The sequence below is a fragment of the Bradyrhizobium sp. SEMIA genome (assembly GCF_014844175.1).
Classification (GTDB): domain Bacteria; phylum Pseudomonadota; class Alphaproteobacteria; order Rhizobiales; family Xanthobacteraceae; genus Bradyrhizobium; species Bradyrhizobium arachidis.
This window is the reverse complement of the sequence record NZ_CP046601.1, coordinates 7382500-7440170: the sequence shown is the minus strand read 5'-3', so window position 1 is coordinate 7440170 and position 57671 is coordinate 7382500. Positions and strand designations below refer to the sequence as shown.

At 57.9% G+C, this 57671-nt stretch carries 42 protein-coding genes and 3 pseudogenes (1 of these 45 running past the window's edge); 22 read left to right on the top strand and 23 right to left on the bottom strand.

The features are described from left to right. Nucleotides 1-279: 279 nt before the first annotated feature. Nucleotides 280-558, top strand: coding sequence for a hypothetical protein (locus FOM02_RS35865; RefSeq protein WP_265440785.1), 279 nt, complete (start codon nt 280-282; stop codon nt 556-558). Between the two features lie 922 nt (nt 559-1480). Further along, the gene (locus FOM02_RS35860) at nt 1481-2014 is read left to right on the top strand and encodes a hypothetical protein (protein ID WP_265440784.1); all 534 of its coding nucleotides are present in this window, start codon (nt 1481-1483) and stop codon (nt 2012-2014) included. Nucleotides 2015-2219: 205 nt separating this feature from the next. Here the strand turns inward: FOM02_RS35860 and FOM02_RS35855 are convergent, their stop codons facing one another. Then, on the bottom strand, nt 2220-2531 hold the full coding sequence (locus tag FOM02_RS35855) for a hypothetical protein (RefSeq protein WP_265440783.1): 312 nt from the start codon (nt 2529-2531) through the stop codon (nt 2220-2222). Here FOM02_RS35855 and FOM02_RS35850 point away from each other — a divergent pair. Together FOM02_RS35850 and FOM02_RS35845 are read left to right on the top strand one after the other, a co-directional pair. Next, nucleotides 2530-2811 carry a helix-turn-helix domain-containing protein gene (locus FOM02_RS35850; RefSeq protein WP_265440782.1) on the top strand — a complete coding sequence of 94 codons (282 nt, stop codon included), beginning with the start codon at nt 2530-2532 and terminating at the stop codon, nt 2809-2811. The two genes, FOM02_RS35855 and FOM02_RS35850, sit on opposite strands and share 2 nt — an antisense overlap. 161 nt (nt 2812-2972) lie before the next feature. Continuing rightward, on the top strand, nt 2973-3881 hold the full coding sequence (locus FOM02_RS35845; RefSeq protein ID WP_027564547.1) for a LysR family transcriptional regulator: 909 nt from the start codon (nt 2973-2975) through the stop codon (nt 3879-3881). Nucleotides 3882-4123: 242 nt separating this feature from the next. On the opposite strand, the gene FOM02_RS35840 is transcribed toward FOM02_RS35845, so the two are convergent. The 3 genes from FOM02_RS35840 to FOM02_RS35830 all read right to left on the bottom strand — a co-directional run bounded on the left by FOM02_RS35840 (nt 4124) and on the right by FOM02_RS35830 (nt 5338). Next, nucleotides 4124-4660 (bottom strand): DUF2285 domain-containing protein, encoded by a 537-nt coding sequence (locus tag FOM02_RS35840; protein ID WP_265440781.1) that lies wholly within the window; start codon nt 4658-4660, stop codon nt 4124-4126. A gap of 46 nt (nt 4661-4706) precedes the next feature. Next, on the bottom strand, nt 4707-4901 hold the full coding sequence (locus FOM02_RS35835; protein ID WP_265440780.1) for a transcriptional regulator domain-containing protein: 195 nt from the start codon (nt 4899-4901) through the stop codon (nt 4707-4709). Nucleotides 4902-5065: 164 nt separating this feature from the next. Next, on the bottom strand, nt 5066-5338 hold the full coding sequence (locus FOM02_RS35830) for a DNA -binding domain-containing protein (RefSeq protein ID WP_194389609.1): 273 nt from the start codon (nt 5336-5338) through the stop codon (nt 5066-5068). A gap of 619 nt (nt 5339-5957) precedes the next feature. Between FOM02_RS35830 and FOM02_RS35825 the strand changes: the two genes are divergently transcribed. Further along, a complete protein-coding gene (locus tag FOM02_RS35825) occupies nt 5958-6239 on the top strand; it encodes a helix-turn-helix domain-containing protein (protein WP_265440779.1) in 282 nt (93 codons plus the stop codon). Between the two features lie 1151 nt (nt 6240-7390). Here FOM02_RS35825 and FOM02_RS35820 read toward each other — a convergent pair. The 3 genes from FOM02_RS35820 to FOM02_RS35810 all read right to left on the bottom strand — a co-directional run bounded on the left by FOM02_RS35820 (nt 7391) and on the right by FOM02_RS35810 (nt 12757). Beyond that, entirely contained in the window at nt 7391-8278 is an 888-nt protein-coding gene (locus FOM02_RS35820) for a TauD/TfdA dioxygenase family protein (RefSeq protein ID WP_265440778.1), read from the bottom strand. A 1617-nt stretch (nt 8279-9895) separates the two neighbouring features. Beyond that, on the bottom strand, nt 9896-10714 hold the full coding sequence (locus tag FOM02_RS35815) for a hypothetical protein (protein WP_265440777.1): 819 nt from the start codon (nt 10712-10714) through the stop codon (nt 9896-9898). Nucleotides 10715-11569: 855 nt separating this feature from the next. Continuing rightward, entirely contained in the window at nt 11570-12757 is a 1188-nt protein-coding gene (locus tag FOM02_RS35810) for a Fic family protein (protein WP_265440776.1), read from the bottom strand. 299 nt (nt 12758-13056) lie between these two features. Here FOM02_RS35810 and FOM02_RS35805 point away from each other — a divergent pair, with 299 nt between their 5' ends. Next, nucleotides 13057-13281, top strand: a complete 225-nt coding sequence (locus FOM02_RS35805; protein ID WP_027564838.1) for a hypothetical protein — start codon at nt 13057-13059, stop codon at nt 13279-13281. 312 nt (nt 13282-13593) lie between these two features. Here the strand turns inward: FOM02_RS35805 and FOM02_RS35800 are convergent, their stop codons facing one another. The 3 genes from FOM02_RS35800 to FOM02_RS35790 all read right to left on the bottom strand — a co-directional run bounded on the left by FOM02_RS35800 (nt 13594) and on the right by FOM02_RS35790 (nt 16704). After that, nucleotides 13594-13797: a hypothetical protein gene (locus FOM02_RS35800; RefSeq protein WP_265440775.1), complete on the bottom strand. Its 204-nt coding sequence runs from the start codon at nt 13795-13797 to the stop codon at nt 13594-13596. 1052 nt (nt 13798-14849) lie between these two features. Continuing rightward, nucleotides 14850-15785: a hypothetical protein gene (locus FOM02_RS35795; protein WP_265440774.1), complete on the bottom strand. Its 936-nt coding sequence runs from the start codon at nt 15783-15785 to the stop codon at nt 14850-14852. 130 nt (nt 15786-15915) lie between these two features. After that, nucleotides 15916-16704 (bottom strand): hypothetical protein, encoded by a 789-nt coding sequence (locus FOM02_RS35790; RefSeq protein ID WP_092218195.1) that lies wholly within the window; start codon nt 16702-16704, stop codon nt 15916-15918. A 2941-nt stretch (nt 16705-19645) separates the two neighbouring features. On the opposite strand from FOM02_RS35790, the gene FOM02_RS35785 reads away from it, so the two are divergent. After that, nucleotides 19646-19912, top strand: a complete 267-nt coding sequence (locus FOM02_RS35785) for a hypothetical protein (protein ID WP_265440773.1) — start codon at nt 19646-19648, stop codon at nt 19910-19912. Here the strand turns inward: FOM02_RS35785 and FOM02_RS35780 are convergent. Then, nucleotides 19892-20197 (bottom strand): hypothetical protein, encoded by a 306-nt coding sequence (locus tag FOM02_RS35780; RefSeq protein WP_265440772.1) that lies wholly within the window; start codon nt 20195-20197, stop codon nt 19892-19894. The two genes, FOM02_RS35785 and FOM02_RS35780, sit on opposite strands and share 21 nt — an antisense overlap. Before the next feature lie 1338 nt (nt 20198-21535). On the opposite strand from FOM02_RS35780, the gene FOM02_RS35775 reads away from it, so the two are divergent. Both FOM02_RS35775 and FOM02_RS35770 read left to right on the top strand, forming a co-directional pair. Beyond that, nucleotides 21536-22747, top strand: coding sequence for a hypothetical protein (locus FOM02_RS35775; protein ID WP_265440771.1), 1212 nt, complete (start codon nt 21536-21538; stop codon nt 22745-22747). Between the two features lie 17 nt (nt 22748-22764). Beyond that, the gene (locus FOM02_RS35770; protein WP_027564844.1) at nt 22765-23085 is read left to right on the top strand and encodes a hypothetical protein; all 321 of its coding nucleotides are present in this window, start codon (nt 22765-22767) and stop codon (nt 23083-23085) included. Between the two features lie 582 nt (nt 23086-23667). Here the strand turns inward: FOM02_RS35770 and FOM02_RS35765 are convergent. Further along, nucleotides 23668-23931 carry a hypothetical protein gene (locus FOM02_RS35765; protein ID WP_265440770.1) on the bottom strand — a complete coding sequence of 88 codons (264 nt, stop codon included), beginning with the start codon at nt 23929-23931 and terminating at the stop codon, nt 23668-23670. Between the two features lie 369 nt (nt 23932-24300). On the opposite strand from FOM02_RS35765, the gene FOM02_RS35760 reads away from it, so the two are divergent. From FOM02_RS35760 to FOM02_RS35740, 5 genes and pseudogenes are all read left to right on the top strand, one after another. Then, nucleotides 24301-24933 carry a hypothetical protein gene (locus FOM02_RS35760; RefSeq protein ID WP_028146425.1) on the top strand — a complete coding sequence of 211 codons (633 nt, stop codon included), beginning with the start codon at nt 24301-24303 and terminating at the stop codon, nt 24931-24933. A 26-nt stretch (nt 24934-24959) separates the two neighbouring features. Then, complete coding sequence (locus FOM02_RS35755) at nt 24960-25172, top strand: hypothetical protein (RefSeq protein ID WP_265440769.1); 213 nt, start codon at nt 24960-24962, stop codon at nt 25170-25172. A 456-nt stretch (nt 25173-25628) separates the two neighbouring features. After that, nucleotides 25629-27266, top strand: a complete 1638-nt coding sequence (locus FOM02_RS35750) for a S53 family peptidase (protein WP_265440768.1) — start codon at nt 25629-25631, stop codon at nt 27264-27266. Between the two features lie 575 nt (nt 27267-27841). After that, nucleotides 27842-28156, top strand: a pseudogene (locus tag FOM02_RS35745) (transposase domain-containing protein); the annotation flags it as partial. Next, nucleotides 28153-28392: a hypothetical protein gene (locus tag FOM02_RS35740; protein ID WP_265440767.1), complete on the top strand. Its 240-nt coding sequence runs from the start codon at nt 28153-28155 to the stop codon at nt 28390-28392. The pseudogene FOM02_RS35745 and the gene FOM02_RS35740, both read left to right, overlap by 4 nt. Before the next feature lie 20 nt (nt 28393-28412). Here the strand turns inward: FOM02_RS35740 and FOM02_RS35735 are convergent. The 3 genes and pseudogenes from FOM02_RS35735 to FOM02_RS35725 all read right to left on the bottom strand — a co-directional run. Next, nucleotides 28413-28655: pseudogene (locus FOM02_RS35735) on the bottom strand (TrbI/VirB10 family protein); the annotation flags it as partial. 435 nt (nt 28656-29090) lie between these two features. Beyond that, on the bottom strand, nt 29091-29798 hold the full coding sequence (locus FOM02_RS35730) for a 2OG-Fe(II) oxygenase (protein WP_265440766.1): 708 nt from the start codon (nt 29796-29798) through the stop codon (nt 29091-29093). Nucleotides 29799-29873: 75 nt separating this feature from the next. Continuing rightward, the gene (locus FOM02_RS35725; RefSeq protein WP_265440765.1) at nt 29874-30143 is read right to left on the bottom strand and encodes a hypothetical protein; all 270 of its coding nucleotides are present in this window, start codon (nt 30141-30143) and stop codon (nt 29874-29876) included. Nucleotides 30144-30790: 647 nt separating this feature from the next. Between FOM02_RS35725 and FOM02_RS35720 the strand changes: the two genes are divergently transcribed. Further along, nucleotides 30791-31657: a protein-L-isoaspartate O-methyltransferase family protein gene (locus FOM02_RS35720; RefSeq protein WP_265440764.1), complete on the top strand. Its 867-nt coding sequence runs from the start codon at nt 30791-30793 to the stop codon at nt 31655-31657. Nucleotides 31658-31935: 278 nt separating this feature from the next. After that, nucleotides 31936-32348, top strand: a pseudogene (locus tag FOM02_RS35715) (integrase core domain-containing protein); the annotation flags it as partial. Nucleotides 32349-33315: 967 nt separating this feature from the next. Here FOM02_RS35715 and FOM02_RS35710 read toward each other — a convergent pair. From FOM02_RS35710 to FOM02_RS35700, 3 genes are all read right to left on the bottom strand, one after another. Then, a complete protein-coding gene (locus tag FOM02_RS35710) occupies nt 33316-34470 on the bottom strand; it encodes an EAL domain-containing protein (protein ID WP_416207733.1) in 1155 nt (384 codons plus the stop codon). A 545-nt stretch (nt 34471-35015) separates the two neighbouring features. Then, the gene (locus FOM02_RS35705) at nt 35016-35972 is read right to left on the bottom strand and encodes an esterase/lipase family protein (RefSeq protein WP_265440763.1); all 957 of its coding nucleotides are present in this window, start codon (nt 35970-35972) and stop codon (nt 35016-35018) included. A gap of 68 nt (nt 35973-36040) precedes the next feature. Further along, on the bottom strand, nt 36041-37375 hold the full coding sequence (locus FOM02_RS35700; RefSeq protein WP_265440762.1) for a hypothetical protein: 1335 nt from the start codon (nt 37373-37375) through the stop codon (nt 36041-36043). An 830-nt stretch (nt 37376-38205) separates the two neighbouring features. Here FOM02_RS35700 and FOM02_RS35695 point away from each other — a divergent pair. Continuing rightward, nucleotides 38206-38397, top strand: a complete 192-nt coding sequence (locus tag FOM02_RS35695) for a hypothetical protein (RefSeq protein WP_265440761.1) — start codon at nt 38206-38208, stop codon at nt 38395-38397. Nucleotide 38398: 1 nt separating this feature from the next. Here FOM02_RS35695 and FOM02_RS35690 read toward each other — a convergent pair whose 3' ends face one another. Together FOM02_RS35690 and FOM02_RS35685 are read right to left on the bottom strand one after the other, a co-directional pair. Then, the gene (locus FOM02_RS35690; protein WP_265440760.1) at nt 38399-39316 is read right to left on the bottom strand and encodes a nucleotidyl transferase AbiEii/AbiGii toxin family protein; all 918 of its coding nucleotides are present in this window, start codon (nt 39314-39316) and stop codon (nt 38399-38401) included. Next, on the bottom strand, nt 39303-40157 hold the full coding sequence (locus tag FOM02_RS35685) for a type IV toxin-antitoxin system AbiEi family antitoxin domain-containing protein (RefSeq protein ID WP_265440759.1): 855 nt from the start codon (nt 40155-40157) through the stop codon (nt 39303-39305). Before FOM02_RS35685 ends, FOM02_RS35690 begins: the two co-directional genes overlap by 14 nt. A gap of 207 nt (nt 40158-40364) precedes the next feature. Here FOM02_RS35685 and FOM02_RS35680 point away from each other — a divergent pair, with 207 nt between their 5' ends. From FOM02_RS35680 to FOM02_RS35665, 4 genes are all read left to right on the top strand, one after another. Beyond that, nucleotides 40365-40601 carry a DUF2158 domain-containing protein gene (locus FOM02_RS35680; RefSeq protein ID WP_265440758.1) on the top strand — a complete coding sequence of 79 codons (237 nt, stop codon included), beginning with the start codon at nt 40365-40367 and terminating at the stop codon, nt 40599-40601. A 9-nt stretch (nt 40602-40610) separates the two neighbouring features. After that, nucleotides 40611-43712, top strand: coding sequence for a DEAD/DEAH box helicase (locus FOM02_RS35675; RefSeq protein WP_265440757.1), 3102 nt, complete (start codon nt 40611-40613; stop codon nt 43710-43712). 125 nt (nt 43713-43837) lie between these two features. Further along, nucleotides 43838-44731, top strand: a complete 894-nt coding sequence (locus FOM02_RS35670) for a hypothetical protein (protein WP_265440756.1) — start codon at nt 43838-43840, stop codon at nt 44729-44731. After that, the gene (locus FOM02_RS35665) at nt 44728-45627 is read left to right on the top strand and encodes an alpha/beta fold hydrolase (RefSeq protein WP_265440755.1); all 900 of its coding nucleotides are present in this window, start codon (nt 44728-44730) and stop codon (nt 45625-45627) included. Before FOM02_RS35670 ends, FOM02_RS35665 begins: the two co-directional genes overlap by 4 nt. Nucleotides 45628-45690: 63 nt before the next feature. On the opposite strand, the gene FOM02_RS35660 is transcribed toward FOM02_RS35665, so the two are convergent. Beyond that, a complete protein-coding gene (locus FOM02_RS35660) occupies nt 45691-48069 on the bottom strand; it encodes a KAP family P-loop NTPase fold protein (protein WP_265440754.1) in 2379 nt (792 codons plus the stop codon). A 453-nt stretch (nt 48070-48522) separates the two neighbouring features. Between FOM02_RS35660 and FOM02_RS35655 the strand changes: the two genes are divergently transcribed. After that, nucleotides 48523-48753 carry a hypothetical protein gene (locus tag FOM02_RS35655; protein WP_265440753.1) on the top strand — a complete coding sequence of 77 codons (231 nt, stop codon included), beginning with the start codon at nt 48523-48525 and terminating at the stop codon, nt 48751-48753. A gap of 219 nt (nt 48754-48972) precedes the next feature. Here the strand turns inward: FOM02_RS35655 and FOM02_RS35650 are convergent, their stop codons facing one another. Together FOM02_RS35650 and FOM02_RS35645 are read right to left on the bottom strand one after the other, a co-directional pair. After that, the gene (locus FOM02_RS35650; RefSeq protein WP_265440752.1) at nt 48973-49983 is read right to left on the bottom strand and encodes a T6SS effector amidase Tae4 family protein; all 1011 of its coding nucleotides are present in this window, start codon (nt 49981-49983) and stop codon (nt 48973-48975) included. Nucleotides 49984-50286: 303 nt separating this feature from the next. Next, nucleotides 50287-57671: the 3' portion of a hypothetical protein gene (locus FOM02_RS35645; RefSeq protein WP_265440751.1), read on the bottom strand. It continues 577 nt past the right edge of the window; the window shows 7385 of its 7962 coding nt (coding positions 578-7962); its start codon lies off the right edge, out of view; its stop codon occupies nt 50287-50289.

Sequence of the window (57671 nt, the reverse complement as noted above, 5' to 3'; positions counted from 1 at the left end):
CATCCTGAGCTTTATTTGCGCCTGATGAACCCGCTCCTCGCGACTGGCCGTTAATTGGACATGGTGATCCACTGCGACTTCCTGCCGCTGTGGGGATGCGGTCAACGAATGTGTATTCGTCATTTGAACGACTCGACGGCCGACCACCTAGCCGATTGGACACGCGATATAGCCAGGGCAGCAAAGCGGCCCGCCCACAACACGGGTCCGGTACGGTCGACAGCGCGTTGCGCGGCCTGTTGCGGCCTTCACGAATATTGAGACCAAGCGAACACGAATTTGGCGCGCACCACCCACTCTCTGGAGACGATCCTTCAACTGAACAGACTACCAAAGCATTATCATGCTGTGCGCACACGCATGAAGGCCAATTTCCTGGTCGCGATGACCGGGTTCGAGGAAGTCTGTACTTGCCACGCCTATACCGCAGAGAAGATCCTTTGCCAGCCTTGGGAGCGATCGGTTTCATTTTTGGCTGCGCGCGCTCTTCGGGCGGTCAGCGGCCTCGGCAGTGAGCATGGTCCGCAATCGGCCACGACAGCTGCTGTTCTTTTGTGAATTGCCGCACAGGTTCGTCAGCTTTTGGAAAGGTAGCGTAAGTACAGAGGCGCTAGGGTTAGCGAGGCGTGGTAGAGACAGCGCCATTACCAGAATGGGACAGCGCCGAGTCACGTTCCTGCTAACCTCAATCTGCAGCGCAGGCGCGGCAGGGACAGCCCCCGATCCAGTCCCAACCGACCGGCGCCGAGTCGCGCCCGCGCTGCTTCCGGTGCCGGAGAAACGAGCCGCACTGTCATGCTTTTTCAGGCACGGACACCCGTTCCGCTTGTGCCGAGGGAGATCGACGACGTTAGACTTAGCGGCGCGCGTGGTCTTTCAAGCGATCACTTCCATGCCTCCCGTCTTATCCCGCCAACACATGAGCGGCTTTGTGTAAGCCTTTTTCACGCAGCGGAGCGGCTTAGTATGCTGGGCATCTCCAATCTCTCCGTGAAGTAGCGGATCAGCCTAGAAAGTAGCGGACGATCCAACCAATTCAGGTAGGTGATTGGGAGTCGTTCTCAGTCTACAACTTGGCAGCACCCTACAGGGGGGCACAGTGTCAGGCTGGATCCCGAATCGGGCAAGGCTGGCACTAAAGTTAGCGGCGCGTGGCAGGGACAGCGCTTTGCAGGGATTGAGCGCCGAGTCACGTCGCCGTTAACCTTTTTCGTCCCTGGCACCCTAGGGACAGCGTCGTCTTTAAAGGCTTGCCCACCAGTCCAGCTAGGCGCCCTGCGGTACTTCTCAAAAATACCACTTGGTAGCGCCGTGAGGGGGCGTGCCCCTCACGGGAGCAAAGGTGGCCAGCTTTGGCTGGCCACCGAGGCTTGCGGCATCTGTCAGGCACAGCGCTTTGACCGTTTCACTACCCGATGGCCGAGCCACAGGCTAGTTCTCGCTAGCATGCCGGCTAGCAGGAGCCGCATCGGATTTTTTCATGGCGCTAGTTGCGTCTGCGCCGCTCTCCGTGTTCTGCAACAACTCTTTCCTGACACCCTCGTCGCTCTTGGCACCGCTCGGCAGCATCGAAGTCTCTCAGCTGAGTGACCTTGGGCATGCCGGCCCGCGGCGTTTGAATGGTCCGGACAATGGCCAAGCCGAAATCTCTCAGCTAGCCTCAACCGCGCGCCGACTCCCAATTCGTTCGGGCTCAGACATCATGGGCAATGATACGCGTGGCCATCTGTTTGACTTGATAGTGGCCGATCCAATTCGCGACGTCTCACCGCTTGCCCTCGCACTATCCCCTGCCCGTTCCAAGTCAACACTGCGGGATTTTGTTTTGGCCGCGACTCTTTTGCAGTCGATGGCTGCTGCCAAAGGGGATTTCACTTGCCGTACCGCGTTTGATTTGAACTGGTCGTTATTCTTGATCACCGACCGCCGTGCGTTCCTTGACCTTCAGCTAAGAGAGTTCGCCGTCGTGCCTCTTGGACGGACGAGAGAACCTAAAACTCCGTATCATGGCTGATGGCGGCCTCCGTAACGTCAACAAAGATGTTGGACCGGTAGACGAAATCTCAGAGTTCATGGAATGAACGAGATCAGGGTCGCTGAAACGCGCTGTCTGCGCTGATCCAGGGATAAAGACCACTATAACCTTGGCTGAACGGCTGTCGCCGCGATCGCGATGGTTTGCGCCAGCTCATTTGATCGGAGCTACGATTCCATTTCGTTCAATGGAGCACCATCGCCTCAGCCACCATCTTTGCTCGCCTCGAGGCCATTCGTGCGAGTTGGGCAGCGGAATCGGACCCAAGGCAGCAGTTCGGGTGAGCGCCGTCATCCCCCGCAAAACCTACGCCGCCGCGAATTGATAGACCGTCGACATACCAGCGCTTGTGCGGGCCCTCCCAGTAGCGTCCAGGAAAGCCGACGCGCTGGCACGCATGGGATAATTCGATCCCAAAACCTTCTAATTTGGTGATATTTTTAGGTAGGTTATAGCCAGTGGTTTGATGACCATCGAAATGGCTGCTTTCGCGCATGAGAGCTCGTGCGCTTGTGGCTTACAATGTGCGCCGGATCCGCGTCCAGCGCGGTATTCCGCAAGAACAATTGGCTTACGATGCGGGAATTGATCGCTCCTACATGAGCGGACTTGAGCGCCAACAAGCGAACCCGACAATCGATCTTCTCGATCGCCTTGCCCAGACCCTCGGCGTAGCTGTCTCCGAGCTGTTTGTTCGGCCATCCAAGGGCGCGCCGCCGCCTGCAACCTTACCTAAGGGTCGCAAGCCGAAGCCGGCACGCGGCAAAAGGACTTAGCCCCAGACAAATATCAGCTGAGGCGCAAATCTTGTACGGTTACGGCGCAGGTATCCCCCCTTCCACGAGGATTTCATGCGTTGCTGACCCATGATACGCAGCGATCCGGCTATGGGCATCGAATAATGTGATGGATGTCCATTTTGGCGCCGGAGGGGACAATGGCGGCTCAAGACGATGAAGTTCCTTTAAATGCCATCCGCGCATTTGTGACCGTCGCCCGCGAAGGGAGCGTCACGCGCGCGGCGACCACCTTGGGAACAACGCAAAGTTCGGTCAGCCGGTACTTGGCTGTGCTGCGGGATTATCTGGGTGCTGATCTCATCGAGCGGCGTGGACGGCGCAGCGATTTGACCGAGTTCGGGAGGCTATTCGCACACGCAGTGTCTGAACCGCTCGAAACTGTCAGCTTCACCGCGAAGAGAATGCGACGCCGTGCAGGCGTAGGAACGAATCGTATCGTGGTCCGCACGTCACTATCGACCTTTGCGTTCTCTCTTCTTATTCCAAATCTGCAGGCTTTCTCTTCTGAAGCGGGTGGCGTTATCGTGGACATCGTCAGCTCGCTGGCGCCGCCGACATCTTCGGATGATTTCGATATTTTGATTACACGGGATCTTTCCGTCATCGAACCCGCCGACAGTTGGGAGATCTACAAAGAGGAGCTGGTGTGCGTGGGCCCGCCAAATCTCGTCGGGGGTAAAGAGCTCTCGATTGTCCGCTCAACCCCTATACTGAACATCACATCCCGCCCCGACATCCTGCCGACATGGCTGAGGGCCATGAACCTGTCTTCCAGCGACATACGAGCAGGGGCGCGGTATGACCACAATTATCTTGCTTTGCCGGCGGTCATGACAGGGAAATGCCTTCTTGTCGCGCCGGAAATCATCGTCAGTGACCTCGTGCGAGGGGGCGCTCTGCAAATCATCCCTGGCACCCGCGCTCCAAGTGGCATGCAATATCGCGCCTATGCCGTAGATCGCAGCGCGCACCCCGAGCTCGCACGTTCTTTTTGCCGATGGCTGGCTCGTCTCTGCAAAAAGGTTGCACCTGCGCAGGCCGCCTGAGGTCTAGCGGTGTCCTCAATTCGGCACAGCAGGAGATCAATGCTCAAGTCTAGGGCGCTCCAACTTAAGAAGACTATTCGAGCGCAGTCGTCAAAGCCTACGCGGCGCCGCTCTGGTGCAGCAATTAAACACGCCAACAATGAGAGATCGTAGCGCAAAGATTCTATCCTGGCCGCCATCGTGCCATGGCAGAAGAATTGGCAGGCAAACGGAGGGTAGGCCGTTTATCGCGCCGCAACCCTTTACTTGTCATCCCTGCCCCTGCGTTTGGTGAGTAATGCTCGCCAGCGAAGGCGGATGAGGCGCCGCCCCAGCTTAACTAGTCGAATGGTTCGGCTGCGCAAATCGTCTGTTTTCCAGCCGCGCTCGGCAATACGACGGCTTCCAAACAGGCCCTGCGCGATTTGGCGGTAGCTATTTCCTTCCTGCCATCCATCCACAGCGCGTAGCGCAAGGATTAGCCGACGCTGCTTCAAAGCAGGCAAAGTAAGAGGAGGCATTCCAAGCGCCCGACGCTCAAGGGCGAGCCAAAATTGACGTGCGGCCCCCAGGCGAAGCTCGAAATTGGCATCGAGCGGCAGATCAACGACGACACCATATCCGCTTGCCGGAAGCTCTCTTAGCCAGAGGCGATGCTTCGTGCCCCCGAGCGGCACGATCGCATGCCAACCATCCGCCGCACGGCGAAGTTCGCTGCCCGGCAAATTGTTGAAATCGAGCTGATAGGTTTTGGGCGCAAGGCAGTTGGCCGCCCGCACAGAAAGTACGGTCGGCAGCACCTCGGGTGCCCAGAAGACTGCTTGCTTGTCGAAGGTCTTTTGCGGATCAGCAGGAAAACGAGAGTCCCCACTTGCGTCGGAACTCGCCCGCCGCTGCGCTTGAACGTTTGCGGCGAGATAGCCGCTTATAATCCTCTTGGTAGTCGCGATCCCGGCGCAGCCACTCCCAGGCCAGGTCGGCAGCATTCGCCTTCTTCAGGCCGCTGTACGCTTCCTCAGATCTCCAGTCAGTATTCGGCATCGCACCTTTCCCGCGCAATTTTCCAGCGCGGCGGAATGCAGCCGATGATTGTGGCGCTTTCCGGCTGCTTGCTTACCGTGTGCACGCCTTGAACGCACTTAATCGATGGAATGATCAATTTTTACGATCGCGACGCATTCTGGCGCGCCTGATATCCGCGCCGATTATTGTTTTGGCCAACCGCTACGTAGCAGGTCGCGATAGCCGTGGCCCGCAAGCCACTTGGCCCGCGTCAGATGACTTTCGAATGTGCGTCGCGCTCGATCCGGCTCAACGGTGGGGTCAAGCCCAAGCACAATTCGCGCGATCTCGCGCCAATCTGCCTTGTCAGCGTCCGCATCAAGCAGTCGCATGTAGGCAACAGCGTGCTCCCTGTCATATGACGTGAGCTCGTCGACGCTGGGCGCCAATTCTGCGACCTTCGGCTCGGCTGGCACTGCCTGAAACTCCTACCCAGCTGAAAAATCTACCGAAATCAGAGCAACGATAACTAATCTGAGTTCGTTTTGGTACCCGTCCAATAGTCGCACGCCGAATTCCTTTTCGCGCTGAGATGGCAATCGCATATCGGCTCACACTGACCTGGTGGCTCGTCCTGCGCTTTCCCTTGTTCATTGCCAGTCCATACTGCAAGCGATTGCAGATGTGCCCTGTGACTGGCCGCCCTTGCTGTTCTGTTCCTGGCGGAGACATGGTGCTCCGTGGTGAGGGCCCGGTCGTACTCCTGAAAGGCAACCAGAACCGGCCAACTGGAGAATATTTGTTTGCCTTTCGACCCGCAGGTGAACATTCGTCCTATCTAGTTGCGGCGCTCGGGAAAACGCCGCCGGTACCTCTGAGCGCTATTTCTTCTCTGCCGCTAATGGCAAGTTATTGCCCGACGAGAACGCATGTGATGGTCAACGAGAAGACGGGCACGCGCTAGGCGCACCTGCACCTCACCCTTGCCTGATTCCTCGAAGCAATTGGGAGGACAGCCACTACTGGTGCGAGCTTATCGTAATAGTCTGGCTATAACCAGTGGTTTGATAATCATCGGAATGGCTGCCTCTGCGCATGAACGCTCGTGCGCTTGTGGCCTGGAATGTGCGCCGGATCCGCGTAGAGCGCGGCATTCCGCAAGACCAATTGGCCTATGATGCCGGGATCGACCGCTCATACATGGGGCGCATTGAGCAGAAGAAAGAAAACCCGACGATTGATCTCCTGGAACGCATCGCCGCGACTTTGGGTATTCACTTGTCCGAATTATTCACACAGCCGGCTAAAGGTGCAATGCCGCCCAAGCCGATGTCCAGAGGGCGCAAGCCGGCACGGCTTGGCCGAAACAAGACGTAATATTGAGAGAGCCATGTTTCGGCTAACGCTGTTTCGGCTAACGCTTGGGTGGAATCAGCCGGAATGCCATGGCCATTGGGTTGTCCTGATCGCCGGAGCGACCGGCGCTGCATTAGTGCTGTTCGCCCTTCGAACCGTTACGTCACACCCGAATCCGGTAGTGATCTCGTTTACGCCCTGACAGCGGCGGGTTCCTTGTAGCGTTGGTTCCTGCCATCATTGCCCATGCCATCCTGCCGAGCTTGTTGGCGAGCGCGATCGCTGCAACCTTTTGTGGACGCCGCGCTAACAACGGTGGAAGCCAGCCGGCCCGCCTGCTTCATGAATCGACAGCCGGCGCTTCCGATCTCTGCTCGAGCCGATGTGGCCCCGCCGGCTTCCGCTTAGCGCTCCATCGGTCTAAGGCCGAGCATCTTCGAAATGAGGTTGCGCCGCTCGCCTAAACCTACTGACGACCGCTTGAACCCGATGTTTTCGAAGGGCCTGTTTGGGGTCGACGGTGCGGTTGGGGTGATGGCAGCGCCCCAACCGGGGGTCCGCGAGGGTATGGAGGGACTTTGTATTCTGCTGCGCAAGAGAATGAGAGCAAATCCGCCCTCCAGAGCTTCGGTCGGAGGATCAAGCCGGTGTCTGCCTCGAGGATGGGACCTGTGCGCTCGACGAAGATCGGGAAAGTGTGGCGTCCATGCAGCGGCGAAATTAAGGGGCTGCTGGAAAGGCTCGACTGACGGTTTGTTTATGGGACACGTAAGGCGCAAGCACCATCTCGAGCGGGATGGTTTCAGCCGACGCAGGGCGCTGTGAATCAAAGCCATCCGACCAGGCCGCGAGATGGTGGCGAATATGCTCTGAATTGGGTGTGAGCTACGCCGTCCTGACCATCCCGATAAGATGAAGGGGAAGCTGCTCGCCGGGCGAGAGCCAACGGATGCATCAGACCATCAAAAATGCAGCGTCTCGGTTTGACCGGCGAGCAGAGACGATGCCTGACGATTGATGCTATTGGGGCCTGGAAGACGCCTAGCAGGTGGCAGCTGCGCCCCCTTAGCCGGTCCTCGCGCATAAGACCGGCCGCTCCGCTCGGCATTGCAGGGCCGCAACTTAGTCTTGGGTCTGCAGACGTTGACGCGATCCGGGAGGTGCCGACAATGTCAGGCAGCCTTTGCCGCCCTTGATCTTGGCCTCTTCACGTGCGGTACGCGGCCGTCAATCGCAAGCTGGTCGATCATCCAGTGAGGGCTGCTCGATTTGCTGACAGGGTACGGCTCCGTCGCGCGATTGTCCCAGATGACGACGTCGCCTGGTTTCCAGTGCCAGCACAGGGTGTTCCGGGGCGCAATAAGATAGGATTGCAGCCGTTCAAACAGTTTTTGGCTGGGATAGCGCTGCAGGCCGACGAAATTGTTCAGAGAACGACCGAGCGACAGCATGCGTTCACCGGTCTCGGGATGAACACGAACAATCGGATGTGTCGTTTCGTAGATCGTTCCAGTGGAAACGCCCCACCAAGGACGTTTGCTGACTTCGGTAGCCCACTCTGTCGCAGTGAAATCAGATGCGACGAAGCTCACAGCCCAGAGGTTATCTGCGAGCATCCGCAGGGGATGGGGAAGATCAAGATAAGCGGCCGCCCTGCTCGACCAAGCAATGTCGCCTCCGAAAGGCGGGACCGCTGCGAGCCGCAGCACCGAAATGGCTGTGCGGACCCGCTCATCGTTCATCTGGTTGAGATGACTGCAGGCAGGATCAGACAGCTCCTGCCGGATCGTTAAACCGCCCATTGTGTCCGCCATTGTGGGATTCGGTATCAGCGAGCCGAGCCTGAGCACAAAACGCTGCTGTTGTGCATCGTCGAGATGTCCCTGGTCACGGAAGAAGATGACCTTATGCTCTAGCAAAAGCCGCTTGAACGCTACGATGACATCGTCAGGCAAATCGTCCGACAGCGCAATGTTCTTGATTTCAGCACCAAGCCTCTCCGCGTGCTTGACGATGTCTGCTCGCGGAATGACATTTTCAACACCCATTGTTCCAGTCATGACGGCGCCTCTTTCTGTAAATGTCTAAACAGGCTCGGTGGTGGTCGCGTCTGGCGGCGAACCCGGCAAAACCATCTTGATACTACACACCCCAATTGTCTGAGCGTGGGTCACCGCGCCGCTCAATGAGGCGGCTCAATTCTGATACACACCACCAGCATCTAAGAATCCTACTCCCTTTGCGTAGCGACACGCCTCGCGCCGTTCTCATCGAAGGACACTCGCATATGAGGCCAGGAAATTGATTTGCGGCCTGATCAACCGTGCAGATCATAGACGCAATCCATGTCCGGTCCATGAAACGAAACCAGCTTTCTTTTTGAGCTCGCGCGACGTTCGCGTCGTCTCAGAACTCATGCTTGGAAAATCCTCGAACAACGAGTGCGTCGTGCCTCCATCCTGCACGGCCTCATGCGCACGATTGGAACTGGGTTCGCGGCATGCACTCGCGAAACCCGTAGGCGTAAACAAGATCTACCTGAAGATGTATACTAGATAATTCACCACTTCAACGGGCTCACAATCATATTTTCGCGACTTGGAGTTGTTTAATGCACGACTTGTTTCATCAGCTTGACAACCCGCTGTCATGCACTAGCGGTAGAAGCGCAAAATAAAGACGCTGCAACTTCCGATGCAGCTTAACAACGGACTTAATCCCTCGATTTTCTTGAAATCTGCACTTGGCACGAATGCAGGTGCCCCGCGGTAACACCTGCCTTTGGTTCTGTCCGGAGACGTCGATTTTCGTTACTGAGTGCATGCCAATTCGCTTTGTGGCAGTTGAGCACACATAATAGAAACAGAGCGCCGACCGCCCAGGAATTTCTCTCTCCTGAAACAACAAGGCGTCTTTGCGCTGTCAGGCTGCAAGCCGTAAATTCCGGCTGGCTCTTTCTGCGTCATTATGAGCGGCACGACAGTGCACGCCACGCCGGATTTCAGATCGCAAGCCCTGATTTATCTTCCTCATGATTGCTCGCGCTTACTCACCTCTGCCATTGTGAAGCACGTAAATGATCACACACGATCAAGCCCCTCCCATCTGTTCTACGGTGAACTTTGCAGGACGCGAGCGAGCGTCCTGTCTGGATCCGGTGGCAACTGACATCCATGCCTCGCGCTGCCGTGATAGCGCGGTTGGTCGCCTGCTTGTTCTTTCGCGGCGCTATGCGTGACGCTTCGCACCCTCACTCCTGCCCCGCTCACCGCCCTTCGGCGCCCCTGCTAGAGTTTGCGCAGCGGTCACGTCGTTGCTCGGGAAATGTGAAGATGTGTCATCTACTCCAGACCACCAACGAGGCGGCGATCAGCGCCGTGTTCTGCGTGGTCAACCGCTAAGTCAGCGATCTCGTACCTATGCCCGGACTGTTTCGTGAATACAGTGGCCGCACCTCGTGAGCGCCGTCGAGACCCTATATCTCGAGAGGATCGAGAAGCTACTCGCGCGAATGGAGCAGAAGACCAGCCACGAATGGGCCCTCCGAAGCGGTCCGGCGCCTGAGGAGTGACCAAAAATCCGCGGGGCGGCGTACCTAAAGACGAACCCCCGTCATTGATCGCGTAAGGAGGCAGCCGCCTAACTAGACACGTTCCCTCGGCAAACGCAGGGTCATATCAATAGTTGTCAAGCCGCTTGTCCGCATCCAGTTTGTCAAGGGACGACCCGAAGACGGCGGGGCGCGTCATCGTAACTCCTCCGAAGCTCGCCGTGACCTGACCCGATGCCAGTTGTCCGCTCGGGTCCATTGCGGCGGCGACAAAGTAGGTTCGCTTGTTTTTCTCGGAGAGCCACGTCTGCTGGACGACACCCGTGGTCCAGACTTCGATTTCCGGCCCGTACGAGCGATAGGTACAAGAGCAGTCGGCATCCGTCATCGTGGCCGTCGCGGACATCCTGAACTTGCCGACGTCGAGGCCCATCGTCGCGAAGAACCGGGCGAGGCGGTACGCGAGAGCCAGGTTGCCGTCGCCATCGAACTTCAATGTCGTCACCGAGTCGTCACGGCCATCGGGCTTTCCGTCGACTACGTGCAGCGGGCCGGCCCAGATCATCTGATCTGTCTTGTGGGTCTTTCGATCGAACCAAGCCTGCGCGACCGGCCAAGAAGCGTCCACGAAGACACCGGCAACCCGCTTGCCGACGGTCGAAGCGGCGCCCGCCAGCAAGCCGCCGATGATGGGCTTGGAGAGCTTGCCTCGCTCTTCCGGTACGAAATCTTCGACCCGGGCGCCAACGCTCGAAAGCTTTTGCTCCACGGCAGCGCGACCGCCGGCGAAGAAACCTTCGCTCACGGGGATGGCAGTGACCGCCAGCAGGCCTAAAAGGGCAACGGCGACGGTCGCTCGCCAACGGCTGTGCCTCGGAGCCGGCTGCTCAAATACCCGCGAAGCTTCGGCCAAGTGGAGAGCGGATGAAGTCATCTCGAAGTCCAAGGTTGGGTCGAACCGGGAATACTCGGCGGAGCGGCACGACCGAGCGCCGCCCCAAACAATCGCATGGGCTATCGAGCCGAGGGACACGCTTCCTCGGCCCGGCCGTGTTCAACAGTCGGCCTTAACCTCAGTGACCATGTTCACCTCCTCTGTCGAATTGGGCGTCGCGTCCAGAAGACATTGGGCCGGGACAGAGGGCGGTCAATCCTTCTCACTGGATGGATTTTTTGATGGGCGCGGAACTGTCCCCTCTTGAAATTGGTCAGTCACCCACTAACGTCCGGGTCGCGAAGGCGACCTTCTGCGGCGGCCGCTAGCGACAACGTAGCGAAGCGACGTCGACGCACGCGGAAGAGCATCCGTAGCTCCTACCTAGGAGAGCATCGGCCTACTCGCAACTTGCGGAAAAGTCCGAGCGGCTTCGACCAGGATCGCCGCTCGATCTGACGACCGCATCCGAAAAGAAGGTTCGCCGCGTGGCCTCCTACGGCTCGCCGCCGACACCATCGGCTGGTTCAAGGCGATCAGCTCGTTCTACAATGTTCTCAAACACCGCTCCTACGCGTCCGGATCTCCGCCAGCGCTCGATTTCACGGACGCAGTCGTCGGCATGATCGACGAGCGCACGGAGGACCTGCCGGCCGAGCGCCCCCGCGAGCGCAGGAAAGGATTCGAAGCGCTATTCTCGAACGGCACGGTTTCGAAAGAGCGTACCTCACCGTGTTCACTCGCTTCTCGTAGCGGCCCGGGCGCGGTTGACCTATTCTGTGTGGAATCTTGCGCGGAATCGGCGGTGCAGCAGTCAGCTCATCGCATGTGGTGTCGGTCACGGTCCGTTGGGGCCGTCGAATCATCCTATTCTGGAAGAACAGGCTCTTCACCGAAGGGACGATTGATCACTGCGAGCACTTCAGGAGCGGCGTAAACTCGGTTGCGTGCGTATCCGGTCCGCTCTTGCAGAATGCCGGCTTCCTCCAACTGCGCAATGCCCTGATTGATCTGTGCGGGGGTGACATCGAGTAGGTCGCCAAGCCGCTTTGCCGTCACCATCGGATAATTGTGAAGTTCGTCGAGCGCTCTCATGGCCGCAGATCCCCTTCGGAATTTTCGGCGGCCCCTCCATCGCTCGGATAGTTCCGACAGCGCTGTGCGCGTCCGGATGAGCTCTTCGACGGTACCGGTCACGGCGTCGGCCATGAAGGTGATGACGGGCTCCCATTCGAGCCGTTGTTGTGCATCCTTGAGCGAGGCGTAGTACGTGCCCTTTTTGCTTTCGATGTAAGGTGAAAGGTACAGGGGCACATGCTTCTCCGCAGCCATCATGAGCGGAAGCAGAAGGCGACCGACACGACCGTTGCCGTCCCGGAAGGGGTGCACCGCCTCAAAATGAGCGTGAGCAATCGCCATGCGCGTAATGAACCCTTGCGTCATCTGCTGCATCCCCTCATTCCGGAGATAGTCGACCGTTTGCGCGAGGCAGTCGGGAACATCGGCCGGAGGTGGAGGATTCCAACTTGAATATGCGATGTCTTTACTCCCGCCGATCCACACGACGCGCGCTCGAAGGTCGCCGGGAACGTCCTGGTAATCCGGATCGTCCTTCATCACGGCCCGATGGAGATCCCTGATCAGGTCCATCGTGAATACGCCGTAGCCTTCCTTTGCGGCTCTCGGGATGAATCCGTCCAAGGCGACAGCGTAGTTGCGGACTTGGCGCGTTTCGTCCCGGGCACCATTGTCGCCGGTCTCCTCGACGGAAAGCAATTCGTCGAGAGTGCTCTGAGTGCCTTCGATCGACGAGGAACTGACCGCTTCGCGTCTGGTCAGGACCCGGCTGACGATGTAGGGGTCCTTCATTTGGGCCGCGATGGCGTCGACCTTGCCGAAGGCCGCCTGAGCGGCTTCGAGGGCCTTCGTCGCTCCGGGAGCGAACACGCCGTCTTCTGGTGGCGCCGGCGGCACGATCCCGTAATGGGAATCGTAGGGCGGCGGCAGCCGCTTCAGCGTCTCTCGGATCGTATGGCTGAGATCGCTGCGCTTCATGGGAACCCAAACTAAAAGGCCGAATTTCCTATTTATATTTTGGTTTTTAGATAAAGACCATAACTTGGTGCGATCGCGGGGTGCTTATTTTGGCTTTCGCAGGATGGCGGTGTCCACCTGACCCCTGCGTTCTCCATATGTTCCAAGCGAGAGACGGTCTTGCCTCAGTTTGAATTATTGTCGCCTGGCGGTGTCAAAATACCGTAAGGAACCCAAGAGTAAACCTATTGTTGACATACGTTTCGAGATTATCTCCAGTAGACAACCAGAGAGAGTATGCCGCTTAGGCCGGTGACATCATGTCCCACTTCTTCCATGAAATCGCGACCCCCCGCGTGAGCTTCAATGAAGGCTTCAAGGCCTTTTTTGGCTTCGCCGTGCTCGCTATTGTCTTGGTTGGTGCAATCATAGGCTTCATTAGCGAATCGAGGCTATCATTCGGTCTCGGTGTCATCAGCGGCGTAGTTGGCGGGGCTACCGGTTTTGTCGTGGCAAACTTTCTCGTGGGTCGTTCCAAGAGATGAGGATAGCGTCTTTGTCTTTATAGGCGCCGTTCTCATTCTGTATGTAATTTTCGCTTACCTCTTAGATCTTCTCAGAAAACCTCAAACTACCGACGCGAATAAAGCGATCTTTGATCGCTGTTTCAACGCGGGTACGTTCGCAAGCTCCTTGATCCTGCTAATTGGCGTCTTCGTCCCGGACACCCTCAAGGCGATCGGAAATTTAAAGCCATTTCTGTTGTTCGCCGGAGTAGCTGGCGGAGCCTATAGTTTTAGGGCTCTTCTCCTTGGGTAAGGGCCCCCTCAGTTGGCGGCCTCGACCGCAGCTCGCTTCTAATAAGGCCCGCGCTTCTTCGGCGGGCCTTCGCGCTGATCGATTAGCATCACGATGTCGTTCATTTCCAGCGGAGAGGAGACAAAGCCGGCGGCTATCGCGGGCGTCATCCGAAGCGTCTTATGCTGCTTGATGAAATTGTACCAGACGAAATAGAGCGAGAGTGTGTGATAGCGGTTCTCCACTTTCCTTTGAGAAGGCATTGGTGAGCCGAGTAAAGCGGCGCATCGACATGCGCATGGTGAGATTCTGGCGCTCCACGTAGGACGTCGAAATGCGCGACGTCAGGCGAACCAAGGATCAGGTCCTTATCGATGCCGATCAGCTTTGCGGGGCTGTAACGCTTCTGCGGTTGCGGGTCGCTGTAGGATACCACGGCTCCAGCCGCATCGGCGGCCTAGTCAAGTCAGCCAAATTTCAAACTCAGGCATGACCCGACAGACGGCTTCCGAAAGGCCCGCGAGCTGGCGCACGCCGATCTCAAAGCAGACGGAAAAGATGGCCGGCGCCGGCGGCAGGGACGCACCCAACGCACGCCAGACAGGCCCGGCGGACCCGATGCCGGCCGAATATTGGGATGCCGTCCTGAAGGACGCCGGCGCCGACGCTGACAGACCGGTCCCCCTATCCAGCTATACAGTCGCGGAGGCTTTCGGAGATCGACCAGCACGTGCTGCGTGTCTCCTGCAGTCGATGCGGCCGCATCGTCGAAATCCAGAAAACCGATGCCTACCGGCTATACGGTCCGGATGCGGGCTGGAAGGACGTCGGGCAACGGCGCCTCGACGCCACCGCACCCGTCAGTGGCGGCGACCGAGCGACTACTGGCGCGGGTCGAACGGCGCCGCATTCAAGCAAGCGCATGATCCAGCCTGATCCACGCTCCCTCGTCCCTTCCATTTACGTAAACACGCGCGGCTTTTGCTTCATCGTGTTCGAAGGCCACTCAGCGCCGTTCGACTGGGGAATCCGCGAGACCCGCGGCCCTCATAAATGCAAGGTGTGTTTACCGCCGCATTGCGCAGCTCTTAGATCAGAATGCGCCCGACGTGCTCGTCATCCAGGATACCTGCGAACGGGAAGCACGCTCTGGCCGAAACGATTGCAAATATAGTGCCGCCGCCACGCAAACCCTCGATGAGCGAAGATCATCGAATGGGGTTCTTCGATGCCGCGCGGCACCGGCGCTGACATACTTTCGACGAAAGCGGCTCGACGAGTGCACGAGATAGGCGCTGCAGCAGTGCTGCGTCCGTCAATGTCGTGGCGGCCCAAGAGGTCCTTCAATGGTTATTGCTCCCTCAGGCATTCTGCCCTGCAAGACGAAAAACGTGGGTAGGGTTCGGTTCAGTATATGAAGCGCATAGCCCAACGGAACGTTTGCCTCATGCGCGGCGTGCTTCACCTGATCTAGCGGCACAAGGGACGACGCCGGTGGTTCCGCTGCCCTGACTTCCAATCTTAGCTTTTGAATTTCAAGCTCCCTCTTTAAGCTTTCCAGGTCGAGAAGACTGCGCTCCTTTTCTATCTTTTGGGTTTCCTGGCCGACCTTCTTGGTTTCGGCCACGGTGCGACGCCAGTTCAGAACAGTCTCAATCGCGCCCGCGGCCGCAAGTATGCCGCCACCCGCATAGACGGGGAGAAGAACCGGCGCGGAAATGATGCCTGCACCGCAGGCCGCCACAACCATTAATCCAAAACCCAACAGACCCGGTCCAGCAAGTGCGAACGAAACGGATCCCGCACTGACCTGGGCATGAGGCATGACTGTTGACACCCCAAATGGCCGATTAGCAGCCATGAGGACAATCATCAATTGGCTCAAAGCAACTGCATCGGCAGCGAGTTCGCCAAGAGGTATCCCATTTTCATCAGTGGGCGACGGCGAAGAAAACCGTACGTTGAACGCTGTGGCAACTCCTTCGGATACGGCATGGCCGGCTTTCAAGTCTCCTTGATTCACCAGAGCAGCGACGTCATCATCGGACGGGTCGATCCATCTGAGGATTAAGGGAGCGAGATTGCTACGATTGTTTTGCACCCATGCTTCACCTTCCGGAACGCTTCCATATCCATCCTTCTTAAGGACCGACGGCCGCGTATCGGACACACCTGCGGCACGCATGAGTTCCTGCTTCTCGAGTTCAGGAAGTTGGCTGAACAGGCGATAGAGCGTGGTTTCGTCGGCCATGCTACCCCTCCCTTGGATCCCTGATCTGTTCAGTTGGGACTTAGGCGTAAACAGAGTCAGAAACTACTCGTCGGCGCCCCAGGATGCTTATTACCAAACGAATGGGTTCGGAAATGGCGCCTTTCCCTAATCAGGATCTGGCGTGCAGTGCCGACTCCAAAGCGCTTGTCCCGTGTGCAGCGACTGGCCGCTTCCGGCGATTGTCGGGAATGCGCAGACCATCCTCTCGCTTCCGGTGTTCGCTGCGATGGCCGACGCGATCTTCACGTGCAAAACGGGCGCTCTTAGCGAGCGAACCAAATTGCTCGCTTACAACTCCCTTCTTCTTCGTGATCACATAGCCGCCTCTTGTCATGCTGAATGGCTTTCGGAGCAGCCCAAGATGGTCAAATTTGGTGCCGGGCGGGTGCTTGAACGGCTCAAACCAGGCCGGATGTACGAAGTTCGACATCGGAATGCCGTCGACCAGAAAAGTATCTTCCTCGACCGGGTCGCTCATTTCATAAGCGTACTCGGTGCCGTCTGCCGCTTCCGCCCAAAGGTTTGCGAGCGGGTCGATCACCATTTCAAACAGTTCGTGCGACGCAGTGACGCTGACCAATTGGTGGTCCGCCAACGTGGTTCTGACGAACACTTTGGAAACGGGCTGTCCGCCTTTTGTGAGGTCGTGATAGCCGAGCGCACCAGCCGCGTCGGCATCGTTGAAATAAACAAATTGCCAATCAGAGGGCTTTGCAGCGTCGGTATTGTATAGCTTTACGGGGTAGCCCCACACTGGGAGAAAGTAGGTGTCATAGCACTTCTGAAGCGCTCGCGTCAGCTTTTCAAAAGGTACACCCAGATCGACGGTTGCCTTATTGATACAGGCAATGGTGACCTGGCCGCCCTGTCCAGCCTGAGCTGCACGAATCACTTTCATGATTGTCCTCCCTAAGCCGCGCCCCAGTCAGCCTGGCGCTCTCAGCACATCCTACCGCTTTCCTGATGCCGAAGAGTGAACTGGATCACAGGTTAAGATGATAAACGCGGGTGAGTGAGCGGACCGGCGATCATGGGACCCGAGCCCGTAATCCACCCGAATGGCTCCTCCACAGTCGGGAAAGTCTCGCAGTTCATGAAGCGTCGATAGGTGCAATGATTTGCACTGCTTGTGCGATCTCAGGAAGGTTACTCAACGCATCTGACTTCGCCGCGACATGCGTTGTCGCGTTCGTCGCCAAACCTCTCGCAGATGAACGAGCGTCACGAACGAACGTAAATAAATGAGCGGGGAATTTAATCCCCGCTGAGGGCTGGAGCCCTTATTCAGAAATGAGCAGCTCCGATTTCAATTGCAAATGCGCCTGATTCTGAATCTTCATGATGGCTCGGTGCTTTCTCGCAGGGTCAATCACCTGGGCAAGATCAAGGTTTTGAATGATCAACAACCCCGTAGCCGCCGGCAAAGTAGTTACGGGTCCCATCGGCCTCTTGGGGCCTTGAGGAACCAGTGGCTTCCCCGTGTCCTCCTCCACAGCTCAAGCTCCCATGTCCTCCGTCCCCACCTTGCTAACCCAGCCCTCCGTCTCCGACGGCCCCGTTAGCGCCTGCGGGAGCGGAGAAGGAATACGCGCTCGTGGGCAACGGGATCTTTCCAACCTTGATTATTCTAGCGTTCCTCCGTGCCTCCCGTGCCTACCCGAGCCTCCTGCCACCCGGAGCGCCCTGGATTCCTCTTATTCCGTCAACGCTGTTACATCCGCTTTGCGTGTACAGCGCCGCCCAACGTGTCCAGATGGCCGGGGGAACGATAGGTGGTCCGGAAGTTGCGCTGTTAAACTTAGTCGCGGCGCGGCGGACCGCGGCCTTCCTGTGAACCAGTTCACAACCATCCAGCGAATTGGCCGTTATGTTACCGTAGTTGTATTATGCCGCTCTCCTGAGCGTCGGGGTCATTCCTGGACTGGATTCGCATACGAAAGCCTTAGAGGCGGCACGACTATTTGCCGGCACAGCAGGGAATTGGGAGCCATTTGTGATTGGAAATGCGCCGCCGCTAAGCAGATTTGTGGTTCGGATGGGTAGTCTAGGCTGGATGGTTTACGATCGAGAGCGCAAGGGGCCTGCGCTGATTGGAAGCGAGTGGGCAGCCAATTTGACGAAGGAGCAGGCAGAGCGTGAGCTCCACATCCTCTCCCTTTCAGCAGGAAAACAAAGGGGCTAACCTCTGCCCAGACAGGCGGCTTGCAATCATAAGCCTGCGGCAGGCCCGATCGCCGCCGTCTTCTGCGGAAGCCGGTGGGGCCAACTGAAGCGGTCCTCCAGCCCCCGCGAAGGTCCGGTCCTACCCGCTCAGCTCGGGCAAGCTGCAGTTGAACTGACCTTGTCGGCTCGCCCACGCCTTTTTGTTTGGTCTCCAACCTGGTGAGTGGACGGTCAAAATGTATGGCATACCTTTTCATCGCAAGCGTGCACACCTATCGCGTCGAGATTAAGCCGCTTGCTGTCGCAACTATCCAACGATTGCCCCATCGCACGATCGAGTCGACCCGCCCGATGCCGGGGATCACGTCGCCCCGTGCAGCCATTCGAATCCCATCGGGCCCTTCAAGCACCGCCGTTCCGCCGCGAACGTCGAGGACTGCCCAACCGACCACAGTCGTCGGCGGTGTCTCGGGGACCGACACAAGCGGCGTCGTAGGCCGGACCGCCCCCGTCACAGACATGTCCGGCTCAACAGTATCCCCCGATTGCGCCCCACTCGACGCTTTAGTCAGAGACTTCGTAGCAAGGTTCGCGGTGACTGTGGCGGGCTGACTTAGACGAGGCGGTGTTCGCCAGCTTGATTCTGATGCTAGCTTTCGGGCGCTTTCGACCTTACCGCTCAGTTTTGTGTCCGGCATGCGGCGCGAAGCCGTTTCTATCTGAGCAATTCGATAGACAGCTGAGACAGCTGCTGGGGCATACCAAGCACCAGCCCACCCCAATCCAAAGCCTCCAACCAATGCGACCCCGACGACCCAAATAGCGGATTTTGAATGGCCGCTTGGCGCCAACAGCGCCTGGATCTCATCACGATTGGAGGTCGAGAAATCCAGTTGGTCGAGCGTGACGGGCCACGCGACCTCGCCATGTCCGCGATCGGCGACCGCCTCAATCCTTTCCAAGGTATTCGCATGGCGAAATTGCATGCTCGGGTCCCTTGTGGTCCCTAATGATCATGCCGGGAACTAAACCAATTCTTAACAGCCGTCCCCGCAGCACGAATAAGTCAGCGACAGGTCGCGCAAGAAACCAAAAGTGAGATCTCTGGCGACCGGCGGCAGCTCGTCTCCACGGCCGTTTGCGGCCTTGTGCGGCTGGCACGGCGCTGTATTACCGCGATCTCGGTACGAGCACCGCTCTGATGTCGGCGAGCCTCATCGCCGAGCACATGCCGCCCGCCCACGTTCTCGGTGTCGAGCCAAGATCAATTCGATGTTGCGCCACTTCTAGCGGCCGCGCAGGCCAACGATACGCTGACTGGGTCCGAAGCTCCGACTACGCCGATCGACGCGCTTATGCTCATTGCAGAGGCCCGCAACGAGGCGCCGAGCCGGACGGCAACTTGGCTGGGCGCACTTTTGATGATGCTGGCGATGCTCTCCATCTTGAGCTCGAGCCGCTCGCGTCGGCACGCATTCAGATTGCACCCTGAGGCGCACCGCACCGGCCTGTATTACGGTAGGCGCCGTCGGGATCGAAGAGTCCGGACGCCGGTCTAGCCGAATTGCCACGCGTACAAACGTTCCTCGCGCCAGCGCTTTCGCGCTTTCTTTAGCACTGCCTTAAACGAACCTATCGACTACGATGGCGGCCCCCTAGAGGATGGGACTTCCATCATGCGGTACAAAGTGTTCGTGGTGGACAGCAACAGGCAAGTGATTTGCGCTGCAAAGCTCGACTGCATCGACGAGCAGGCGGCGGGACGTCGAGCCGAACAAATCTATAGCGGGCACGACGTTGAGCTTTGGGACGGCGATTGGCTCGTCGCCATGTTTCGAGGTGCAGCGTCGAACATCCAAGCGATGGGCCAACACCGTCAGAGTAGCCTCCCAGAGGTCAGCGTCAGCCACTCGCAATCGCGGTTAATGGTCGTCTTGGTCTAACTCTCGCAACAGTCGACGAAGGAAGTCGCTGGCGTGGTTGTATTGTGCGGCGCCGTCCAGGATCTGATGAGCGAGTGGTGACATAATGTTGCCAATAGCGTCCGAGCCAATCAGCTCGGTCCGAGATGACCACAACTCCAACAGCCCGTCGGGGATGTGTTCGCTCGATCCGAATAGTTTGAGGAGCCGGCCCTCGGCGACACCGTTGTGATCATGGTGGGCCTTGGCCGCATAAAAGGCGAACAAGCCTCGAAAGGCGTCACGGGAAACGGCAGGCTTAGCCATGGCGTGCCCCCACAGAAGTTCAAATGAATTTGCGAAATCCGGAACTGAACAAGCCTATTCCCTCGAATCCTCACATGAAGAAGATTCTACAGCAGACCGGGAAAAAGCGGCAAGCCCTTTTATTTACGTTAGATGTGCCAACTGCCTGGGCGTGTCCAAACCCGTCTTTTATGAGCTCTCTTCTAGGTTGCGTTATCCCCTGCTTCGAGGTCCGTCGCCCTGGGTCCGGGTGAGAGCGATAACCCCGCTCGCGCTCACGCGGCGCCGGCCGTTCATACGGATCGAATGCCGATCTTAGGCTTACAACTCGACAAGGTCCGTCGTCCGCCTGAGCTAGTTGCGGCGAGATGAGGTTCAACGGCCTCTTCAGCAAAGAGACAACCGGTGGCGCTAAGTGACCAATCTCTCGCAATCACAGCGAAGGGTGGCCTCTACGCGAGGCGCATGCCACGGCCGCGATCGTCCATCCAAGCACGAGTCAACGCATCACTTCTGCAGCTCGTCAGCGACGCAAAACAGGAAGAGCCCAACACTCCGCGCACTATTCAGCCGCTTGGACGTCTCGATCACGGAGAGGACACGTCGCGCACCTGTGGCTCAAGCCATTCCGAGTGCCTTAAGTCGCCATCAGCTGACCACTTCCTTCCGAGTCATCGCTTAGGTCCGCTGGGGTTGGGGCCGTCGCCACCGCTGTTACGTGTCAGCTGACATCCAATTGACAGCAGATTTCAACGTTCGGTTTCCCATGCCGACAAACGTCAAAAAGCCTGTCGTATTGCTCTAAGCGTAGTCCTTCAGGCCACGCTGCAGCGCCGCGAGTTGAATTGCTGGACAGCAAGAGAGACGCGACGATCAAAGAACGAAACACTTCCGCCCCGATAAAATTGCAATTGAAAATTGCGGCACAACCACGTAACAATCCTATGGTCAATATTCCTGATCGTTACCAGCATCGTGTCACTTCTTCTGTTGTTCAATCGCGCCCACTCGACGGCGTCGACGCGCGGTCCGATAGCAACTGCCTCTAATTCCGACGTCTCCCTCTAGACCTGACTTCGATATTCCGATTTTTTGTTTCAACCTCGCGGAGGGAATTCCGTGGCTCATAGTCCGTCTCTGTTTTTCTATCTTCGGATCAGCGTCCTGTTCATCGTGGGTGTCTTGTTGCCTCGTGCGGGATACGCAGAATGCGTCGCCGATCCTCAGTGGTTACCGAAAACCCCAGCTCCGACGTTTGATCGGCCGCCCCCCCATCCGGAGCCTGACTGCGTCTTCTACAAGCCAGCCTGGCAGAACTTTTTGTTCGCAGCCCGGCCCACGAACGGAAGTCCGGCCTTCTTGTCTTATTCGACCATCGGCGACGTCTTCGGGCCTGCCGTCGCACCAACGTTCGCGGCTAAAAGGCTGAACTTGCTGGCCTTGGCACCGCGCGCGCTAAAAGGATCGAATGATCCTACGACCGACACGCCGCGGCTTCCGGGACCGAACAGCGCAACGTCGATAAACGCGGGCGTGCGCCAGGCGGGTTTCGCCGGGCTTCTAATCGATCAAGGCGGCCAACCGATTTTCTACGCGATCCATATGAACCAGACCTTCGCTGACTTTGTCCGGTCGAACCAGTTGACCACCAAGGCCGCCGTCGAGAACGCCGACCCAAACCTCGAACTCCCGAAAGGAGCGGTTGAGCTGAAATCGGCTTGGCGGGTCGTCCCAAAGGGAAACGTTCCCGCGCACTACATCACAGTCGAGGCGAGTGTCCCAACCTTGAAGCGCAACGGACAGCTCCTAGAAGTCGACGAAACTGCCCCACCGCGGAGCGAGACCGTCGCGCTGCTCGCCCTCCACGTGGTCTTTATACCAGACGGGCATCCGGAATTCGTTTGGGCGACGTTCGAGCACGTCGACGCGAACGGCACGCGCGACCTCGCACCAGCCGCCGCTTCCCAACCATCTCCCGATAACGGACTGCCCGGCGGCGTGGATGGCCCGGTCAAGGCGCAAGACTTCGTTTTATACAAGGGTGGCACTCTTGCTTCCGCGGCAAATCAGTTCTTGACGGACGCCATAATGGCATCGTCGTTCGACGAGAGGAGCCAGACGTTTCTCAGCGGCGGCAAGCCGCTACAAACGTCGATTTATCGCATGTTTCCTGGATCGAAATCCGTTGGCGCCGGGACGGATGAAGACGAAGATATCGTGGATCTCAACAAGTCCATGACGTCGCTTTTCGCGCAGAATGCGCCGAACGATCCGCGCCGCAATTACCGACTCGTCGGTGCGATCTGGATGGACAAGCCCGAGCGCTTTGCGGCCGGCATGAAGATTGAAAATCCGGCAGGCATGACCACGGACGATCCTGCGGCGGTCGTCGCCGGTGAAGACGGCCTCTCCAGCATGGCCATGGAGTCCTTCACTCAGAACAGTTTCGTGAACTGTTTCAGTTGTCACGATACCCGCGTCGTAAAGGATCTGAACGGCAACGTCGTCCTGAAGGCGAAGAAACTGAACGTCAGTCACATATTCTCTAAGTTCGTCATCGATTCAAAGTAGCCGCGAGGGAGAGGAAAATGGGTTTCGGGCGAGTGAAGGAAATTCTCGATCAAGGTATGGCGACGTGGCAGCAAGCCAACGGGGAAGCCGATCTCAGTGGCCACGGTGCCAGTTTCAAATGGGATACGAAGGCAAACCTGCTCGCAGCGATCGGGCACGGAAAGCGCCTAATCCAACCTGAGCTGATCGGGCACGACGGAGCGAGTACGAATCTGGTCGTGGATCTGCGAACGGGTATCAGCAGCCCCGCGCTTCGGATGCCCAAGGGCGGTCCGTTCATACCCGACCCTGAAGTCCTCGAGATCGTCGACTGGATCAATCAAGGATGCCCCGATTGAATGTAGCGCATCGCGCCCGTTGCCGGGGTCCGACCGCGGAAAAACGATGGAGGTCACGCGCCGCAGGACGATATTGATGTATGCTGCAGCACGTGGCTCGCCCGAGATATTGGTCGAAGCGGCCACACGAGCTCAGACCGGTACCGTGCGGATATGCCAGACATCCAATTCAAGCCTGATATCGCTGCCGAGCCAAGTGGCGTCCAATGACCTCGTCCATTGCTGGGCGATAAGCAAGGAACGGTGCATGCGCCCTGTCCTGCAGCGGACGCCAGACTGTTCCGAGCATCGTCAGCTCAAAGGCCACAGGCTTGTCAGCTGAGCTACCCTCCCAAATGAGTTCGAACTTCTGCAGCGCAGCTCGCTTCTCACGTAGATGATCATCCCTGCCATATATTGCGGAAAACAATTATGCTCATTCTTGATCGAACCAATCGTTCGCCCCGCGAACCACCCGTGCTCCACATGGGCTTAGCCACGAGCACGAACAGCAGGTGAAACAAAGCGGCAAGACGGAGCACTAGGGCATCGCGTTTTAGGGCTATTTGCCCGCACCTCCTAACGCCAGCACACTATTCTTCGCTATTGCAATTTTGGCGTGATTGCTATCTGTTGATGCTTTAACAACTTTACATTGCTGGGCTCATTTTTTAGAGGGGCTTCGATGAAAAGGCCGTCAAAGAGCGGTTCTCGCGGAAAGAAAGCAGCTGCCAAAAGGCGTATATTTAAAGCGGCTCGCAAAAAAAAGGGCGCCACACGAAAAACCGCAGCGAAGAAGAAGGCTGCAACCACAGCGCAGGTACGCGCGGCAGTACCAGAGCGCATGGGAGCGCTCGGTTGCTGCACGATCAAGCCTCCGGGCGAGGCAGACTTTCATATTCCTCATCTCACAAAGAAAGACTGCTGCGAGCGGGCGAGAGCCTTGGGCGCGGTGTGCCACTGGAGACCGGGTGAGTGCGCTTAGGGTTAGTGCGATAAACGCACTTGCAACTAATTGTTGGGGGGGGCAAGCGATTGCATTACGCGTACCGATTTCCTCTAACCCTCATTTTACTTGGCGCGTGCTCCGGCTGTGCCGTCCCCCGTTACGACGTTCCTTATGACAAGGCAGGCCAGCCAACAGTTGCGTCGATCGTAGCTCGAGTTCAATGCGAGATTCGGGATATGGTTCGGGATGATCGACCTACTGATCCCGTGACGTTCAGTCGAAATTTCTTGCTGGATGGTGACTACGATGTAGAGGTGTCGTTATCACTCGATGTAAATGATACCGGCGGCCTTACACCTAGCCTTTCCTATGTAACCCCGCTGGCTGCTGCTGCCACTACGCTGACCGTTGCTGGCAGCGCCAATTTGAGCGAATCGCGCGAGCACAATTTCACCGAAAACATTCAGCTTTCGACTCGGAAGATTTTCCTGGACTGGAAGAACGGCGTCGATCCTCATGAATGCCCGCTTGTTGCGGACACCCCCCTCGCCGGAACGCTTGGCATTATCGACATGGTCGCAATGGCTAACAGCACCGCAGATTTGGACGAAAGTCGCAAGCTGACAGACGCGGGAGTTTTTGGCGGCTCAATCCAATTCGTGGTCACAAAGAAGATTACCGCGACAGGACCGACGTGGACGCTTGTGAGATTCAATAACATCTCTGCACTAGCAGATTTTTCTCAGGTGAACACAGACAAAATCACTCTCGCCTTCGCACTTGGTCCCAACGTCGGAAAGCCGATGCGCGTAGCGAGAGCGCGTAACCGCTACAATCCGTACGCACATGATTTCTTACAGCAGCTTCTAACAAGCTCAATCAATACTCAACTCACTAGGTTGCAGAACACGCTTCGCTGATTCAACAAGGCCATTAGGAGGCTGCGATGATGCCGTTTGCTACGGTCGCAGAGATCGAAGAAGCGGCAAGAGGCAAGAACCATACAAGAGGCGTACGATGGTCATTTGCATCCGGTCAATTGCGACCGGCCATAACAGATAGAGTTATAAAGAAGACGATGCTCGGCCTAGCCAAGAAGTTCGGGCCGGGGGGCATCAATATGGCGATCGACCTTTTTGGCGCGACGTTTGCGGGATGAATTTCAGCAACGATCGCCTGTGAGACTGGCAAGGATGTGACTTCGGCCATCTTTTGTCCAACTGCCAGATTGCAAGATCGTGGGAAGGCACTTCTCGCCGTACCGCTACAAAGTCGAAAGCTGTTCGTGCAACTCAAACGCGCTCATGCGCTTTTGGCAGACATTATTATCTGCCGTGGGCAGTATCATGCCGAGATCCTTGCTCCCGGAGCAATCAAGTTTGGGCCGAGGTTATTTGACTCCAGTAACGAAAATGGGTCATCGAATCTCACCCGTCGCTCACGGCGCCCAACAGCCTCTTGCGTCTGGCGTTCGCGAGATTTTTCGCGAATGTGAACCAAGCCACAAAGGCCCGCACCTCAAAACGATAAAGATGCGAAACTACCAGTTGTAGCGCACGGCTCTTGAACCCAGCCGCGGACGATCATTCCACCAAGTGATTGAGGGAGAATGTCCATGAGCGATCGCAAGGTCTTTACAGACAGCGTCACCGAATTGCCCACCCAGCCCGGAGTGACCAAGAGTGGCCTAATGGTGGCTCACGCAAGGAGCGACACCCGCAATGAAACGATGGAATTGCTCTTTTCACTCGAGATGCCTGACAAGGACGATCTGGAAAAGCGTGTTGCTGAGGGCGAGGTACTATCTGCCGAGCAATTGAGTCAGAAGTACCGACCCAAAAAGGCCGACGTTGACGCGCTCAAATCTTGGTTGACCGAACAAGGTTTCACCGTCGTCGGCGAGAGCCCGGGCGACACCGGAATATACGCCAAGGCCACTGTCGGTCAGATCGAACAAAGCCTGGGCGTCCAAATGGTGAAGGTTACGAAACAAGGAATAACCTACACCGCCGCACAAAACGCGCCGAGCCTCCCCATGTCCGTCGGCGCACCCGTCCATGCTATCATCGGCCTGCAACCATTCCGTCACGCTCACAAGCACATGGCGCGCAAGCTTGTGCACGGCAACCGCGTCACTCTGGATCGGCACGGGCTCCCCTCGCCAAATATCGCCAATTCTCCACCATATCTGGTTACCGAGATTCTCCATGCGTACAATGCGAACGCGTTGGGCGTCACCGGCGCAGGCCAGACGATTGCGATATTGATAGACACTTTCCCAAATGATCACGACATCACTGAGTTTTGGAAAGCAAACGGGATCGCCGTCGACCTGACAAGGATCGGCAGGATCAAGGTGGGCGCTGGCCATCTGCCCGCCCCCGAGGGAGAGGAGACGCTGGATGTCTCGTGGACCAGCGGAATCGCGCCTGGAGCGAAGATTAAAATCTACGCGACCGGTTCACTTCAGTTTGTGGCGCTCGATCGGGCCCTCGATCGGATCATTGCGGACGCATCGAACGATCCGAGCCTCAGACAGTTGTCAATAAGCCTTGGACTGGGTGAAACTTTCATGGGAGGCCCAAACGGCGAAGTGGCCACCCAGCATCAGAAATTCCTCAGACTCGCTGCATTGGGTGTAAATGTCTTCGTGTCGAGCGGCGACGCCGGCTCCAATCCGAACAGCGACGGGCAAACCCCAAACGGCCCGCTTCAGGCGGAATATGCAGCCTCGGATACGGCAGTCGTTGCGGTCGGCGGGACCAGCTTGAGGCTCGCACCAGGGGACGGGTCCGTTGCTCAAGAGGATGGCTGGCCGGGCAGCGGGGGCGGTGACAGCATCTTCTTCACCCGCCCAATCTGGCAAACAGGCAAAGGCGTACCGACCGGAAGCAAAAGGTCGGTACCTGATGTGAGTGCGGCCGCCGATCCGAATGAAGGAGCGTTTCTGGTCTTGCACGGACAGCCCACCGGAATTGGTGGAACAAGCTGGGCTGCGCCAGTTTGGGCGGGTTTTTGCGCTCTCATCAATGAGTCACGCCAAAAAGCCGGACTACCCTCGCTTCCTTATTTGAATCCGCTTATTTATCCACTCAATGGCACTGGTTGCTTCCGGGACATTACAGCCGGCAGCAATGGCGAATTCAGGGGCGGGACTGGCTATGACCGCGTCACCGGTTTGGGGGCGCCGGACGTCAAGCAATTGATCGCTGCGTTGACGCAAGCACCAGTGCAGGCATCCGTCGCAGCGTAGAAGCTACACGATGGAGCAAGCTACGGCTCACATCTGCCAATTCGCGAGACCGATGCAGAGCTGGCTTTAAGCGACCAGCCCTGCATCGTTTCCTAACCCGACTCTAAAGCAGCAGCAAACAATTCTGTACCACGCAGTTTCGTGACACCATGGGCAGGCTTGATAATCTGTCTAGCTTGGCAGAAAAGGGCACCAAGCTCGCAGGTTTTATCGTCTCTGTCATCGCGGTACGCTTAGTCATACTTCCGTTCTTTGCTTGCCTCTTTTCCATTGAAGGTAACGGCCTTCCGAGAACCGACGTCGCACCTAGTCGGTAGGGGTGCCTAAGAGACCAAAACAGCCGCCTCGTGCGGGCGTAGTTCACGGTTAGAACGGCAGCTTCCCAATCTTTTGAAGCCTCTCCACCGTTCCACATGGTGTCCGTAAACTCCTTGTTTTGCAGTGGTTTCCGCGACTCGCCCCTCGTATACTCCGGCCATGGTTATCCGCCTCAATCCACGTGAAAGGCATGCCAACTCGTGCCAATTTTTGGACTCACAGATCTCACCGTTCAGTCACTGAAGCCCGGACTGTACCTGGACCGGAAGACGAGCTTCACCTTGTTCCTCGAGGACGGGCGCGTGTGCCTCTCCAACAATGCCGCCGAGCGAGGGCTGAGGGGCATTGCTCTTGGCCGAAAGTCCTGGCTGTTCTGCGGCTCCGATCGCGGCGGACGGCGTGCGGCGGCCATGTACAGCCTGATCGTCACGGCAAAAATGAACGGCATCGACCCGCAGGTGTGGCTGGCCGATGTCCTTGCTCGCATCGCCACCCACCCGGCTCATCGCCTGGACGAGCTCCTGCCCTGGAATTGGACACCGGCATCAACACTCTCCGCTCAAGCAGCATGACCACGCACGTCAACAAGGTCCATCACGTCACCACCCTCGCCAAGGTCGCCAAAGATCTCGGCCAAGATGAAGATTGGCTGTGGGACATCGCCAACGAGATGGAAATCGAAGATGGCGTCATCTGGATCTATGGCGTCGGAGAAGACGGCGTCCAGGCGTTCACCGACTTCGGCATCGACAACCTGATCGAACTCATCAAGTTCTACAAAGAAAACCCTGAACTGCTCAGGCGGTGACGCTGCGGCCTACGCCGAACGGATACGCTTGTGCCCGCCTCCGCTCCGACGCTGAGCATGGTCGAAAGGACGGCGGCCTTGAACAGCATACCCCAATGATTATCGACCTCGTCCTCGAGGCCAGCGTAACCACCGGTGTCGGCTCCCGGCGGGCGCTCCAGCGCGCTCGAGCTACCATTTGGCATGATGATGCGGGCCCAGACCAGGAGGATTCGGCTTTGGCCGAACGCCACAGAACTATCGTACTGGCCGATCAGCTTGGCGGCTGCGCACACAATTTCATTCCACCCGATAACGGGTTAGTTCAACAAGCATTCAGTCGTCGTAGGGAGCCAGCGTAGAGCAGAGAAAAGATACTGGCTGCATAGAAGGCCGATGACGCGGATCTGCGAACAGTCTTTGCAACGGAGCTATCGCTACAGGCGGGCTTGAGTGTGACTCATCGACAACGAAGCCCCGGCGCATCGCAATGCCGAGTTTCCGTGATTGACCGGCGCTCAAGAGGCCTCGCTCGTTCGGCTTAATGTGATCTGCTATTCAGGGCACACCTTGAGGCGCTATGCGGCCGGCAATCCGACGTTAGTGCGGGCATCTTCGTATGCAAGTTTCGATGCGCTCCAAGGATTTTCCATGCATTATTCGTCGTCTCTATCGCGCGGGCTGCCTGCAGGTCCGTCCGCGTCGGATGGATACAAACCTCATTCATGTAGCCATCCGGTAAGGGCGATTCGAGCGCCGCGCGCATAGGGCGGCACATACAGTACGGAATGTGGTCGCGGCACCGCGAACAATAAGAGAGTATTGTAAGTCGGTGGAAGGCATATGGGTAGATCATGATCGCTCCAAAAGGCAGTTTGTCCACCCCAGTCATTGTCCCATTGTGTTGTGAGATTGAGAGAGTAGGCTACCTTTCGAATTCCCGGTGTTCCAGGCGGCTGCTTATCGGTATGCGTCGTTAGAAAATGTCCGCCCTCAAAGCGCGAAGCAAACCCGTCGACATGGATAAACTCGCCATGCCCGGTCGCATCTGCAACAATGCGTCGGAATCTCGTGCCAGTCAGGTATTCAGCAATTGTGCGAAGAACACCAGCGGCGCAACCATCACGCAGTCGTTCCACGAGCGGATAGCTCTTGAATAAATACTGGAAGGATGCATTGGAACTGTACGGCTGGCGCCCGTCAGGACGAGAGCGCTCCCAATCCTTCCAGTCGAGACAGATCGGCGTTCCATCCGGGGCAATAGATACAACCGACCATGCATCGAACGACTGGAGAACTTCCGACGCAGCCGCGGCTGCATCAGGCGCCAGAAAATCCACTATCCTCGCAGATCCGAATGCCTGGAATTCCGCTCGAATTTCAGCTCGACGTTCTATGGTCAAATCGCATTCAGAAATTCGCACCACCGAGTTACTCCTCACGGAGCAGCCGCTATCGCCGCAAGATTGCGGCGATAGCCGGAGACAATGGGACATGGAACTTTACGACGCCTTGGCCTTCAGCGAAACGATCTTGCCAAGCTTGCGATCCTCTGTCTTATCAATCCATTCCGATATGAGAGACCGAAGTTGGGGCCTTGAATTTCCGACATAGTCTTTCAACGCCTTCCAATTATTCCCTGCGAGAAACTGCCGGATTCTGGCAGTCTCCTCAGACGAGAGCGGAATGTCCATGTGGAATTCCAAAACCGTTTCATCTGCTGGTGTGGCGTAGTCTGTCTTGAGGATCAGGTTTGGTACTGATGAGCCCATTTGCTAGCTCCTGTCTTTCCTGCGAGCTTCGTTTTGGCCATCGCGGCCAAGTAGGGTTGTAGATGGTTTGAGCCTCGCAAGACCCTCCAAGAGTTGGTAGAGTCGATGACCTGCGACGGGCTGGCGCAATGAAGTCAGCCCGATTCAAGAACTAGCAGGTCATCGAGATTACACAACAAGAGGAGCGGCAGCGGCGACGGCCGGTGTCTGCCACCAAGCACGGGATCTTCAGCGCGACCTTCTACAAGGTGGAAAGCCAATACGGTGGCTTGGACGTGTCGGACGCCAAGCGTGGCCGGGACGGCGCTCTAGAAGCGCCCATGCTCTAGGACCTTGAAGAAGAACGATAGTGGCGGAAACCGCAAGGCGAGAGGCTGGTGCACCCCTAGGTGAGCGAACGGCGGAAGTGCAAAGTCCCACGTCAGTGCGCTATCGCGGCGGGCGAGTTGATGAGGCAGTCGTACATACCCCTGCGCGAACTGGCGGCAATCCGCGGGCGGTTCCGCTACAATCGCCTTCTCACAGTAATTCGTCATGCGACCGAACATGCGGCAAGCACCGATGAGGCCCCAAGCAGACACTCAAATTCAATTGATTTCGCTTAACTGGGAGATCGTGCGCCACTTTTGCGACACAAGGGTAGAGGCATGAATATTCGCGAAGTAAGACAACTGTATGCCCGGCAGATACTTGCCATGGTCGGAGCAGATAGGGACAAGAAATTAGAAAAGGCATTTTCGGCTGTTCCGCGAGAACACTTTCTTGTAGGCCGTCGGTGGCACGCGGTCACTCCATGGGCTCCTCATTTGCGTTTGCAGACGAACGACCCCACACTTCTTTACCAAGATGTTGTCATCTCCCTTGATCCAAAACGCGGAGTTAACAATGGTAGTCCGTCGCTTCACGCCTGGCTGATGCACAGAGTCGGACCACTAACAGGGGCGACCGTTGTCCACGTAGGCGCGGGAACGGGGTATTTCAGCGCCATTCTTGCCGAACTAGTCGGCAAAAAGGGGCGAGTGTTGGCTATCGAATACGACAAGTCATTGGCGAAATTCGCAAGGGAGAACCTGAGACTTTGGGGAAACGTTGAAGTTTTGAATGCCGACGGCAAGAACTGCGCGCTTCCATTGGCTGATCTCATTTACGTCAACTTTGCGGTAAGCCGACCAGCTGTCACCTGGATCGAAAATCTGAAAGAGGGCGGACGTCTTCTATTTCCTCTTGGAACTCCCGAAGCGGAAGCCCGGTTTGTAGGACGACATGCGATGCATGCTGTCGCATTGTTAGTCAGACGTCGGAGAAAGGAGTTTGCAGCGGAGGCATTGCGCGAGGTGTCATTTGTTTTCGCTGAAGGAACCGATGCTGCTGTCGGAGCGTCTGAGGAAAGACGGTTGAGGAAAGCACTTGCCTCCAAGGGATGGCAGAACGTTTCAACCCTCTATTGGAAGCAACGGGCGAAGGGACGATGTTGGTATGTTGCTAAGGATTGGGCATTAGGCGTCAAGAGCTGAAACCCGCCGCACTATCCGAACACCTCGCGGATTTTGGCGCCGCGGACGCTCTGCGCCCAGGGCTAATTAGATACTTGCAATTGGTTTAGTATCTGGATTCAGATGCGTAGCTGCGAACGCTCCAAATGGAGCTGCTCGATGTGCTAGAATCTTCTGAGGGCAGCGCGCAATTGGCTGGGCATAGGTTGTCTCGTGCTTTCGCTTCAACTGTGCAAGGCGCAGGACTTGATCGCGGAAGGATATTTAGGCGTGAGCCTCTGTTTCACCCACGCTTTGAGCGACGCCGCAAGCCAGGAATGATCGTATCCGACCATGGCACCGAAGTCACCTGCAACGCCATGCTGGCTTGGTGTAAGGACGCAGCCATCGATTGGCACGTCATCGCACCGGGAAAGCCCGTGCAGAACGGCTTCGTCGAGAGCTTCAACGGCCGGATGCGCGATGAGCTACTCAACGAGACTCTATTCTTCGATCTCGACGACGCCCGCGCCAAAATCACCAATTGGGTCGCCGACTACAATCTCCAGCGTCCCCACTCGTCCCTGAAATACGTGACCCCCGCGGCCTACGCCGCCCACCTCACCGCAACGGACGATCGGCTGCGCAACCCCGACCAGCTCCGCAAATCGTCCGTTGTTCAACCGCGCCACTTGGCATACAAAACCCCGAGACTCTAGCTGCCGCTGGATGACAATTCAGTGGCGGGTCAAGTCGGCACCAATTCAGGCTGTTGCGGCGATGACCTGCGTTTGGTCCGCTTGGCGACGTCAATGCTCCTTACGAACTGCATGCTGTTTGGCTTCGTGGCAGTTGAGCACACACGACGGAAACAGAGCGCCGAGGAGACAGTTATGCGTCTCTGCGCTTTCAGACTGCAAGCCGTAAATTCCGGATGGCTATTTTTACCTCGCCATGAGTGCGCGAAACTGAATGCCACGCTCGACTACAGATCATAAGCCGGGATCTTTTTCCTTATGGGTTTGACTGTCGCAACGGATCAAAGCCGCCGATTTCAGCATACTCGACCGATATCGCCTTTGGCTTGTGGCCACCGATCTGGCTGGGTTCAACGCTGCCGGTCTCGTCGCCTCCTTCAACCAGTCAATCGCCGTGCTGCTGGCCACCCCAAACTGTTTGGCGGCCCGATTGCGGGACCAACCCGCCCTCAATCGCGACTACCACACGCTTTCGAAAATCCAATAATATGGCTTGCCCATGCCCATCCATCCGGCCTCCTATCCAGCCAGCATGGTAAATCAGGAAACGCGCTGATTCGAGATTCCCGAATCGATTCAGACTAGCTCCATCTGCTTTTGGTTGTCACCGGTCCAGGCTGAAGCCATCGCCCCAACAGAAGAATCCCACGAGCGCGCCGCCCAACTCCATAAGGATGCATAATCTCAGTGCACGAGAGCTACATCACATGACATATCCTCAACACATAGATGAGGATACGTGGATACTCGTTCAATTGTCGGCAATAGGCACACTGATGTTTACATGCCTTTGGCGCAAGTGCGTGCGAGCATCAGACCAATCGCGCGCCTTATGAACACAGCGGACGGCACGGGCCTAGTTGCCCGGAGCATAGTCGCCGCGACAACGCTGTGGTCGTTTGGGGCGTTCCTCGCGCGGCACGACGTGTGAGCCTTCGCGCCTCACTCCTGTTCCATCACCGTCGGTGTCAAGGCGCTTCTAGCAAACTTCTTCAGCGGCATTGGCTTGCCGAACAGGTGGCCCTGGACGAGGTCAAAACCGAGCTCGCTCACGGCCGTCAGATCAGCTCCGCTCTCGATGCCTTCAGCGACGGCTCGCGCGCCGTAGCCGTGTGCGAGCTCGACGATGTGCCGGCACACCATGCGTCTTAGCCGGTCATTACCGCAGCCGGCCACGAATTGCCGGTCGGCTTTCAACTTGATGAAGGGAATTTTGTCCAGTCCCATCAGCTCCGGCCAGTTGGCGCCCAGATTGTCGATCGACAGACCGATATTGTGGAAGCTCATTTCGCGAGCGATCTCGGTCAAAAACTCGAGGTCGTGGATCGCCTCATCGCTGGCGATCTCAATCGTCAGCCCGCCAAAGGCGGGATGCACCGGCATCCGGCGGCAGAGGTCGCGGACGGCCTGCGGCTTTCTCAGATATGGCGCCGGTAGGTTGATCGATAGATCGACCGCGCTCTGCCGTTCCAAGAGGTGATGCCAGTCCTGCAGGGCGCGCTCGATCACGAACTCGGACAAGTCGCTGAAATATGGATCGTGTCCCTCCGGAATGAAAAAGGCTGGCTGGACCGCGCCCCAGGTTGGGTGTCGCATGCGCACCTTCGCCTCGGCACCGCGGCGAACCAGCGAGCGCGCGTCAATTTTCGACTGGTACCAGAGCTCCAGCCAGCCCCCATGCAGCGCCTCGCCGACATGCACCGCCGGGCTCGGGGCCCGCTCCTCGGGCAGCAGCATCGCGACGCGCTCGCGGAGTGTGTCCGCGGCAAAGGGCGTCGTGAGCGGCGGCAACATCCCAAGCCCATATTCCAGGCCGACCTGCTGTACGGCCTTCACGATAATCGACTCTCGGGCGCCGACAGCGAGAACCTTGCCCTCGAATCCAGTGCGTACGAGGACTTCCAGGAATTGGCCAGGCTCAACGCGATCGGCGGCAATGCCAAGCAGGACCAGGTCCGGCAGATCGGCGGCGAGTATAGCTTGCAGCTCGCTCGCACTGCTGCATTCGCTGGTGACGAAGCCGAGATCCTCTAGCACCTCACTCATGAAAGCGCGCAGATGGAGCTTGCTGTCCACCACGCACACACGCGGCGTCATCTTGCGCCGTCCAAAAGTCTTCAGCCTCGGTCCGGCAATCTCACCGCTCACATTGTCCATCGCAAACCACTCACCGTTTCGCGGCGGTGTGTTAACAGCGCGGCGGGCTAAAATATGGAGAACATCAGCATGATTGTTGAATAGTCCGGGTAACCTTAAAGCGGCCATTATTCGTAAAATCTTCTGGAATGCTTTGGCAAAATGTTTACGCTTACCTCCATCCCGCGCTTTCGCGCCCCGTAACCATCCACGTAAACGCGCGCGCGAGCACGAGCGCAATGCTTGGGACGCACCAAGCTTGGCTCGCCGACGTCCTGGCACGTATCGCGGCACATCCCTCCAACGGCTCGACGAACTTTTGCGCTGGAATTGGCGCGGCCAAAGCAATTCAACCAAGCAGCCTGAGTAACCGCTACGCCGTCCTCACCGGATGCATACTCGAGGCCGGTGGGCCACAGTTCGTTTTGACCTCGAAATACGCGCCGCGGTCAAGCAGCTAAGGCCAGCGGCATCAATCTTTCGCTCGTAGCGCACGCTAATGCGCGTCAAGGGTCCCGATCTAGTATGTCGACTGTCTCGCCATATCGCTCGCGGGCAGCCGGCATCCATATGTCGAGACTCGGCTCCTCAATTATCTCGTTAATGATCGAGATTACGAATTCGCTGCCGGTGAGTTGCACGTGCATCAAGTCGTCAGCCGCATCCGCCACAACGTGAGCGTACGTAGCGGGAGCAGGTGGTAGTCTCCGGAGGCTCTTTCGCTTCTCAGATCTCAGCCGTCTTTCAGAGTCCCGTTGGGGCACCTTCTCCGGCATCAACTGATTACTCACCTCCTCGACGATGCCATCGTGCGGCCGTAGCATGTTGATTGAGAGAAGGGGCAGGAAGGCCCTGACAAGCTCCAATCCGACATCGAGGCCTCCGAAAATCACACGCCATATGTTCGACGAGTCGTGCTCAAAGAAGCCCCGCCCTCTGTAAAAATAGCGTCCGGGGACGGTCACGTAATCTATGTGGTCGGTGCGAGCGGAATTGTCGAGTAGAGGGCGAAGGATACGATCTACTCGGGTAAGGTCAAAAACTCCGACTTTTTTCGGTCGAACACCCCACAGCTGACCAATGACGCCGCGGCTCATTTGCGCCAATATAGTCAGCGTCGCCGTCCGGAAAGCGCCTTGATTGGGGGTCCCCAGCAGGAACAGCGTGCGCACAAACGGAAGCTTTTGCGAGAGGCATGCGTACCGTGCGACGACCCCGCCCATGCTATGAGCGACCACAACAACGTGATCGGCATCGTTAAAGTGCTCACGTAAGGCCTTCGCAAGATATCTGCCGTTGTCCGCGATGGGCTCGTTGAAGTCGTAATCTACGTAATAAAACCTGCAGTTCGGCCTCCCGACTGCCAGTTTTGCCTGGCAGTTGGCGTAGGTTGTATGATCCGACAGTATCCCGTGAACAAACACGACCGCTTTAATCGGCGAGGCAGCGTATTTATCGGCCAAAGGGGCGGGCCCGCCAGTCGACCACTCGCGAATGACGCCCGATCTTAGATCTCGCGGGATTTTAGGCATCACGCATCCCACCCGGAAACGAAAAGTTGGACTTCAGGTTGTCCGGCGCTGGACAACTCTTCGAAGAGCGCCCAAGTATTTATTCGAATGAGCATCCGCTCAGGTTTGAGATAGACGTCGCCAGCGAGCGGAAGGAATGTGGTCTTGTTGTTATCACCCGTCCGCAGGGCAAGGAATAGAGCCAGGTCCTCCTCACGGAATTGCAGGCTCCCGTCTGTGCACACAGGACCGTCAGGGGTGCTGAGCCGGTTCTGATTCTTCAGGTTGAAGTATACGAATTCCTGAATCAGTGACGCGCGATCTTGCCCGCCAGACGATGCATTCGATTCCGCTATGCCTCGGCTCACCTTCATCCATGGCGATCCCAAGACGACGATCTCATTGCCGCCGAGTGTCACATTCTCGCTCAACGCCTTATCGAATGCTTCGCGCGACTGCTCGCCCTCGGACCAGGGCGCAGCTAGGACTGGCAGTCGAAAAATGTCGCCGCCGATGCGCGCGGAGCTGATGACGGCCGCTCGCTCTTGCGTTGCACCCTGCTCGATCTGTTGCAAGCGAGTGCGAAATGAGGGGAATTGCTCCTCTAAAAACTGCAACAGCAGCGGAAGCTTGACCTGCTCGAGGGAATCTTTTGGAACGTCGAGCGTCGCGAGCATGGCCACCAGGTAGTGAAATCGTGAGCGGAGATAGGAGCTTTCTTGAAGGGCGATGATCGTCTCCAGCGTGCGGGCGTCGGTTAACACCTGCGCGACCGTGCCAAATCCTGGTTGATCAGATCGTCCCTTGGCGGCCTGATCCTCAAATACCGTTATGAGATAAATGAGCGCCGAAAACAGCTCAAGATCGCGTCTCTGGAGAAACAGTGGTGAGTGCCCGTAAGCGGAATTCCGCTCGTATCGATACATTCCGGCTTTGATGTCGGCTCGTCCATTGAGCGGATCCTGAAATCCTGTTTGAGGATTCGTGCTCAGAGACATTTGGCGGGCTGGAATGCGATTGTTGTAGCGAGCGGCTGCTTCGTAAATTGCCCATTCCGATCGTGCGCGAATGTCCCAGCGAAAGCATTCGCCATTCGGTACAAAATCGAGGACAGCTCGTTGAATCAGCGCATTCTGAGACGGCAGTCCGGAATGGCTGATATCGAGATCACTGAACGGCGGAGCGAGCGCAAAAAGGTCCTCAACGTCATTGAGGACCGCGGACGTAAGATCATTCTCGCCCGCTGCTTTCACGAGCCTCGTTACAGCGCCGCCGAATAGGGTTATGTCGAGGTTGTGCTGGTTACATACTCGGCCCAGCTTACTGAACATAGGAATATCAAGCAGTGATGCCATGTTAACCCCAACCGGCAGTCTCACTGACTACTGTAACGCGATAAATATGCCGGAGCTTACCTGAGTGGTATTGTCGCTGCAAGCCGAGACAGGCATTGTGCGTCGCGAGACTTAGTTGGACAGTCGCTACCTGGCATGGCATGGCGGATGAATGCCCCGCGTGAAAGTACCTTCCAAGCCGTGCATCTGCTAAATCACATCAGCGCCGGACACGCCGGCGCCATCACTTGCGACGGGCATGGTGACGCGTTCACGCTAGTCGGAATAACCATTGCTCAATTGCAAGCACATCAGAACGATTTCCATTTCGTCTGATGGGTATGGTTCAGCTAATAAGGCAGGCCTCTCCATACTTCGTCTATCTCGCTCCGTCATGTATTGACGTTGAGGGTCCGTAAATTCGCTTTGCTGGATGAAGACGGAGTGGGTCTCTTCTATGCAGATCGGTGATACATGCATGGCTTTCGACTAAGTACATCAAGTCACCATAGCTCCCGAGGAAATCGAAAAGTTCAGTATGCGTCGCACCGCTCGTGTTTTGCCATCAACCTCCACAAAGCACCTTTGTATCCCCGCGTTGAAATGACTGCTCAACGTAAGCATGTCTCCTGCGTTGTGGGACCGAGGATCACTCATTATTTGCTTCAATTGACAGACATGGTGACGAACTTCCGATCAAGACGGGCGAACAAAGACTCACGTGGCGTGAGGCGCGATAATTGCAGGGACAGTGACGTCGCTTTCAGTGAGCCGGAAGGAAAGCTTTTCCGTCGCAGAAAGCAACAGCTGGTTTAGCGAAACGCCCGATCCAGATAAGCGTCGCGACGCGCTTGAGTAACGGCATCAAGCGCACCATCAAAGGGCAAGAAAAGCAGCCGATCCGATTGCTTCACCTTCGGGCGCAGATCGTTGCACTGACTGGCACCATACGCCAGCTTGAGCAGGCCGGATTCGATACGGCGGAGACGCGACACCTCGTCGGCAGGCGTCGGGCGGAGCTGAAAGGCATGTCGCGTCGGTAAGCTAGGCGCGAGACTTGAGGACTTTTTCCAGGGCCGCAACGAGCTCTGCGCGCTTTTCCTTCGATAGCTTGTCGAGATTCTGCTGACGCCATTTGACGGCAGGCAGATCGGCGGCGGCGGGGATGCCGAGGAGATCCCAATCAGGCTCGCCGCGCTCGAACGATACGAGAAATTTCCGGTGAGCCTCTGGCATCTTACCGACAATTTCTTCGACCAGGGTCTTGCGCGCGGCAACCAGCTCGTCCTTTGAAACGGGCTTGTCCGTCATTCCTTCGAAGCCGTGGAGAAATTCATCGCTGATATCTTTTTGCGGCGAGCCAAGTACCTCGAACATCGGCCTGTCGTGACTCAAGAGATAGACGATGAAGGCCTTGCGGAGTTCATCGGTAATTCCCTCATTGGCCAGCAGGTCGCGAATATCAAACAAATCACGCGGATGCTGCCGATCCAAAGCGGCGACAATTTTTCCGCCATAGAGGTCAGCAAAAGAGACCGTGCGAGCCTCAGCGAAACCAAACGCCTCTTCGACGGCGGGACGCACCGAAGTCACGACCGGCTCGAAGACGCAGCCACGCAGCACAGGCGTGACTTCAATCTTGATCTGGACGTTCTGTGAGCGAACCACCAGTTTGACGATCGTGCCCTCTTTACGGGCCTCATGGACCTGCGCCCCGGGGATCTTCTCTTTAATCTCTGCAACGGTGCGCTTCATGGCTGCATCGATGTCGGAAAGGGATTCAGCTCGCGGCGCGACAGGAATATAGGTTAGATCGATATCGACCGAGAGGCGCGGCAGGTCGCGGACGAAAAGATTGATCGCGGTGCCGCCTTTCAGGGCGAAGCATTTCTCTTCGGCGACAAATGGGAGAACGCGCAGCAACAGCGCGACCTGCTTTTTGTAAGCATCAGCGAACGCCATGAAGATCTCCCGGCACCGTTATCTGATAGGTCGGATCGAGAACACCACCTTTGACGAGCATGCGTTTACCATGCCCAAGATCGACGGCTTGCTTGTTAAGCCGTTTGAGCCAGGCATGGTTGTGACGGTCGGCGAAGTAAAAGAAGAGACGCTTCACCTTAACGCTTGCGCAATCCTTCAGGAGTTTTTGCAAGCGATCGGGGCGAAGATTGGCAAGGCCACCGAGTAGGGCATCGACCTGTTCGAAGCTTTCGTTGTTGGGCAATTCGTCGAGCAGTTCGAAAACGGCGCGCTCGGGCGTCGACAGGGTTAGAGGCCAGTCCCATTGGCCCCAGTTCAGTTGAGTTACGTCGCCTCCCCGAAAAGCCGTATCATCGAGCATCTTCCCGGTTTCGACATTCCAGCGGACACTGCTTATGCCCTTCGCGACGGGTTCGTTTTTGAAGAGCCGCCGGTCGTTGTGGTAGACGAACTTCACGGACAGCGGCAGCTTGTTCACCCAGGATGGCGGAGACTTGGGGCCGTAGAGGTGAACGCGAGTCGTCTCTTGCGGCAGGTAGTGAGCGTATCCTTGTAATTCGAGCGCCGTTCGCCCGCCCACGACGAGCGGTGAATAGTTCAGGATGCCCTGCAGGGATATGACGACCTGCTGCCAGCTCAATTCGTAGCGCGGTCGCCGGAAAACCCCGCGGGTTGGCTGTTCGAGCCAGCCACGCGTCACATACAGATGTTGGAGCTGGGTGGAGTAGCCGTGCCGCTTGAGCCAGGCGGAATCCACGACAAGCCCCTCAGGCAGGAGCTTGTCCAGCTGGTTTAGGAGTTGGCCCTTTTGTCTACCCATGATTGATATAATAGCATACTTTCAAACCCTGGGATAGTTTGAAATTGTCTATACTAATCAACCATAAATTGATTTTCATGAGCTTATCCAAACCAATCCCTTCTACCCGGACGCGTCCTGTGGACGACGATCCAGGAGCAGTCGCGAAACGAACAAATAAAGAAATGCCAAGACCCAGCAGCTCAATGCAACTCGAAAGAGATGAAGATGGAAGGCAGTGAATTCAAACCGGGCGACCTGGTTCGAGTGAAATCAGGGGGCCCCGTGATGACGGTCGAAAAAGTGGGCATCACGGCAATGCTCCAGGAAGCGGCGGTTTGGTGCGTCTGGTTCGAGAAGGTTGGGAACAAGCAGATCGCTCAGCAAAAGAGCTTTTCCCCTGTCGCGCTTGAGAAGGCCGAGAAGCCGAACACTGCATTCTCGGTCGGGATCGTCAGGTCCTAAAGGTGCATCATGGCGTTTCGCGGTCTCTTCATCGGCATCGACCGTTACGCCTCCCAAGACATAGATGAACTCACCTGCGCCCGACGCGACGCGGTGGCGTTGGAAGCGCTATTCTCGGACACTCTCGGAGGTAAAAGCTCGCTGCTCACGGACGAGAGTGCTACGCGCGAAGGCTTGGAAGCCGAATTCGGCAGATTGGCTACCTGTGATCCCGAAGATACCATCGTGATTGCTTTTTCGGGGCACGGATCTGAGACGCACGAACTCGTCACTCATGATGCTGATTTGGCCGATCTTAGCGGTTCCGCCGTGCGGCTTGATGTCTTGCAAGAATGGTTCGTACGGATACCTGCGAAGCGACTCGTTCTATTCCTTGACTGCTGCTTCTCGGGAGGCATTGGCGCAAAGGTCTTACGGGTTGATACAAAGCCACGAAGCCTTGAATCGACAGAAGCGAGATTAGCTCAACTCGCCGGCGAGGGCCGGATCATCTTGACGGCGTCCGCCGCCAATGAACCGGCCTATGAAGATCGCCGGTTCGGGCATGGATTCCTCACACATTATTTGCTGGAGGCGCTGCGTGGTGCCGAGGAAGTCGCCAATGCCGGCAAGATATCCCTTTACCGTCTTATCGAGCACGTCACCAACCGGGTAAAGGCCGCTGCACTACAAGGGGGAAAACAACAGAATCCCACCATGCGCGGAAGTATCGATGGAGGCATTGAGTGGCCGGTATTTGTCGCAGGGGACAAGTATCGGGCCGCGTTCCCAGAACGAATGCCTGCGAAGATCAGTTCTGATCTTGCCAGCCTTACCGGCGCAGGTTTTCCGGACGGCCTAATCACCGCCTGGGCAGGTGCAATTCCGTCACTGAATGCGCTCCAGATAGCTGCCATCAACGATTTCGGCGTTTTGGATGGCGAAAATCTGGTTGTGTCGGCTCCAACATCCTCCGGCAAAACCATGGTTGGCGAGCTCGCGGCGCTCAGAAGCGTCGTAGACCGAAAGCGCGCTCTGTTCTTGCTTCCCCTGAAGGCTCTCGTAGCGGACAAGCGAAGGTACTTCGAAAACGTGTATGGCGGGTTCGGCATACGTACTGTGGAAGCAACAGGCGAGACGGACGATATCTCACCGCTCTTGAAGGGTCGGTACGATATTGGACTTCTGACCTATGAGAAGTTTGCCGCCATTGCCCTCACCTTTCCTCATGTGTTGGCACAGGTCGGCGTGATCGTGATCGATGAAGCCCAGATGATCGCCGATCGAGGCCGCGGCGCCAATTTGGAGTTCATCCTGACCCTCATCCGCATGCGGCGGCACGAAGGGATCGAGCCGCAGATCATCGCGCTTTCGGCGGTGATCGGCGACACCAATGGTCTTGAGCAGTGGCTTGGAGCCCGACTCCTGCGGCGGACGGAAAGGCCCGTTCCGCTTGATGAAGGCCTTCTTCTCGGCAATGGCTATTTCCGCTTCATCGATCCCACGACAGGAGCGGAAATGGTCGATGGCCCACTGATCCAACCTCTATTTGGCAAAGGTTCTAGTCAGGATCTAATTATCCCCTTGGTACGCAAGCTCGTGGGCGAAGGCCAACAAGTTATCGTGTTTCGCGAAACCAAGGGCGAAGCTCGGGGCTGCGCCAACTACCTTGCCGCGGCTCTCGGGCTTCCTCCGGCCTCAGATGCATTGGCACAAATGCCTGGCGGTGATCCGTCGCAAGCCAGCACCGATCTGCGAAGCGCGCTCGGATGTGGGGTCGCTTTCCACAACGCCGACCTTGAGCGTGAAGAGAGGCGAATTGTCGAAGAGGAGTTCCGGCGTCCGGATTCCGGCCTCAGGGTCATCGCCGCGACGACCACCTTGGCGATGGGCGTCAACACACCTGCGAACTCCGTCATCATTGCCGGGCTGGACCATCCCGGCGATGAACCGTATTCGGTCGCCGAATACAAGAATCTTGTGGGCCGTGCGGGACGGCTCGGCTATGCGGAGAAAGGCGCTTCGTATCTTCTAGCGCTCGATCCCCGTGCGGAGCACGATCTTTGGTCTCGATACGTTACTGCAATGCCCGAGGATTTGGTCTCGCGCTTTCTGGACGGCGAAACGGATGCACGATCTTTCATCATTCGGGTGCTGGTCGCCGCCCGTCGCGCCGCGGGCGAGGGTGTACCGAGCGAAGAGATCGTCGAGTTCCTTGAATCGAGCTTCGGCGCTTTCCAGGCGCGTCGGGCTCATACCGGCTGGCAATGGGATCGAGCGGATCTCCGTTCTGCCTTGGCCGACTTGGAACATCATCAGCTCGTTCAAAAGAACGCGGCGGGAGCCTACGAACTTACCAAACTCGGCCGTCTCGCCGGGGAAAGCGCAGCAGAAGTCGGCTCGATTGTTGCTCTTGTCGATTGTCTCGGCGCCCTTCGGCCGGAGGAAATCAGTGATCAAGTCCTGATCACGGCTGCACAAGCCACTGTGGAAGTCGATGAGGTTCTCTTTCCGATAAACAAGAAGAGCACGCAGAAAGAACCTCAGCTTTGGCCGAACGAGTTGCGCGGCCAAGGCGTGCCCGGACAGGTCCTGAATGCTCTTCATCGAGGCATAATAGAAGAACATCAATCCACACTGCGCGCCAAAAAGGCCGTCGCCTGTCTTCTGTTCATTTCAGGTCGTGCCATGAACGATATCGAGAGGATTATGACGCAGTTTGGTGGCGCGTTTGGAGGCGCCGCAGGTCCTATTCGCTCCGTCGCCTCGCGCACATGCGATCTCGTACCGGTCGCCGCCCGCCTTGCAGAGATCTTGCATCCAACTCTCGATCTCGGCGATCGGATAAGACGGCTCGGTATTCGCTTGACCTATGGGATACCAGGCGCGGCCGTCGAACTGGCTCACGTCATCGGTGGGGATTTGCTACGTGGCGATTATTGTCGCTTGGCTGCCGCCAAACTTTGCGAACCTGAGCAAATCAAGGCCGCATCTAGTGAGCAGATCCTCGCCTGTATCGATCGGGACAAACGCAAACTCGCGCGGGTACGCGGGGCCGGCGAATGCATCGCCACCCAAAGGGCTGCGACCAGTGCCCTCAGCCTCCCGGTTCTGGAGCCCTACGTAGCTTAGGGAGTCAGAGTCGGTGGGCCTGTACGCTTATGGCGACCTCGCATTATCAGGGTCTAGTCACGAGCGGCAGATCGGAATTATTGTGCCAGCGCCAACAAACTCAGTTCGAAAATTGGAAGGAATCCATGCGCTCTGATACCTCGCAACTGGTCGGGCGTCGTATTCTCGTGGCGGGCGACGGTTTCGTTCGCGCCGACATAGAATCCTATCTCGAAATGCTTGAATGCACAGTCGTCGGGTCAACAGACAGCTCAGATAGCCTATTAGATGTTGCGACGGCTGGTCCGCTTGATGCAGGAGTGATAGTTGTCAGCGACAGCAAGCCAGATAGAGCGGTCATTGCAACGGCAGAGCAACTGGTTTGTCGCGGCGTGCCGACCTTTGTACACCACACAGGCAGTATCTACACTCGGCCATATGTACCGGAATTGATGGGCCTCCCGATCATTGAATGGCCCTACACTACCAATCTACGTGACATGGTCTTGCGAGCTTTGTCAGAGCGGTCAAACACAAACATGACTGAAGTGCCTCGTATGGGGTTTGTCACTAAAGAAGGCGATCGACGGTTCGATATATCAATCCACAAAATTGGGTTTAGCACGAACGCAAGCGAACGCATTTTTCGTCTTGGTCTTTCATCGCACTCGTCTCTGCATGAAGTGCTGGAATGGGTCGAGAAGAACAAACTTCAGCTACTCGTTTTTCCACTCACACTGCCCAATTTCATCGCGCTTCAGATTGGTGAACATGCAAGGCGGCCCGAGGCCACCTTTAAGACCGTCCTCGTTTCGGGATCATCATTGTTGAAAATGCTCAACGGCTTTGCCTTGTATCATTCAACAGCGTCACCTGCTGAGTTTGAGCGGGATACGATTGCTGCGGCCATGTCAAACAACTCTACTATGACAGCAAAGGCTGTCGTGGAGTGTGTAGAAGATATCCTCAAGAACGACCCCTCGTTCGCAAAGCTCACAAATTGCATCACGGAACACAAACCATCGAAAAATGGAGCATGAGCGATTACATTGATGCGGTGCGCAATCCCGGTCGGGCGTACAAGGAAGTCAACATATCTCATACGAAAAGCGATGAACTCATTGATGCCCTTCTCGGCCACATACAGTACGATATAGAGGTATTGCGACCGTATTTTTCACCAGAGGACTTTCTAAAGCTTACGGAGGAGGTCAACAGGCGACGTCTCGTCAACAGAGCGCCCGCTACCGAGCGCAATTTGAAAGATCTGATTTTCTTTATTCATGGATTAGGAGGAAACGCAAAAGCGACGTGGGAGCGCCTCCCCGAACTCCTCCTAGACGATCCAGAAGTCGCAGAACGCTTCGACGTAGATTTCTATTCTTATCCCACATCACTTGTCAGATTGCCCTTCGGTTCTCGGACGCCAAAGATCCAAGAGCTCGCGAGCGGCTTAGACACAGAAATTCGCCATTCAAAGAAATCGCCTTACCGTAAGGTCTACCTGGTTGGCCATAGTCTAGGCGGTCTCATTGCGCGACAGTATTTGGTCAATGAGATTAAAGATAACAAGCCGCTTCGAGTGGCCGGTCTGGCGTTGTTCGCTGTCCCAAACAACGGCGCAGCTCTGGCATCGATAGGAAAGAAACTATCCTCGGATCACAACCAGCTGAAACAGCTCTGCGAAGAGGCGGACATACTCGAGATCTTGAACGAGGACTGGGTACGGTTCAGGGTACAGAAACGAGTCCGGACCAAGTATGTGGTCGGAACCCAGGACGCGATCGTTGACCGACTGAGCGCTATTGCCTTTTGGGGCAATCCGGACGTTGAAACTATCACCGGCAAGGGGCACATCGACATCGTCAAGCCAACCCCTGACAATGATCTCGCAGTTAGAATACTGCGCAGCTTTCTTCTAAGTGCGGCGGGATGAATGCTTTGGCAGGTCCTGGGCTTCTCGAAACAGGTGGCATTTGAGAGACGAGGGAGGGCGTCCCTATAGATCCGTCTCATCGACAAATTTGACCTCCGCGCTTTCCTCACTGGTCCCGTGCTTGTCGGCCTCACCCGACGCAACCGGCTTCGCCTTTGCAGCCTCAACGGCGGCAGCATGCTTTTCGGCCGCCCTCAAGAAGCGGTCCCGCGCATCAAATTCAGAGGTCCCATCCTCGGGTGCGAGCGCCTTAACCGCATCGGCGAACGTCGGAACATCGATCAGAGGCTCGATCGCGTTCCAGTGAAAGGAGATTACCTTGCTCGTTACATGATCGCCGAACGTATGCGACACGCCCTCGGACAGAAAGCCGACCAATAGCTTCCCAAGTAGTTCCGGCTTTGACGCAATAGAAGCGACCCAAGCTCGAGGGCCATCCAGTCCCTCGAAATCGCGCCACCGATAGAGAAAATTGACGAGGTGCTTATTACCAAGCATGCCCTCGGGACCACTCGCCAAAGCCGCCTGCAATTTCGCGACCCACATTTTTTTTGCCTCTTCCAGGTCAGCGGCGAGCAATAGATCAGCTTCGCCCTTCTCTTTCCGGTCCATATCCAGACTGATCAGCGTCCCTGGCACCGCCAACGACCCAGAGCTTCCTAGAGCTTTCAGGAAGACCGCGCTGCGCTTTGCGGCATCATCCTCGCCTCTCAAATACCAGGACGCGGTGCGCCAAGCGTTGATGAACGGCATTTTGCCGAACCCCATTTGATCGGGAAGCGACTCGGCAACGTCGAAAAGTGCCGGCAGAAAAGTATCAGCGGAAGCCAGTGGCAATTTTCGCGCGACGGCGGCTTCATCAAGCCGCTCGAACAGTTCCGGAAGAAGATTTCTTCTCTCAAAATCTGCGAAGGATTGACTAATGAGCTCACGATCGCTGGATTTTTCAAGAAAATCCACAAACTCTGAGTCCGATATTTGCCCATCCGGAAGACGAAGAGAGAAATACCGATCGAAATATCGCGGTGAGCATATGCGTCGCTCGGATGACCACCCCTCTTCCCAATCGGTCCCGTACCAAGAGCCCCCAAAAGCCCAACCCACAATCGGAAAGAGCTGTGAAACGACATACTGGACCGCGTCCTTATATTCCGGTCTGGCTGCCGCGATGGTTGCCTTGATCGGATCCTTGTCGGCCTCCCTTCTTTCACGCGCCGTGCCGGTGATGAGGGCCCGGCTTCGGCTGATGGCAGCGTAGACGTCCCCCTCAAATATTCGAAGAACCTCGAGCGCTACCGTGTCGATGAGGTTCGTCTCAAGTACGCGCTTTCCGCTGTGGAGGAAAAACTGCACTTCAACTCCACCGATGAAGCGTTTCGCATCGCGGAGATTCTTGAAAAAGTGCCGGAGTCCCCCGACCCAGATATTACCCCAACGTTTCTGATCGAACTTTCCATCGCTAGGCAGCGACTGAGTAATCTTCTCCAGCTCAGCAAGCACGATCCTACCTATGCGCTCTCCCTCAACCACTGGAACATCGAAGGCCGCCTGTACGATCTTTTCGAGATACTGCCTGCCGTCGTCGCCTTCGCCGAACGCGTGCTCCAGAATATTGCGTTGATAGAGAAGTAAATAGGTTAATCCCGGGAAGTTTGCGTTTGCTTTGACGTGCCTGATGACTGTTCGAATCTGCTCGATTTCTAGCCGATCTATGTCGTCGACAACAACGAGAATGTTCCGTGGCATTTCTTTCAGCCGATGCTCCAAGTCAAAGCGAGCAACGTCCAATGGACGATCGTCCTCCCGATCTCTGCCCAAAAATCCAATGATCCTGCTGAGGAGCAGAACAGCACCGGCGATGACAAGTATGGCCGCCGCGAGCATTTTTGCTGACGGCTCGAGCCACACGACGCCACCAGCTATGAAAAACCCGATGCCGCTGAGCCACGCCGCCGCACTCGAAGCCCGGTTCCCGGCATTCTTCAATCCACCTGAAAGAGTCTCTAGGGTCTTTGCGTACCTCCGGAATGCGTGCGCTCGTCGGCGCGCATAAACGGATTGCTCAGCGTCGCCGAGCGCCACCGCAATTTCACGGAAGAACGCCCGCGTGATCGCATCGTCGGCCCCCCATTGCCAGGGATTGAAAGTTACGACCGTCATCTTGGCCTCACCGGGGGGCGTAAGCGCCTCGACGACGAGGTTCTTGATTGAGGTCTTCCCCGAACCCCACTCCCCGCGCAATGCGACGACCAAGCTTTCGCTGCCGCGATGACGGTACAGAACCCGCGCGAGTGCCCGTGCGAAATCACCCCTGCCGAGAAGATCCGCTGACGCGCTGGTAATGGGAGCGTCGGCAGAAAAAGCGCCCTCCCGAAGCGGCTGCGCGTCAGTGCCTCGCCAGTTTCGCCAAGCCACCTTGAGACCTTCGATTAACCGCATCATTCCTAAAATGAGGCCATTTCACGAGGAAACATTCTTGCGCACTGCAGGGACAAGCGCTTGGTCAATTCTGTCCCACCCCTGGCATGCAATGTTGGCGTCGTCGATCTGCCAAGAGGCAACTCCGCAAAGCACTTTCGCGACAATTCGGGACTCCTTCTCATCTTCGGTGAAATAGACACGCCATAGTCCGCCGCCGCTCATGCCACCAAAGATTTGGGTAGTTCGTGCAGATTGTACGGCATGGCTTTGACAGTGAGGAGTCCATTCTCCTGCGCACAAATGTGCCCCGTGTGAAGGACACTGCGCATTGGGCTGATGAACTCTCGCCCCTCAACAAACGGCGTCTCCGAGAACTCGGCAACGAGCCCGAGCATGTCGTCAACATGCTTTGCTTGAGTAGGCACCATTGCTTCCATCTTTGGTCTTGTTCTTCTCGATATTGAGAAAGACACCTTGGGCATCTATAGCGAGGACGCAACGCCAACCGATAGAGCTGTGAAGGTGAGATCCATAACCTCCTTACTTTCTGAAAAAAGCGTCACTGCTTTGCACGATTATCATTTGGTGCTCTGTCCGATGCCCCTTCGCGAGTCCCTTCCAGAAGATTTCAAGCTGCTCGTTGAGCTGCTGCGCGACTCGCACGGCCCGCCGCCCCGCGCGATCAGCGATCTTGATGCGCGTTGAATGCTTGATGACACAGCGACGATCGAGCTTCGCGAACTCAACCGGTTACGCGACGAACGAACCGCCAGGTGCCGTGACGGCGGGTGAGAAAGTCGGGCATTCTCGGAAGGTGTTGAACGAAATGTTGGACGTTTTGTTGGACGTTTCCTGCCCTCGTATGCAGCTTGGGAACAAGCGCGAGAGGTGTCTGAGCCCCTCGCCATCAGAGGTCATAAGATGCTACGGCAACTTCCAGAACCAGATGGGATCGGCGTTCCAATAGTCGGCTCCGACGGGATTGCTGCCGTCCCACAGGTCAATATGGCCCTGCCCCGGGAAATCAGGAATGTTGAGGTAGGCAACCAGCCCCTTCTTTCCCTGAACGCTCGCGGGGGCGGTGCCCGGCGCACTGACCCCAATGTCCTGAACACCGAACACCTCCGCCTTGCGCAGAATGCCAGCCAGATCGCCGGCGCCGCGGACGAAATTGTGGGGGCAAAGGTTGACCCCGCTGTTGGCAAATTTCTCCTTGATCCCAGTGACCGTCTTGTCAAGAGCCTCACTCATGCGAATCGCACAGGTGTTGGGAAAGTGCATGGTACAGTTATGAATCTGTGTCGGATCCGTCTTGTAGACGCCCCGGATGGCCGAAAATGCAGGCCTCGCCAAAGCAAACGGCGAGAGCATGTCGCGCAGGGCGTCCTGCAACGAGAGCTCATCGGGTACGACGATCACGTCCTTCGGAAGCGAGCCCGCCTGATAATTTCCGATACGCTCCTCGGGACCGACAAAGGCGATCACCCGCTTTCCGAGACCCAAAGCAATTTCGAGCTCGGCCTGGGTACCTTCACCCCCCTTCAGAACGATGACCACATCGGCCGAGGCCATGTTCATGATGTTGCGCGAATCGGCACTCTTTGGCCCCGTGCCGGGAAGATGCGTGAAGATTGGGAGCTCGATCCACCGGTTCGGATAGCCGGATTTCGGAGTGAGCGCGTATGGCGACACGTTTCCGAGTTTTGCTCCTGCAAAGCCTTGCGCGCTTCCCGGAATGATTCCGATCGAGCGTCCGACCCGGAGCGGCGTCCCGCAGAACGATTTTGCGACAATCTCCATCGCGCCGCCCCCACCGCCGGTCAGCAGGTCGCATCCATGCTCCGCGACGATCCGACCGGCAATGCTGGCGCGTCGATCAAGCTCGGTTCCGACGGAAACCGCGTCGCCGGAGGCCGCCACGACGATAATGACCATTTCTCGATCTCCCTTGCTCATTCACGCTGCGTAAGTGAACTCATCCCGATTGTAGTGAATCTTCTTCTCCGGCGGATTGACCGGGCGAGGACTGGATCACCGATCACGACGACCCAGCCGCGGCCACGCGGGCCCGCCGTGTAGGCAATCTATCGCCAATATTCCGCACCGGCGACGACGATCGTTGCGAGGCCCGGTCATGCACTTCCAAATTGCTGGTCGCGCGAACAATTCTTGAACCTGAACTCCAGCAGAAGGTCACGAGACCTCCATCGTTCACAAGGGAACTATCAGGCACCTCGATCAGCTCGGCGCTAGAGATTTATCTTCTTCAGGCTTCAGGAATTCGCTCTCGCTTTCCGGCAGGTAAGTCTGTCCGTTGCGATCAGCCTTGATCACGAAGATGCAATTTCTTTTGAAATCGGCGCTCGGCCTTACCAGGGTCCAGACGAAGGCGGCGTGGCGGCGCATCATGCCCTGCCGAAAGTCCCGCGCCGGGTCCACAAGGTCAACCCTCCACGGTAGCGGCGACTGGGCATGCAGCGGCACCGACAAGCACGAAGCGCCTCCTTCTCCGGTGCGCAGAAGCGCCGCATAGAGGGCCGGTGGCGGCTCGATCACGGGATCGTCGGTCAGCACGAAGCGAAGGCTGCACGAGGGGATCTCCCTCGGCGCAGTGGGGGTCGCCGGTGGCTTGGGCAGCAGGTCGACTGGAGCCGTTGCACTTGCGCTGACCGAGTTCCAAAGCAAGGCGGTGGCAACACCGTTCAGAGCCGTCTCCATCACCAAAATATCGCCGGCCGACAACCGGGCGGGCGTGCCATCAGTTTCCGTGACGGCGGCAAGCGGTAGTTCGTAGACGTTGCCGAGCTTGATCTCGACCTGATCCTTGGCGAAACGCAACGGGCGTGACGGTTCGCCCTTTGGCTGCAGCTCAAGCCGCATCGAGGCAGCGGCCTCGTTTGGCTGCACCTTCATGAGATCGCCGCCCGAAGCCGCTCCGTTCGCTTCGGCAACAGCCTGCGCGATATCGTCCATTGGCCGCTCGAAGCGAGCGTCGAGCATGAAGGTCACGGTGCCGCGACGGTTGAGCTGGCCTCTATCCGCCGTTAGGACGAGCTTGAGATCGCCGCGGCCGCTAGGCAAGAGCTGCCTGGCGGCATCGGTGAGTTCAAGCCTCCTGCCGTCGGCGGACAGCGGGCTCGCGAGATCGCGATCATAGGCAGGGTCGGCAAACAGCAAGGTTGCGGGTGTGAGCGGCAGGGCGCCGCGGATCGCGGTGACTGGATACAGCGACATGCGTAGCGTGATGGGCGCGCGGTCGGAGCCCTGCGCAAGTTCCGGCTGAGCTGGATCGGCGACCGTGAGTGGCAATGCGCCATCCTGCGTGACCACGCTGGTCTCGCGGGCCGACGAGGGATGAACGGTCCACTGAATTTCCGCGGCTGGCAGTGGCCCAGGAACGGAAAAAGCCGCCGCGATGTCCGGATTCGCAACCTGCCGTGTCGCGCCTCTTGGAATGAGGGTGACGGCGATCTCGGCGCTGAAGGTCTTCATTGGCACCGTAGCATGCGGCGTCCAGTCCTTCGTCGTCGTGAAACTTGCCTGCGCGAACGGAATGATCGCATTTCCGAGCTTTAATATGCCCCGCGTCTGGAGCTTACTGGCCACGCCTTCGATCAAGACTTGCCCGAGCAACTTGCGAGGCGGCGCCACAGGCGTTTCTTCTGAGACGACAATCATGCGGCACACCAGCCTGATGGTGCCGTCCCACAGATCGGAGGTGGTGCTCTTCCATTCGGGCGCGGCAACGATCCTGATCGACCAGGCTCCGTACTTCTCTGGTTTCGACCCGACACTGACACCCTCGACAATGTCGGCCGAGCCGATCACCGCCGTAAACGGAGCCGTGGGATCGACCGGCGATGACTCGATCCGCCGATCCTTCAGCGCGCTGCCGGTATTGGCCGGCAGGCGCGCCGGCCGCGGCGTCCTGAGCTGGCGCACGAAGGAGGAGCCGCCCTGCGCCGGGCGGCCAAACCGCGCATATATGGGATCGAACGCGGCGATCGTGCCAAGGCCGCTGAGCAGGCGCGCGCGCCGTGCGGTCATGATTCCGGCGCGCTCGCCGACCGACGCCGCACTCAGCTCCTGCGGAAGAAATGGCTGAACCTCGCGGCTGCGGCCCGCGGGCACGGCATCGTCGTTGCCGTTGCTGGCGCGGATCGCTTGGAGCACGTCGCCGATGACCGGCAGCCGCACCAGCGGCGGCGCCGGCGTCAACCATCCGATCGGCGGCCCCCTGAGACCTTTGGTCTGAAGCTGCAGATAGAGCGGCACCTGCGTCTGCGAAAGCCAGACGAAATCGTGCTCGGTCTCTGTTGATATCTGGGTCTCTGTTGATGTCTCGGTCTCCGTCGCCGCGAGGCCGATCTTCGCGCCGGTATGAGCGGGAAGACGGACGCGCCGGGTCAGGCCGGCCAGGCCCGACCCCTTGTCTCCATGCTCATCCTTTTCGTAGTCGCGAATCGGCGTGCCCGCTCCTTCGGTCGGCGGAGCCAGCCAGCGGAGCGGCTCGGTCGTGCCAGGGACCGCAACTGCGCCACGGCCGTGATCAGCGAAGGACGCGATCGAGCTTGCCGGGATTGGCGGCACATCGACGATCGCCGGCGGAAATGCATGCGGCGCATAGGTTGTCACGACGGCCGCGCCGGAAGCCGGAGCGGCGACGAATGCGACCCGCGGGATACTATCGCGCGCAACCGCGAGTCCATTCAACACGGGAATCGGGCTGGTATCGCTCTCTCCCGATAATGGTCCCGTCCAGTCGGCAACCGTCAAATTCTCTCCTACCAGCGCGAAACGCGGCGGAAGTTTTTTCGGCGATGCCGGCAGGTCCGTGTCGCGCAGCACCATGGCCGTTGCCACCGACAGTGACGATTTCCCTTTGCCTTTGCGCAAGATCGAGGCGCCGGCGACGAGGGACAGCGCTCCGACCTGGGCCGGCAGCGATGCGTCTGCCAACCTGAAGATGCGCTCCACCGTGATCGCGGAAGCGAGGAAGAATGGCGTGGTCGCCAGATCCGCCGCGCTGGTGAGATCGGCGTTGACGTAGCTCTGCTCGACCAGCATCGCGCCGGTGGGATCGTCCAAGCGGCTGCCATCGCTCGACGGCGGCAACGGCAAAGATCCCGCCAGTGCTGCGGCGCGCAAGGCGTCGAGCGAGGCATCGGCGGGCGACGGCGCCCCCGGCCTGGTCAGTGCCAGCAATCGCGTGGCCGGGCCGTCGGTCCAGGACAATTCGAGACCCAGGCCGGGCACGATCTGCTTGATCTTGCCGGCATCCAGCCCCGCCAGCACCGGCAGACGCAGCAGCGGGGTCGAATCCGCGGCGCCCAACCGAAGCGCGCCGAGGAAACCACCCAACACCATCAAGCCCTCGGCAGGTTCCTTCCAGAATGCTTTGCGAAAGGCCGCACCGAGCGTGCCCTGCAGCACGGTGGCGACCGCGCCGAGGCCTGGCCTGTGCATGCCAGGCTCCCTGGCGGGAGGGACATACTCGCTCTTCACGATCTTGCCCCGGTAGCGCGCGGCGAATGTCGTGGAGTCCTTGGCAAGGTCACCGTCATTCGCCGGGGCCACCGGAATCATCGCTTTCGGATATCCGATCGCGATGGTCTCGGCCCCGGTCCAACTCAATGTCTTGCCGCCGCGACTGAGCTCGTGGCGCGCGGTGACCAACGTGGTCCAGCAGGCGGTGGGGGATTTCTCGGCAATCGCAGCCGCCAGAGCGAGGTCGAGCCGATGATCCAGGAATGTCCAGGTGACGACGTGTGATGCGTCGACCGCCGCTCCCGGCCTGACGGTGATCCGCCCGTTGTTTTGCTTTGGATCGCCCGGCAGCGGAATGGTCAGAGGCGTCGATCCCCAGCCGATTGACGGCCAGTTGATGGCATTCTTTGCGGTGACCTTGCCTGTCACCGCTGCCGTGCCCTTCCAGTCCGCTCCGGAGCCCGCACTCGAGAGGCTGAATTGCAGCCTGGCACCCTTGGCATCGATCGCCTTGCCCAGCGTGACGGACGGCTCCTGCGCGACGCCTTCGCCTTCGCAATATCCAAATACGAGATCGCCCGTGCCTGACGTCGCGCCCTTGCGCAACCGCGCAGCGAGGCCGAGCGATGCTTTCCATGACGTGGCAATCCGGGTCTCGGGTATCGCCATCACCAGAGCGCCGTCACCCTCGATGATGGATCCCGCCGCAAGCGTAACGCTCTGTCCGAAGAAAGAGACTTGGCCGGCGCCCTCGTTGTCCAGCTCAATGCCGAATGAGCCCGTCGGAGATGTCGGCTCCTCGCCGCGCGGCACGATCTCGATCTGGTAGGTCAGTGCGAGCGACGCCGGCCTCTGGATCAGGCGGGGCGGAGCGGTTGGCCGAAGCCGCAAGCCCGCCTCCAGCAACGCCTTGGTCATCCGCAGCCGCCCTTGTCCCGGCGCCGGATGGCTCTCCTGCACGGCTGCAGTGAAGCGCACGGTTTCGCCCCACAGACCGTCCTGGGTATCCTCCGCAAACACCACCGAGGCCGAGTCGAATGTGATGCCGACGCCCGCAACGTCCACGGAAAAGCCGGCGACCGCGAGATCGAAGACGAAGCTCTCGGTCGGCTTGATCTTGGCGTTGACGACAACCTGCCGCCGCGGATTCCGCTTGTCGGCAACGACGAACGAAAACTGCAGCAGCTGATCGCTGAAGCTCGCGCGAGTGCATTGCCCTTGATCGTCAAAGGTCAGGCTGAGCGTCACCAGGTTGAGACCGGTGTTCGGCAGACCCACCTGTTCGCCAAGGGTGAGCCGGCACGATATTGAAGCTGAGGAAACTTTGTCGTTCTTCAGAGAAAGCGCCGTGAGCCGGAGCGGCTCCAGCCAGAAGCCAAAAAACGGAATCTGGCTGCGGCCAAGCCGGAAAGCCAGCTCCGCATCGAGCGGGTTGGCGGGCACCAGCCGCCATTCGAATCCGGCGCCAGCCAGCTTCTGCTCGTTATTCCAGATGTCGAAGGCGATCTCGCCTCCGGCGTCGAGCAACGCCTTGTTGTCCTCGAACAGCACGTCCTTGAACCAGAACTGGAAGCTCCGCGCGATGCCGTTCGCCGTTAAGCCGATCGACACGGGCGTCAATAGCGAGACCAGGCGCCGAACTTTCCTATCCGGCAGCATCACCGGTCGAGATAGGAGACCAACGGGAGTCTCCGCGGGAGGCTTGATTCCGGTGAGGCGATTGTCGAGATCGAAATAGTCGTCACCGCCGGCCGGGTCTCTGAAAGTGGCCGGACTGAACCCCAGCACTTCGAGGGGGCCGCCATTGTTCTGTAAGATCCGGGTTGTCAGGTTCGGCGTGAATTTTCCGTCGAAACCTCTGAGCACGTCGTTTCCGGACAACGCGCCGCCGTTGTCGATCGACAGACTGCCATAGGGCAGCTCGCCGGCAACGACCTTGGTGCCGACTTGAATGGGGACACCGCCCCAGGTCAGACCTTTGACAAGCGTCTTCACATCGACCTTCGCGTGGTCGGCATCGACATCGACCGGCCTGAACGGCATCATATAGCTGTCGGCGACACGCGAATTCTGGTGCTTGCGCTCCTGGTCGCTCCAGAACTCGGCGAGAAGTGGCCAATCGAGCGCAGTGGCTGCCGGCCGCGGCGGCGGTGTTTCGCGCTCCTCCTTGCTTGCAGGCCCTCCCGGTTGAGGAGGCAATGGCGCAGTCGCAAAAGCTTCGTCGAGCGCGGGCAGATCGAAGCGGAGCGAGGCGTGATACGGAACGGGGTTGTGAAGGCCGGCATCCGGAAGCGGCCGCAGCTCGACCCCCGGCAGACCGAGCGCCGCGAAGGCAATGCCTCGATCCGGACTACCAGTCTCGTCAGCCCCGGGATCTGTAGGCCAGGAACTGATGAGCTTGTAGCGCAAGGGGGCGTCGACCAGCTCGGCAAAAGGATTGTCTTTGACCACGCGAAGCGTTGCGAGCCTCAGCCATTCCTCTCCCGCGGCCTTGGTCTCAAGGGCGAACGGGATCAGATCGCGACTCTCGAGCGGTCTCACCCCACCTGCCGCAGCGCGCGTCATCGGCATCGCGGCCGCAAGCGGAATGGTGTGGTGACGTCGCCAGACGACCGGAGACCAAGGCGGCACCGCTTTGGCGACGAAGGCAGCCTCCAGGGCGCCCGCTACCGTCTTGCCGTCCACGACGGTGACGGCCGCCTGCAAGGCGGCCCGCCCCTCCTTCGGCCTGAGCAGCTCTTCGATCCAGCGGTTTCCTTTGCCTTTGACCTTGAAATCGATGGCCAGATCGACTTGCTCCACCTCCATCGGGTTCGACTGGGGCTTGTCGTCAACCCGCGTGGCGGTGATTGCGAGCGTGGACACATTGACCCGAAGAAGATCCTGGGCGCCGCTCTCGAACGCGAGGTCGATGAAGGAGCCCGGTCCTGCGCCAAGCCGCGGCAGCGCCTCGAAGGCGTCCGGTCGGTCCGCCGATAGCCAGACCAGCCCGCGTGCGGAGAGACTGAAATCGTCGATCCAGATGTCGGCTTTGGCCAGAAGTGCCGCTGCAGGCGCACCAGGGTGCGGATCAGGATCGTTGGCCGGTTCTACTTCGACGATACCGTAAAGGGCGGCGGGTTTTGCGACTGTCACTGCCCAGGGAGCTTGAGACCCGGGACCGAATTCGCCTCCGGTTGAAAGCACCCTCGGGGGTAAGCCGAGGCGCTTTAGGCGGAGGAAGCCGTCACCGAACATCGACGTCTTCTGCTTCTCCGGCGCCCTCACCGTGAGGTTCAGGTCCTGGTTGGTGTCGCGCGGGCCGAGATTGGGCACCGGCATTTGCAGCCAGCCGTCAGCCAGCGGCACGAACGCAGGAAGCAGCGGTCGTGCGAAGGCTGCTCCCGCCGGCGAACCGGCTTCGACCGGCGGCACGGGGGGCGGGTGCTCAAGACCGTAAGCAGCGCGCAAATTGGTGGCAAGCTGGTCAACATGAATACCAAGCGGTTGCAACGTTCCGAACGTTGCCGCGATTGACTTCGGCAGGCAGGCGACCTTCAGGGCAGACGGCGCCGTGGCCGTGGCCGGCTGGCCGAACTTGAATGTCACCTTGCCGGCGTTCTCGGTGGCTACGACCCAGCCAGTCGCGAGCGGCGCGACGCCGTCGATGTCGCCATTCTCACTGGGACTGACCATTTCGACGCGCAGCGCGCGTTGGGGTACTTCCAGCGCGCCGAGCGCACTTGGAACGCCGTTCTGCATCGTCACCGACCAACGGAATCCGGGGATGCTGGCGTCGTGCGCGGCAGCGAATTTCAGTCCCAGCAGATAGTCCTCGCGATTTCCGCGAAGGGCCGGCGTGATCCTCGTCCAAGCGTCACGCCATTCTTTTTCCGTTCCAGCGGCGGCCGAGATCAGGTTCAGGAAAAACCTGCCGTCTTCGTCCGCGGAGAGGAGCACTCTGCCACGTAACACCTGCCCGCTCGAACCGGGAAAAGCGTTGAAGCGCGCGTCGAACTCGATGCCGTCAGGCACCAGCCAGATACGGGCCCAGGTCGCGTTGCCTTCCTTCGTTGATTCGATGCCGAGTTTCGTAAGCCAGGCCAGTCCGTCTGTAGGATGGCCACTAGCCTCTACGACTGCGCGCAAGCCGACAC

Excerpts from the sequence above, each read along its gene's own strand:
- FOM02_RS35860 (WP_265440784.1), top strand. The coding sequence starts at position 1,481 with ATGGCGCTAGTTGCGTCTGCGCCGCTCTCCGTGTTCTGCAACAACTCT.
- FOM02_RS35850 (WP_265440782.1), top strand. The coding sequence starts at position 2,530 with ATGAGAGCTCGTGCGCTTGTGGCTTACAATGTGCGCCGGATCCGCGTC.
- FOM02_RS35855 (WP_265440783.1), bottom strand. The coding sequence starts at position 2,531 with ATGCGCGAAAGCAGCCATTTCGATGGTCATCAAACCACTGGCTATAAC.
- FOM02_RS35845 (WP_027564547.1), top strand. The coding sequence starts at position 2,973 with ATGGCGGCTCAAGACGATGAAGTTCCTTTAAATGCCATCCGCGCATTT.
- FOM02_RS35835 (WP_265440780.1), bottom strand. The coding sequence starts at position 4,901 with ATGCCGAATACTGACTGGAGATCTGAGGAAGCGTACAGCGGCCTGAAG.
- FOM02_RS35825 (WP_265440779.1), top strand. The coding sequence starts at position 5,958 with ATGAACGCTCGTGCGCTTGTGGCCTGGAATGTGCGCCGGATCCGCGTA.
- FOM02_RS35820 (WP_265440778.1), bottom strand. The coding sequence starts at position 8,278 with ATGACTGGAACAATGGGTGTTGAAAATGTCATTCCGCGAGCAGACATC.
- FOM02_RS35810 (WP_265440776.1), bottom strand. The coding sequence starts at position 12,757 with ATGAAGCGCAGCGATCTCAGCCATACGATCCGAGAGACGCTGAAGCGG.
- FOM02_RS35805 (WP_027564838.1), top strand. The coding sequence starts at position 13,057 with ATGTCCCACTTCTTCCATGAAATCGCGACCCCCCGCGTGAGCTTCAAT.
- FOM02_RS35800 (WP_265440775.1), bottom strand. The coding sequence starts at position 13,797 with ATGCCTTCTCAAAGGAAAGTGGAGAACCGCTATCACACACTCTCGCTC.
- FOM02_RS35795 (WP_265440774.1), bottom strand. The coding sequence starts at position 15,785 with ATGGCCGACGAAACCACGCTCTATCGCCTGTTCAGCCAACTTCCTGAA.
- FOM02_RS35790 (WP_092218195.1), bottom strand. The coding sequence starts at position 16,704 with ATGAAAGTGATTCGTGCAGCTCAGGCTGGACAGGGCGGCCAGGTCACC.
- FOM02_RS35785 (WP_265440773.1), top strand. The coding sequence starts at position 19,646 with ATGCGGTACAAAGTGTTCGTGGTGGACAGCAACAGGCAAGTGATTTGC.
- FOM02_RS35780 (WP_265440772.1), bottom strand. The coding sequence starts at position 20,197 with ATGGCTAAGCCTGCCGTTTCCCGTGACGCCTTTCGAGGCTTGTTCGCC.
- FOM02_RS35770 (WP_027564844.1), top strand. The coding sequence starts at position 22,765 with ATGGGTTTCGGGCGAGTGAAGGAAATTCTCGATCAAGGTATGGCGACG.
- FOM02_RS35755 (WP_265440769.1), top strand. The coding sequence starts at position 24,960 with ATGATGCCGTTTGCTACGGTCGCAGAGATCGAAGAAGCGGCAAGAGGC.
- FOM02_RS35750 (WP_265440768.1), top strand. The coding sequence starts at position 25,629 with ATGAGCGATCGCAAGGTCTTTACAGACAGCGTCACCGAATTGCCCACC.
- FOM02_RS35740 (WP_265440767.1), top strand. The coding sequence starts at position 28,153 with ATGACCACGCACGTCAACAAGGTCCATCACGTCACCACCCTCGCCAAG.
- FOM02_RS35725 (WP_265440765.1), bottom strand. The coding sequence starts at position 30,143 with ATGGGCTCATCAGTACCAAACCTGATCCTCAAGACAGACTACGCCACA.
- FOM02_RS35720 (WP_265440764.1), top strand. The coding sequence starts at position 30,791 with ATGAATATTCGCGAAGTAAGACAACTGTATGCCCGGCAGATACTTGCC.
- FOM02_RS35710 (WP_416207733.1), bottom strand. The coding sequence starts at position 34,470 with ATGACGCCGCGTGTGTGCGTGGTGGACAGCAAGCTCCATCTGCGCGCT.
- FOM02_RS35700 (WP_265440762.1), bottom strand. The coding sequence starts at position 37,375 with ATGGCATCACTGCTTGATATTCCTATGTTCAGTAAGCTGGGCCGAGTA.
- FOM02_RS35690 (WP_265440760.1), bottom strand. The coding sequence starts at position 39,316 with ATGGCGTTCGCTGATGCTTACAAAAAGCAGGTCGCGCTGTTGCTGCGC.
- FOM02_RS35685 (WP_265440759.1), bottom strand. The coding sequence starts at position 40,157 with ATGGGTAGACAAAAGGGCCAACTCCTAAACCAGCTGGACAAGCTCCTG.
- FOM02_RS35680 (WP_265440758.1), top strand. The coding sequence starts at position 40,365 with ATGGAAGGCAGTGAATTCAAACCGGGCGACCTGGTTCGAGTGAAATCA.
- FOM02_RS35675 (WP_265440757.1), top strand. The coding sequence starts at position 40,611 with ATGGCGTTTCGCGGTCTCTTCATCGGCATCGACCGTTACGCCTCCCAA.
- FOM02_RS35670 (WP_265440756.1), top strand. The coding sequence starts at position 43,838 with ATGCGCTCTGATACCTCGCAACTGGTCGGGCGTCGTATTCTCGTGGCG.
- FOM02_RS35665 (WP_265440755.1), top strand. The coding sequence starts at position 44,728 with ATGAGCGATTACATTGATGCGGTGCGCAATCCCGGTCGGGCGTACAAG.
- FOM02_RS35660 (WP_265440754.1), bottom strand. The coding sequence starts at position 48,069 with ATGATGCGGTTAATCGAAGGTCTCAAGGTGGCTTGGCGAAACTGGCGA.
- FOM02_RS35650 (WP_265440752.1), bottom strand. The coding sequence starts at position 49,983 with ATGGTCATTATCGTCGTGGCGGCCTCCGGCGACGCGGTTTCCGTCGGA.